54 protein-coding genes, 7 tRNA genes and 1 pseudogene (2 of these 62 running past the window's edge) are annotated in these 57,671 nt (G+C 35.7%); 43 read left to right on the top strand and 19 right to left on the bottom strand.

The window, feature by feature from the left end:
- The 13 genes from FLUTA_RS03025 to FLUTA_RS02965 all read left to right on the top strand — a co-directional run.
- Nucleotides 1-67, top strand: the 3' portion of a protein-coding gene (locus FLUTA_RS03025) for a site-specific integrase (protein WP_013685374.1). 1,151 nt of this gene lie to the left of the window's left edge; the window shows 67 of its 1,218 coding nt (coding positions 1,152-1,218); its start codon lies off the left edge, out of view; its stop codon occupies nt 65-67.
- Nucleotides 68-140: 73 nt separating this feature from the next.
- Nucleotides 141-1,499: a hypothetical protein gene (locus tag FLUTA_RS03020; RefSeq protein WP_013685373.1), complete on the top strand. Its 1,359-nt coding sequence runs from the start codon at nt 141-143 to the stop codon at nt 1,497-1,499.
- Between the two features lie 105 nt (nt 1,500-1,604).
- Nucleotides 1,605-1,877, top strand: a complete 273-nt coding sequence (locus FLUTA_RS03015; RefSeq protein WP_013685372.1) for a helix-turn-helix domain-containing protein — start codon at nt 1,605-1,607, stop codon at nt 1,875-1,877.
- Nucleotides 1,878-1,900: 23 nt separating this feature from the next.
- Nucleotides 1,901-4,129 (top strand): DUF3987 domain-containing protein, encoded by a 2,229-nt coding sequence (locus FLUTA_RS03010; protein ID WP_013685371.1) that lies wholly within the window; start codon nt 1,901-1,903, stop codon nt 4,127-4,129.
- 56 nt (nt 4,130-4,185) lie between these two features.
- Nucleotides 4,186-4,410: a helix-turn-helix domain-containing protein gene (locus tag FLUTA_RS03005; RefSeq protein WP_043023610.1), complete on the top strand. Its 225-nt coding sequence runs from the start codon at nt 4,186-4,188 to the stop codon at nt 4,408-4,410.
- A complete protein-coding gene (locus FLUTA_RS03000; RefSeq protein ID WP_013685369.1) occupies nt 4,407-5,066 on the top strand; it encodes a DNA methyltransferase family protein in 660 nt (219 codons plus the stop codon). Before FLUTA_RS03005 ends, FLUTA_RS03000 begins: the two co-directional genes overlap by 4 nt.
- On the top strand, nt 5,059-6,594 hold the full coding sequence (locus FLUTA_RS02995; RefSeq protein WP_013685368.1) for an Eco57I restriction-modification methylase domain-containing protein: 1,536 nt from the start codon (nt 5,059-5,061) through the stop codon (nt 6,592-6,594). The genes FLUTA_RS03000 and FLUTA_RS02995 overlap by 8 nt, the downstream gene beginning before the upstream one ends.
- The gene (locus FLUTA_RS02990; RefSeq protein WP_013685367.1) at nt 6,587-9,079 is read left to right on the top strand and encodes a GIY-YIG nuclease family protein; all 2,493 of its coding nucleotides are present in this window, start codon (nt 6,587-6,589) and stop codon (nt 9,077-9,079) included. Before FLUTA_RS02995 ends, FLUTA_RS02990 begins: the two co-directional genes overlap by 8 nt.
- 10 nt (nt 9,080-9,089) lie before the next feature.
- Nucleotides 9,090-9,341: a hypothetical protein gene (locus tag FLUTA_RS02985; protein ID WP_013685366.1), complete on the top strand. Its 252-nt coding sequence runs from the start codon at nt 9,090-9,092 to the stop codon at nt 9,339-9,341.
- 130 nt (nt 9,342-9,471) lie between these two features.
- Nucleotides 9,472-9,873, top strand: a complete 402-nt coding sequence (locus tag FLUTA_RS02980) for a hypothetical protein (RefSeq protein WP_013685365.1) — start codon at nt 9,472-9,474, stop codon at nt 9,871-9,873.
- Entirely contained in the window at nt 9,857-10,339 is a 483-nt protein-coding gene (locus FLUTA_RS02975; RefSeq protein WP_169312055.1) for a helix-turn-helix domain-containing protein, read from the top strand. The genes FLUTA_RS02980 and FLUTA_RS02975 overlap by 17 nt, the downstream gene beginning before the upstream one ends.
- Nucleotides 10,336-10,794: a hypothetical protein gene (locus FLUTA_RS02970; protein ID WP_013685363.1), complete on the top strand. Its 459-nt coding sequence runs from the start codon at nt 10,336-10,338 to the stop codon at nt 10,792-10,794. Before FLUTA_RS02975 ends, FLUTA_RS02970 begins: the two co-directional genes overlap by 4 nt.
- An 8-nt stretch (nt 10,795-10,802) precedes the next feature.
- Nucleotides 10,803-11,702 carry an Abi family protein gene (locus FLUTA_RS02965; RefSeq protein ID WP_013685362.1) on the top strand — a complete coding sequence of 300 codons (900 nt, stop codon included), beginning with the start codon at nt 10,803-10,805 and terminating at the stop codon, nt 11,700-11,702.
- Between the two features lie 199 nt (nt 11,703-11,901).
- Here FLUTA_RS02965 and FLUTA_RS21510 read toward each other — a convergent pair whose 3' ends face one another.
- Nucleotides 11,902-12,039, bottom strand: coding sequence for a hypothetical protein (locus tag FLUTA_RS21510; protein ID WP_169312054.1), 138 nt, complete (start codon nt 12,037-12,039; stop codon nt 11,902-11,904).
- Nucleotides 12,040-12,560: 521 nt separating this feature from the next.
- On the opposite strand from FLUTA_RS21510, the gene FLUTA_RS02960 reads away from it, so the two are divergent.
- Nucleotides 12,561-12,851: a hypothetical protein gene (locus FLUTA_RS02960; protein ID WP_169312053.1), complete on the top strand. Its 291-nt coding sequence runs from the start codon at nt 12,561-12,563 to the stop codon at nt 12,849-12,851.
- Nucleotides 12,852-12,988: 137 nt separating this feature from the next.
- Here the strand turns inward: FLUTA_RS02960 and FLUTA_RS20485 are convergent, their stop codons facing one another.
- The 5 genes from FLUTA_RS20485 to FLUTA_RS21705 all read right to left on the bottom strand — a co-directional run bounded on the left by FLUTA_RS20485 (nt 12,989) and on the right by FLUTA_RS21705 (nt 17,241).
- Nucleotides 12,989-13,915 (bottom strand): DUF2971 domain-containing protein, encoded by a 927-nt coding sequence (locus FLUTA_RS20485; RefSeq protein ID WP_013685360.1) that lies wholly within the window; start codon nt 13,913-13,915, stop codon nt 12,989-12,991.
- A 285-nt stretch (nt 13,916-14,200) separates the two neighbouring features.
- Nucleotides 14,201-14,416, bottom strand: a complete 216-nt coding sequence (locus FLUTA_RS02950; RefSeq protein WP_013685359.1) for a hypothetical protein — start codon at nt 14,414-14,416, stop codon at nt 14,201-14,203.
- A gap of 17 nt (nt 14,417-14,433) precedes the next feature.
- Nucleotides 14,434-15,183, bottom strand: coding sequence for a hypothetical protein (locus FLUTA_RS02945; RefSeq protein WP_013685358.1), 750 nt, complete (start codon nt 15,181-15,183; stop codon nt 14,434-14,436).
- Between the two features lie 731 nt (nt 15,184-15,914).
- On the bottom strand, nt 15,915-16,868 hold the full coding sequence (locus tag FLUTA_RS02940; protein ID WP_043023561.1) for an ISAon1 family transposase: 954 nt from the start codon (nt 16,866-16,868) through the stop codon (nt 15,915-15,917).
- Nucleotides 16,869-16,887: 19 nt separating this feature from the next.
- Nucleotides 16,888-17,241, bottom strand: a complete 354-nt coding sequence (locus FLUTA_RS21705) for an ISAon1 family transposase N-terminal region protein (protein ID WP_043023560.1) — start codon at nt 17,239-17,241, stop codon at nt 16,888-16,890.
- 78 nt (nt 17,242-17,319) lie between these two features.
- On the opposite strand from FLUTA_RS21705, the pseudogene FLUTA_RS21915 reads away from it, so the two are divergent.
- The 14 genes and pseudogenes from FLUTA_RS21915 to FLUTA_RS02870 all read left to right on the top strand — a co-directional run.
- Nucleotides 17,320-17,532: pseudogene (locus tag FLUTA_RS21915) on the top strand (Arm DNA-binding domain-containing protein); the annotation flags it as partial.
- Between the two features lie 15 nt (nt 17,533-17,547).
- On the top strand, nt 17,548-18,525 hold the full coding sequence (locus tag FLUTA_RS02930; protein ID WP_342630458.1) for a site-specific integrase: 978 nt from the start codon (nt 17,548-17,550) through the stop codon (nt 18,523-18,525).
- Between the two features lie 146 nt (nt 18,526-18,671).
- A complete protein-coding gene (locus FLUTA_RS02925) occupies nt 18,672-20,186 on the top strand; it encodes a hypothetical protein (RefSeq protein WP_013685357.1) in 1,515 nt (504 codons plus the stop codon).
- 120 nt (nt 20,187-20,306) lie between these two features.
- Nucleotides 20,307-20,603, top strand: a complete 297-nt coding sequence (locus tag FLUTA_RS02920) for a helix-turn-helix domain-containing protein (protein WP_013685356.1) — start codon at nt 20,307-20,309, stop codon at nt 20,601-20,603.
- Nucleotides 20,604-20,627: 24 nt separating this feature from the next.
- Complete coding sequence (locus FLUTA_RS02915) at nt 20,628-21,251, top strand: N-acetylmuramoyl-L-alanine amidase (protein ID WP_013685355.1); 624 nt, start codon at nt 20,628-20,630, stop codon at nt 21,249-21,251.
- Nucleotides 21,252-21,281: 30 nt separating this feature from the next.
- A complete protein-coding gene (locus tag FLUTA_RS02910; protein ID WP_013685354.1) occupies nt 21,282-22,001 on the top strand; it encodes a hypothetical protein in 720 nt (239 codons plus the stop codon).
- A gap of 38 nt (nt 22,002-22,039) precedes the next feature.
- On the top strand, nt 22,040-22,666 hold the full coding sequence (locus tag FLUTA_RS02905; RefSeq protein ID WP_013685353.1) for a P-loop NTPase family protein: 627 nt from the start codon (nt 22,040-22,042) through the stop codon (nt 22,664-22,666).
- A 243-nt stretch (nt 22,667-22,909) separates the two neighbouring features.
- A complete protein-coding gene (locus tag FLUTA_RS02900; protein WP_013685352.1) occupies nt 22,910-23,590 on the top strand; it encodes a response regulator transcription factor in 681 nt (226 codons plus the stop codon).
- Nucleotides 23,591-23,776: 186 nt separating this feature from the next.
- On the top strand, nt 23,777-24,826 hold the full coding sequence (locus tag FLUTA_RS02895; protein WP_043023608.1) for a hypothetical protein: 1,050 nt from the start codon (nt 23,777-23,779) through the stop codon (nt 24,824-24,826).
- 41 nt (nt 24,827-24,867) lie between these two features.
- The gene (locus FLUTA_RS02890) at nt 24,868-28,182 is read left to right on the top strand and encodes a hypothetical protein (RefSeq protein WP_013685350.1); all 3,315 of its coding nucleotides are present in this window, start codon (nt 24,868-24,870) and stop codon (nt 28,180-28,182) included.
- A 15-nt stretch (nt 28,183-28,197) separates the two neighbouring features.
- On the top strand, nt 28,198-29,844 hold the full coding sequence (locus FLUTA_RS02885; RefSeq protein ID WP_013685349.1) for a toxin-antitoxin system YwqK family antitoxin: 1,647 nt from the start codon (nt 28,198-28,200) through the stop codon (nt 29,842-29,844).
- Nucleotides 29,845-29,849: 5 nt separating this feature from the next.
- Nucleotides 29,850-31,049 carry a V-type ATPase subunit gene (locus tag FLUTA_RS02880; protein WP_013685348.1) on the top strand — a complete coding sequence of 400 codons (1,200 nt, stop codon included), beginning with the start codon at nt 29,850-29,852 and terminating at the stop codon, nt 31,047-31,049.
- 976 nt (nt 31,050-32,025) lie between these two features.
- A complete protein-coding gene (locus FLUTA_RS02875) occupies nt 32,026-32,235 on the top strand; it encodes a hypothetical protein (RefSeq protein WP_013685347.1) in 210 nt (69 codons plus the stop codon).
- Nucleotides 32,236-32,475: 240 nt separating this feature from the next.
- Nucleotides 32,476-33,297 (top strand): hypothetical protein, encoded by an 822-nt coding sequence (locus tag FLUTA_RS02870; RefSeq protein WP_013685346.1) that lies wholly within the window; start codon nt 32,476-32,478, stop codon nt 33,295-33,297.
- A 31-nt stretch (nt 33,298-33,328) separates the two neighbouring features.
- Here FLUTA_RS02870 and FLUTA_RS02865 read toward each other — a convergent pair whose 3' ends face one another.
- From FLUTA_RS02865 to FLUTA_RS02850, 4 genes are all read right to left on the bottom strand, one after another.
- Nucleotides 33,329-33,511 (bottom strand): hypothetical protein, encoded by a 183-nt coding sequence (locus FLUTA_RS02865; RefSeq protein WP_013685345.1) that lies wholly within the window; start codon nt 33,509-33,511, stop codon nt 33,329-33,331.
- Between the two features lie 18 nt (nt 33,512-33,529).
- Nucleotides 33,530-33,742: a hypothetical protein gene (locus FLUTA_RS02860; RefSeq protein WP_013685344.1), complete on the bottom strand. Its 213-nt coding sequence runs from the start codon at nt 33,740-33,742 to the stop codon at nt 33,530-33,532.
- A gap of 68 nt (nt 33,743-33,810) precedes the next feature.
- On the bottom strand, nt 33,811-34,074 hold the full coding sequence (locus FLUTA_RS02855) for a hypothetical protein (RefSeq protein ID WP_013685343.1): 264 nt from the start codon (nt 34,072-34,074) through the stop codon (nt 33,811-33,813).
- 11 nt (nt 34,075-34,085) lie between these two features.
- Nucleotides 34,086-34,835: a hypothetical protein gene (locus FLUTA_RS02850; RefSeq protein ID WP_013685342.1), complete on the bottom strand. Its 750-nt coding sequence runs from the start codon at nt 34,833-34,835 to the stop codon at nt 34,086-34,088.
- 273 nt (nt 34,836-35,108) lie between these two features.
- On the opposite strand from FLUTA_RS02850, the gene FLUTA_RS02845 reads away from it, so the two are divergent.
- The gene (locus tag FLUTA_RS02845; RefSeq protein ID WP_043024040.1) at nt 35,109-35,303 is read left to right on the top strand and encodes a hypothetical protein; all 195 of its coding nucleotides are present in this window, start codon (nt 35,109-35,111) and stop codon (nt 35,301-35,303) included.
- Nucleotides 35,304-35,894: 591 nt separating this feature from the next.
- On the opposite strand, the gene FLUTA_RS02840 is transcribed toward FLUTA_RS02845, so the two are convergent.
- From FLUTA_RS02840 to FLUTA_RS21980, 3 genes are all read right to left on the bottom strand, one after another.
- Nucleotides 35,895-36,848, bottom strand: coding sequence for an ISAon1 family transposase (locus FLUTA_RS02840; RefSeq protein ID WP_043023561.1), 954 nt, complete (start codon nt 36,846-36,848; stop codon nt 35,895-35,897).
- A gap of 19 nt (nt 36,849-36,867) precedes the next feature.
- A complete protein-coding gene (locus tag FLUTA_RS21700; RefSeq protein ID WP_043023560.1) occupies nt 36,868-37,221 on the bottom strand; it encodes an ISAon1 family transposase N-terminal region protein in 354 nt (117 codons plus the stop codon).
- 444 nt (nt 37,222-37,665) lie between these two features.
- Entirely contained in the window at nt 37,666-39,390 is a 1,725-nt protein-coding gene (locus FLUTA_RS21980) for a WYL domain-containing protein (RefSeq protein ID WP_013685339.1), read from the bottom strand.
- Between the two features lie 138 nt (nt 39,391-39,528).
- Between FLUTA_RS21980 and FLUTA_RS02825 the strand changes: the two genes are divergently transcribed.
- The 14 genes from FLUTA_RS02825 to FLUTA_RS02770 all read left to right on the top strand — a co-directional run bounded on the left by FLUTA_RS02825 (nt 39,529) and on the right by FLUTA_RS02770 (nt 49,156).
- Nucleotides 39,529-40,914 (top strand): RtcB family protein, encoded by a 1,386-nt coding sequence (locus FLUTA_RS02825; RefSeq protein ID WP_013685338.1) that lies wholly within the window; start codon nt 39,529-39,531, stop codon nt 40,912-40,914.
- A 25-nt stretch (nt 40,915-40,939) separates the two neighbouring features.
- Nucleotides 40,940-41,521 (top strand): hypothetical protein, encoded by a 582-nt coding sequence (locus FLUTA_RS02820; protein ID WP_013685337.1) that lies wholly within the window; start codon nt 40,940-40,942, stop codon nt 41,519-41,521.
- A 118-nt stretch (nt 41,522-41,639) separates the two neighbouring features.
- On the top strand, nt 41,640-42,386 hold the full coding sequence (locus tag FLUTA_RS02815) for a nucleotidyltransferase domain-containing protein (protein ID WP_013685336.1): 747 nt from the start codon (nt 41,640-41,642) through the stop codon (nt 42,384-42,386).
- A complete protein-coding gene (locus FLUTA_RS02810; RefSeq protein WP_013685335.1) occupies nt 42,383-43,456 on the top strand; it encodes a nucleotidyltransferase domain-containing protein in 1,074 nt (357 codons plus the stop codon). Before FLUTA_RS02815 ends, FLUTA_RS02810 begins: the two co-directional genes overlap by 4 nt.
- A 744-nt stretch (nt 43,457-44,200) precedes the next feature.
- Nucleotides 44,201-44,273: transfer RNA gene (locus FLUTA_RS02805), tRNA-Cys, on the top strand.
- A 7-nt stretch (nt 44,274-44,280) separates the two neighbouring features.
- Nucleotides 44,281-44,356: transfer RNA gene (locus tag FLUTA_RS02800), tRNA-Pro, on the top strand.
- Nucleotides 44,357-44,362: 6 nt separating this feature from the next.
- Nucleotides 44,363-44,445, top strand: a tRNA-Tyr gene (locus tag FLUTA_RS02795).
- An 86-nt stretch (nt 44,446-44,531) separates the two neighbouring features.
- Nucleotides 44,532-44,601 (top strand) — tRNA-Pro (locus tag FLUTA_RS21355).
- Nucleotides 44,602-44,651: 50 nt separating this feature from the next.
- Nucleotides 44,652-44,724, top strand: a tRNA-Leu gene (locus FLUTA_RS02790).
- 5 nt (nt 44,725-44,729) lie between these two features.
- Nucleotides 44,730-44,816 (top strand) — tRNA-Phe (locus FLUTA_RS21350).
- Nucleotides 44,817-45,000: 184 nt separating this feature from the next.
- Nucleotides 45,001-45,114: transfer RNA gene (locus tag FLUTA_RS21345), tRNA-OTHER, on the top strand.
- A gap of 289 nt (nt 45,115-45,403) precedes the next feature.
- Nucleotides 45,404-47,647, top strand: a complete 2,244-nt coding sequence (locus FLUTA_RS02780) for a hypothetical protein (RefSeq protein WP_013685334.1) — start codon at nt 45,404-45,406, stop codon at nt 47,645-47,647.
- 264 nt (nt 47,648-47,911) lie between these two features.
- Nucleotides 47,912-48,640 carry a trypsin-like peptidase domain-containing protein gene (locus tag FLUTA_RS02775; protein WP_013685333.1) on the top strand — a complete coding sequence of 243 codons (729 nt, stop codon included), beginning with the start codon at nt 47,912-47,914 and terminating at the stop codon, nt 48,638-48,640.
- A 141-nt stretch (nt 48,641-48,781) separates the two neighbouring features.
- On the top strand, nt 48,782-49,156 hold the full coding sequence (locus FLUTA_RS02770) for a hypothetical protein (RefSeq protein ID WP_013685332.1): 375 nt from the start codon (nt 48,782-48,784) through the stop codon (nt 49,154-49,156).
- Between the two features lie 376 nt (nt 49,157-49,532).
- Here the strand turns inward: FLUTA_RS02770 and FLUTA_RS02765 are convergent, their stop codons facing one another.
- The 6 genes from FLUTA_RS02765 to FLUTA_RS02740 all read right to left on the bottom strand — a co-directional run.
- Nucleotides 49,533-50,642 carry a porin gene (locus tag FLUTA_RS02765; RefSeq protein WP_218916784.1) on the bottom strand — a complete coding sequence of 370 codons (1,110 nt, stop codon included), beginning with the start codon at nt 50,640-50,642 and terminating at the stop codon, nt 49,533-49,535.
- Nucleotides 50,643-50,680: 38 nt separating this feature from the next.
- Nucleotides 50,681-51,358: a response regulator gene (locus FLUTA_RS02760; RefSeq protein WP_013685330.1), complete on the bottom strand. Its 678-nt coding sequence runs from the start codon at nt 51,356-51,358 to the stop codon at nt 50,681-50,683.
- Between the two features lie 131 nt (nt 51,359-51,489).
- Complete coding sequence (locus FLUTA_RS02755; protein WP_013685329.1) at nt 51,490-53,427, bottom strand: KUP/HAK/KT family potassium transporter; 1,938 nt, start codon at nt 53,425-53,427, stop codon at nt 51,490-51,492.
- Nucleotides 53,428-53,556: 129 nt separating this feature from the next.
- Nucleotides 53,557-55,290 carry a HAMP domain-containing sensor histidine kinase gene (locus tag FLUTA_RS02750; protein ID WP_013685328.1) on the bottom strand — a complete coding sequence of 578 codons (1,734 nt, stop codon included), beginning with the start codon at nt 55,288-55,290 and terminating at the stop codon, nt 53,557-53,559.
- 14 nt (nt 55,291-55,304) lie between these two features.
- Nucleotides 55,305-56,429 carry an Osmosensitive K channel His kinase sensor gene (locus FLUTA_RS02745; protein ID WP_013685327.1) on the bottom strand — a complete coding sequence of 375 codons (1,125 nt, stop codon included), beginning with the start codon at nt 56,427-56,429 and terminating at the stop codon, nt 55,305-55,307.
- Nucleotides 56,430-56,524: 95 nt separating this feature from the next.
- Nucleotides 56,525-57,671 carry the 3' portion of a porin gene (locus FLUTA_RS02740; RefSeq protein ID WP_013685326.1) on the bottom strand. Its footprint extends 212 nt past the window's final position, so the window shows 1,147 of its 1,359 coding nt (coding positions 213-1,359); its start codon lies beyond the right edge, outside the window; the stop codon is at nt 56,525-56,527.

The raw sequence follows: 57,671 nt of genomic DNA, 5'->3' as shown, positions 1-57,671 counted from the left end.
TGCGAAAGTTTTGGAAACAAAAGTGAGTAAAGATATGGAAGGGTTGAGAGAGAAATTCACAGCATAGTCATATTTATCAACGAAGAAGAACGGTTCTGAATTTTGTTTTATACATTTATTCGAACCGTTTTTTTTGTTTTATGAATTTTTGCCAACCTTTATTCAAACTATCTTATGGTGAATTTCACATTCACGCACATGGCGTAAATCCACCAAAAGACTGGGAACCACCAAAAGGATTCCCGTTTTGTTGTCCATTTCACCAAGAAACTGTAAAAGTTAGTGAAGAATACGTTGCAAAATTCCCCTTATGTTGCAACGAACATAAACAGCTTGCTAAAAGATTAGGTTTCAAAAATTCACAGTTTAAGTATTTAAAAACGAAGATTATCAATCAATTGAGTTATACCGAGTTTCTAATTGAAAATAACATTAAGAATTTAGATTGGTACGAAGACATAACCGATTACATTGAATTCAATCTTCATAGCTTCGGTTCACCTCCAATTGGTCAACACATATATTTTCGAAGAATAGAAGGACAAATCAAAAGAAATAGCTTTAAGATGCCGTTGGCTAAACAAAAAAAACTGGTTTCTTATATCAATCAAATTCAAAGTCCTAAGAAGAAATACCAAAGTGCTGACCTTAATGCATTAGTAGATATTTACAACAAATGGTTTAATTCATTCCCTTTTGAATTAACCTTTTTAGTCAATCTTAAAAACCATTTCTCTAAACAGTTGCCCATAGTAAAAGAAATCTTAAGAACCAATCGCTATTCAGGTCAAACGGCATTTGTTACGCATACAGAAGAATCAATGGTTGAACTATTAATTGGCTTAACTAATCAAATTCTGAAACTAATCAATACGAAAGAGCTCATTCAAAAAGGCCATATTTCGGATATTGAAGCCACGCGTTTTGAATTGGTCTGTCAGGAAAGAGTAATAAAAAGTAAAAAATTATTCGAAGATTATACAAATCAAGAAAGAGAGTATTTAGCAACAATTAAACAATGGCTGACAGACGAAAAAGAATTCTTCAATGATTTGAAGACATTCGATAAAAAATCAATAATGCCACCAGCTATTCGTTCAAAGCTAAAAAAAGGTGAAACAACATCTTTTAAACCCAAACATGGAAAAGATGAAAAAATTAAAGCCATCATTTATGAACTTAATAGAGAGTTCTATTTGTTGAATGAAGAAAAGTGCACTCCAGATGATTTACTAAATGTATTATTGGCAAAACAAATCAAATACGAAAAAGATATTCATTTCAACTGCTACACAAATCAATTGGCTTTGATTATTACTCAATTTAAGAATCGAAAGTATTTTGATGGCTTGAGTTACGCAAGTGTTGTAAATACTGATTTTTTCTATTCAAAAGAAGGTTCTAAACTAAAGGGAAATATCTTTAGTTCTAGTTGGAATCAAAACCCAAACCCCGAACGTGAAACAGAAATTGTAGCCATTTTCGATAAATTTCAATAAATACATTGAGGTATCTCAATAGCGCCTCAATATCTCAATATTTCTCGGTCTCGATTGCTTGAATTTAGCAAGAAAATTAATGTTTTACTTTAAAATTCTTGCATTATGAATGTGATTACAATTGAATCAGAAGCCTTCCAACAAATAGTAAAAAGATTGGAAGCAATTAACGAAAAACTAAACAAAGAAAAAGGTACTACACCCTTATCAGAAGTTTGGATGGACAATCAAGACGTTTGCGAATTATTACATATCAGCAAACGCACATTACAACATTACCGTGATTCCGGTAAACTACCTTTCTCTCAAATTGGAGCCAAAATCTACTACAAGGCTTCTGATATTGATGCTTTTCTTCAAAGCAATTACTCCAAGTAAGTTTCATTATTAATTACTAGACTATGAAAGTCACTATGTATAATGACTTCCACACACCAGTGGAGGATAAGGATTTCCTTGCCGTAATCGAGCAAATAAAATCCAATGATTTTGAAGAAAAAATCAAGTCTATCCGTTACGCTTATCACCAGGGCAATGACAGCCTTGGTGATAGCTTAAAAAAAGAGCTTCCAGCATTTACTCCGTCTGCTACATTTACAAATGGAAGAACATTAGAAACGCTTTCAAGTTACAATCAATTAGCTCACATTGATTTAGATGATATTCCAGTTACTGAAGTGAGTAGTTTATTAGCTGTGGTAAATAGTTCAGATTTCACGATTGCTAGCTTTATCAGCCCTAGTGGAATGGGGATAAAGATTTTCGTCAAAATCAATTCCAAGCAAGAGGATCATACTCAAATGATTGTTCAATTGATGCAATATTATGAACAGTTAACTGGCTACACACCTGACCCAAAATGCAAAGACATTAATCGATTATGTTTTTTATCATGGGACCCAGAGGCATTTGTGAATAATGAAAGTGAAATTTTCACACCATTCATTGAGTTTCAACATGAATCAAAAAATACTAAGCAAATAGTATCCAAAGACATTGACTATTGTATTCAGTTCACAGAAAAAATTTCAACTTACGAAAAAGGCAATCGAAATAGCCACATTTACCTTGTGGCCAGAAATGGAAACCGTTTTGGGATAGATAAACAAACTGTTTTAGATTACTGCTTAAATTCATTTGACTTAAACCCCAGAGAAATCACCGCTGCGGTAGAAAGTGCATATAAAAACAACACAAATGAATTTGCAAAGTTTGCAAATGTTGCAACCCTTGCAAACGATAAAAAAAATAATATCAACGAAGAAAAAGACTGGTCCAAAGATTTACTATACACCACGCCAAAAATTCCGCTACCTGTCTATAACAACCTTCCTTCACTATTAAAGCGTGGTGCAGATGCTTTTGAAATACACCGCGAGAAAGATGTCTTTCTTACAACTGCACTTGCTATTTTATCCGGGTGTATGCCAAATGTTGAGGGGTTATATTCTCAAAGAAAAGTGTACCCCAATCTATTTTGCTTTGTTCTTGCCCCTCCTGCAAGTGGTAAAGGTTCTATGCAATCATCTAAAGAACTGGCAGATGTTTACCACAATTTCACATTACAACAGAGCTTAGAATTAAAGAAAGAATACGATCGTCAAATGCGTTTATTGAAAAATAAACGATCAGCAACCAATAAAAATCATGAAATAACAGATGATGGTGAAGTTCCTGAAGAACCACCCTTTAAAGTTGTTTTCATACCTGCAAACACTTCAAGCGCACAACTATATGTGCATCTAAAGAGCAACGATGAACAAGGTATCATTTGTGAAACAGAAGCAGATACATTGGGCGCAGTTTTTAAAAATGAATGGGGCTCCTATTCTGATTTACTTAGAAAAGCATTTCATCATGAAAAAGTGTCATTGAGTCGGAAAACAAATAAAGAATTTATTGACATCAACAATCCTCGTTTAAGCGTTGCCTTAACTGGAACTCCAGCACAAATATTCAATATCATTCCAAGCGCAGAAGATGGTTTGTTCAGTCGTTTTATTTTCTACGCCTTCCGTTCTGATTCAGGTTGGATTTCTCCTGCACCTGATCCAAACCGAGTAAACCTAACAGATCATTTCGATGCACTTTCAAAAGAAGTTTTTGAAATGGTACAATTTCTAGAGAATCAACCAACCACAATTGAATTAACATCAGACCAATGGGCAAAATTAAATGATGCCTTTACGGAACACTTACAAGAAATAATTGAGTTAGCTGGTGAAGAAGCGACCAGTATAGTAAAACGAATGGGCTTAGTTTTATATCGTATTTGCATGATATTCTCCACTCTCCGTAAATTTGAAAACGGTGATTGTTCCGAAACTATTATTTGTGAAGATATTGACTTTGATAGTGCAGCTACCCTCGTCAATACTTACATACAACATAGCATTTTGATGTTTGCCAATCTTCCAAATAAAAATGCCCATCATACTATTAATACATCCCCTAAAAAACAGAAATTCTTCGAAGCATTGCCAGATTCCTTTCAACGTAAAGAAGCGATTGAAATAGGAGAATCTTTAGGATTAAAAAGCAGAACCATTGATGGGTGCTTAAAAAATTGGATTAGTGTATTAATCGATAAAGAAGACACAGGCATCTATACTAAAATCAAAACACACTAAATTATAGTGTGTTTTTTGTTTGTATTGCTTATATTCACAGCTCACAAAAAGGCTCAATGAATCGTATCAAAGAAGTACTAGAATCTAAAGGTATTAAACAAGTTTGGTTAGCCGACCAATTAGGTAAAAGCTACAATATTGTTAATGGGTATGTACAGAATCGCACTCAACCAAGCATAGAGGTATTGTATAAGATTGCAACATTTTTAAATGTTGATCCAAGAGAGTTACTTGTTGCTCCTCAAACTAATCATAGCGTTAAAATAGATGTTTTAAAATGAGCACAGAAGCGAAGCAAGTAAACTCAAAAGATAGAGTCACTAATCATGGGGAAGTATTTACAAATAAACGTGAAGTAAATGCTATGCTTGACCTTGTGCAACAAGAAACAGAAAGAATTGATTCTCGTTTTCTTGAGCCCGCCTGTGGTACTGGTAATTTTTTGGTTGAAATACTAGAACGGAAATTAAAAGTAGTTGAAGCACGTTACAAAAAAAGTCAGCTTGAATATGAAAGAAATGCGATAACGGCAATTTCTAGTATTTATGGTGTTGATATTTTAGAAGATAATGTACAAGCCTGTAGAGACAGATTACTAGGAATATTTACAAAATACTACATACATCATTACAAGAAAGATTTTAACGAAGCCTTCTTACTGTCAGCCGAATTTATACTGTCCAAAAACATAATTTGGGGTGATGCTTTATCTATGAAGTCAACATCTGGTTTGCCTATAACCTTTTCCGAATGGAGTGCTGTCAATGGAAGTATGCTAAAAAGAAGAGACTTTCAATTAGACAAACTTTTAGAAAATGTAGAATATGACGATAGCGAAATGAATCTATTTTCAGACCACAAAGAACCTGTATTTATTCCACAACCAGTTGCAGAATTCCCTTTAACTCATTTCTTAAAAATTGCAGAACATGATTGAAGCAAACTATAACCCAGATGTATTAACTTGCCTTGCTAATTTGAGCAATGATGAAGTTTTTACACCGCCATCGTTGGCAAATCAAATCCTTGATTTGTTACCACAAGAATTATTTAGCAATTCTAAAACTACCTTTCTTGACCCTGTAAGTAAATCAGGTGTGTTTTTGCGAGAGATTGCTAAACGTTTAATGATTGGTTTGGAATCTGAATTTCCAGATCAACAAGAACGACTAAATCACATTTTCACAAAGCAATTATTTGGAATAGCAATTACAGAATTAACTTCTTTACTTACTCGAAGAAGTGTTTATTGTTCAAAAATCGCCAATGGTAAATATTCAATTTGTGAATCATTTACGAATGAACAAGGAAACATATTATTTGATAATATAGAGCACGCTTGGAAAAATGGCAAATGTACTTTTTGTAATGCAAGCCAAGAAGTCTATGAGCGAGAAGACACACTTGAAGCATACGCTTATCAATTCATACACACCAACCACCCAGAAAAAATATTTAAAAACATGAAGTTTGATGTTATTGTAGGAAATCCACCATATCAATTAAGTGATGGTGGTCATGGAAAAAGTGCTGCACCCATATATCATAAATTTATTCAACAAGCCAAAAAACTAAATCCACGGTTTTTATCCATGATCATCCCTTCTCGTTGGTACGCAGGGGGTAAAGGTTTGGACGAATTTAGAACAGAAATGTTGTCGGACAAAAGGATTAGAAAAATTGTTGATTTTGAAAATTCAAATGAAGTTTTCCCTGGTGTTGATGTAGCAGGTGGCATTTGTTATTTTCTGTGGGATAGAGATAATAAAGGATTATGCGAAGTCATTAATTTTAATGGAGGTTCAAAAGTAAATACCGAAAGAGCTTTAAATGAATTTCCAATCTTAATACGTCAAGGTCAAGCTATTCCAATTATTAGAAAAGTTCTAGAAAACAATCCAAAGAGACTCTCAGATAGAGTTTCTTCAAGAAAACCATTTGGTATGCCAACCAATTACACTCCTAAAAAGAAAGGAATTCCTTGTTGGTTCACTCAAAAAATAGGATTGCAATTTGCTGACGAAAATGATGTTGCAGATAGTTTTAATCTTTTAGATCAGTGGAAATTTTTAGTTCCGCCTGCACCAATAGCTGGTCAAACTGATTTTTCAAAACCAGTAGGCTTTTATTATGAAGGCAATACGCTTATTGCAAAACCAGGCGAATGTTGTACAGAGTCGTTCATAGCATTAGGCTCTTTTGATACAGAGAAAGAAGCCAGAGCATTCAAATCTTACATTTTCACCAAAACTGTACGTTTTCTGTTATTGCAAACGGTAGTTTCACAACACGTTACGAAATCCAATTTTCATTTCATCCCAGATTTAGGTAAATACGAAGGTGTTTATACAGACGATTTACTGAGAAAAAAATGGAATATAAATGAGGAAGAATGGCAATACATTGATTCAAGAATAAAAGCCGTAGAATTAATGGGTAACAGAAAAAGCGAAGACAATGAGTAAAAATTATTTTCCCGAGAAAAGCATTCCAAAAGTGTATGCTTATACAGATACTCGTTTCACAAATTGCATAAAAGTAGGTTACACAACCAAAACCGCAGAAGAAAGGGTAAAAGAACAATATCCCGTAAAACTTCCAAATATGAGTTACGAAATCATATTAGAAGAATTGGCCATGCGAAATAATGGCACTTTGTTTACAGATAAAGATATTCATAGACTTTTAAATTCCAAAAAAGTAAAACATATAAATGGTGAATGGTTTGAATGTTCACTCAAAGAAATAAAAGCTTGTATTCTTGAAATTAAATCGGGAGTTGTTAATGAAGATAAACGAACGTTAGATTTTGGTTTGCGTCCAGAACAATCAGAAGCAATTATTAAAACAGAAGCATATTTTTTAAGTTCTAAAAAGGAAAATAAAAACCAAATCCCACATTTTCTTTGGAATGCTAAAATGCGTTTCGGGAAAACATTTACTACCTATCAGTTAGCAAAAAAGATGGGGTGGACTAAAATATTGGTCTTAACATTTAAACCTGCGGTTCAAAGTGCATGGAAAGAAGATTTGGAATCGCATATAGATTTTGCAGGATGGCAATTTGTTTCTAATAAAGAGGATGATTTAAGCTTTGATGATATTGATACAAAAAAACCGTTTGTGTTTTTCGGATCCTTTCAAGATTTGTTGGGAACAAATTCTGCAGGTGGTATTAAACCCAAAAATGAATGGGTACATACTACAAATTGGGATTGTGTAGCGTTTGACGAATATCATTATGGTGCTTGGCGTGAAAATGCTAAAGAATTATTTGAAGCTGAGAGTGCAAAGGAACAACAATTTGGTGAGGGCGTTGGTATTGAGTACTTTGATGAAAGTATAATGCCAATAACAACAAACCATTATTTATACTTGTCAGGCACTCCATTTAGAGCAATATCTTCAGGGGAATTTATCGAAGAACAAATATTCAATTGGACATATTCGGATGAGCAAAGAGCAAAATCAGAATGGAAAGAAGGTGCTAATCCTTATGCTTCCTTGCCAAGAATGGTAATGCTTACTTATCAAATGCCTGATTCAATCATTGAAATAGCGATGAAAGGAGAATTCAATGAATTTGATTTAAATCTCTTTTTCTCGGCTGATGGTGATGGTAAAAGTGCAAAGTTCAAATATGAAGAACAAGTGCAAAAGTGGTTAGATCTGATAAGAGGTAATCTAGCTGAAACAACAATTGATAATCTCAAAATGGGTGCTAAAAGACCACCTATGCCATTTTCAGATACAAGGTTATTAAATGTTTTACAGCACACTTTTTGGTTTTTACCTACAGTTGCTTCTTGTCATGCAATGAAAAATTTAATTGATCAAAAGCAAAATAAGTTCTACCATGACTATGAAGTAGTTGTTAGTGCAGGCACAAGTGCAGGAATTGGAGTAGAAGCACTTAAACCAGTTGAAAAAGCTTTGGGTAACGCCCTAGAAACAAAAACTATTACTTTATCTTGTGGAAAGTTAACAACTGGTGTTTCTGTGAAACCTTGGACAGGTATTTTCATGTTACGCAATTCATCAAGTCCAGAGACTTATTTTCAAGCAGCATTTAGAGTTCAAACACCTTGGACAATTAAAAACCCTGATAAAAACGCTCCAAATCGTGAAGAAATAATTAAGCATGAATGTTATGTTTTTGATTTTGCGCCTGACAGAGCATTACGTCAAATTGCTGATTATAGTTGTAGGTTGAATGTTGGTGAAAGCAATCCAGAAAAGAAAGTTGAAGAATTTATAAAATTCCTTCCTGTTCTAGCCTATGATGGTAGTTCGATGAAAGAAATAGATGCAGCAGGCATTTTAGATATTGCAATGAGTGGTACGACAGCAACTCTACTAGCAAGACGATGGGAAAGTGCTTTGTTAGTGAATGTAGATAACTTCACTTTACAAAGATTAATGGATAACCAAGATGCTATGCAAGCCTTGGCAAACATTGAAGGTTTTAGAAATTTAAATCAAGACATCGAAACGATCATCAATAAATCTGATTCTATAAAAAAGGCTAAAGCAGAAGCGAACAAGAAAGAACTCACAAAACAAGAGAAAAAAGAACTTTCAGACGAAGAAAAAGAGTATAAGAGTAAAAGAAAGGAAATACAAGAAAAACTAATAAAGTTTGCTACTCGCATTCCAGTATTTATGTACTTAACAGATTACAGAGAAAGAAGTTTAAAAGATGTAATTACTCAATTAGAACCAGCCTTATTTAAAAAGGTCACTGGTCTTAATGTAAATGATTTTGAATTGCTTGTAAGTCTTGGAGTTTTTAATAGTGCACTAATGAATGATGCCGTTTATAAATTCAAAAGATATGAAGACGCAAGTTTATCATACTCAGGAATAAACAAACATCCTGAATCTAAAATTGGTCTTTATGATACAGTAATTAGTATCGATGAATTTAAACAGGAATTTGAGAATAATTAGAATTTGTATTATGTTGGTTATTGGCACAAAATATCTCGATGTTTTATTTGAAACATTTTTAGACCCTGAAACAAGTCACATTAGAGTTCGTCCGCTATCTGATCAAGGTTTTCCTCCAAATATTTTAATCGAGAGTTTAACAAAATTTAGAGATGAATATCCAGAAGGAACTGTTTTCCGCACGGAATCCGTTACGGTTTGTAAAAGACCCGAAGGAAGAATATATTTGAGAGCAAAGAATCAGATGTTGTATGAGATATAATTGTGTCGTAAACCAATTGAAGTTTATCATTTTACATGAGGTTGAAATCTGTATTAGAATTAAAAATTCTGTCAAAGAAATTATAAAAAACGCAAATAAATTTGCTTTAATGAACCTATAAGTTAATTTTGTGATAAGAAAGGCAAGAATAATACGTTGTAATACAGACAAGACTATCGCGATTTGTGTTGACTTAGAAACCTGGGCTGTAATATCTGAGTACATCAAACGAGATGATAAGCATAAAAAAAAATTCAATTATATCGTAGAGTGTATTCTTCTACGATTAAGAAACACAGATGTATACGATAAGGAAGAAATAAATAAAAAATGTAAAGGTGTTACTGCAATGAAATTTTTCAAAGGTCAGTCTAATGATAGAATTTATTGCAAAGAACAAACCTTGGAAGACAAAACTTTTGTTGTAGTGACTGCTGAATTATTTGAAAAGAAAAAAACTCAGGGAGTAAAACAAAAAACAAAGAATATTATAGAAAAAGTCGCAAGCTATGAATATGAAATCATCAAATAAAAATTTGAAGGAACTTGAAGAAGCCTTTAATGATATTTTTTCTTTTGCAGATGAGAAAGATCAATTAGAAATTGATGCAAAAATTCTAATGGCAAAATTTTTATCTCAAATTCAAGAGACCGCAGATGAAAAAGGTTTAAAAAGAAATGAATTAGCATCTGAAATTGGTACGTCAGCTAGTTATTTAACACAACTATTTCGAGGCCATAAATTAATGAATTTGATAACAGCAGCCAAACTTCAAAAAGCACTAGGAATTGAATTTGATATAAAAATTGCGGGGAAGGATAAATTTGCTAACCCAATAAATGAAGACACAATTGCTGATCATTTGGACAAATGGTACGAATCCAATCGGACTGGGTCATATTTAAAAGTAGTTCGGAATCTTTCAACTCCTAGACACGAAGAGGAAGGAAGCGAATATGAATACTCGGTTCCCACTTCAAAATCGTTTGCATCATGAGAATAAAAAAATCGCCACTTATCTTACATGATTTCTATGTACTTGATTCGAAATATAAATTTAATGACCCCGGAAATAAAAAAGTCAACATTCGAGAAATTTTTGACGCTTATGTGATTGATTTAGATTTTATTGCGAAAGAACAAAAAAGTGGTGAAACCTTTTTGTTTACTAAGATTAGCATTAACGATATAGACACCTCTTTACTCGGATATATAATGTTTGTAGAAGGTGTTTCCATTTTTAGCTTTGATAAAAATGCAATTTTAACTGATAAGGAAAAATCTGATTTCATCTACATATCTGGTTTAAGTATTGCTATAAATAACTTAAGGACATATATTTCAAATGTAACTAGCAGCTATCCTTTTGGTAAATTTCAATTACCCGCTGTAGATGTAGGAGCATTGCATGCTGACAAGAAAAAAATGCTGAAAAATAGAAAGAAAAATTAATTACTACCATGGGACGCGTAGCAATTACTATTGATCAACAAATTCAACTGCTTTCTGATAGAGGTATGGATTTTGAAGGTTATGAAGAAAGCAAAATCAAAGAGATACTTTTAGATATAGGATATTACCGATTAGGATTTTATTGGTTTGATCTCCGTAAATCAAATTCCGATCATGATTTTATCACTGGCACCAAGTTCAAGACGATTGTAGACTTATACTATTTGGACAATGATATCAGGTACATACTCACTAAATACCTAAATCGTATTGAAGTAAACTTTCGCACTAGCGTTGTATATTATCTATCGATGAAATTCAAAGAAGATCCAATTTGGTTTTCTAGTCCAACGGTTATGTCCCAATCCTTCGTAGATGAATTTCCCAACCATTACAATGCTGATTTCATCAATAAACATTTTGTAATTAAAAATCATCACAACAAATATGCAGATTGTGTTTACGCTCCTGCATGGAAAACATTGGAGAATTTTCCATTTGGCTCTTTATTTAAGATTTATGAGAGTGTTCAAGACACGTCAATAAAAGAACGGATTTCAGATAAATTAGGTATTAAACCGATTGAGAAGTTTGAGCGTATTTTTAGAGGATTGGTTCAAATTCGAAATAGATGTGCTCATGGGGCGATTCTATACAATTACTCACTTCCAAAGAGTCTACCAACAATTCCTAAAATAGATTACATTGATGACAAACGACATACTCTTAGAGTTGTTATTCAGGTAATCGAATACGTTTTACATCATATTTCAAACAACCGCAAACAAGACTTCATCAATGAGATTAATCAGTGTTTATCTGATATTCAAGAAAACTGTCCAGAAGCGTACCAAATCTATTCAACAAAGTCAAGTTTAAATATTTTACAAGAAAATTTGGTCGTCTAGAAAACTTCTCTACCTTTGCTGTATATAAGTGCCTTTACATACTTGATGTGTAGGTGCACTCTAAAAAAAGAATTAGAAGACTCATGAGGAAACTTGTGAGTCTTTGTTTTTCATTTGGTTTAATAAAGGAAAAAGCGGTCTTCCTCCTTGCCCTCACAGCTTCAGAAAACATACAAACAAGCCTAATACAAAGCTTGGCTCACAGCGTTTCGCAAGTGCTCTTTAAATCGCATTGCTCAATCGTGATTGCCTTCGGGCTTGTTTCTACCGTTCCAACCCGTGCTTCCAGAATTCCTGCATTCGGGCTTCCACTTGTTTTCTTTGCCTGTTTGTTCATCGTCGTCAGTCGCGGCTACTCTACCACCCCAAACCCCTGTAAATGTGTTCAGGGAAGCTAGTCCCGTCACTCCCGTCACTTTTGTTTAATGGGGTGTCACCGCCGCTTGTGTTTATGCTCGCCTGCAAGTCGCTCAGGCTTCGGGCTTGTCACAGTTTTTGAGAGATCCTCTGAGTGTGCACATTGGTTCCGTACCTCCAACAAAGAGCACTTTCGTTCGTGGTTCTGGTTATAGTTTGTTGTAGTCAAGAGTGCTCATGGCATCCATTCCGTAAACTACCTTCCTGCCATTTCTCACACTTGTATTCAATCCTTCTTCGGAATTTCAAAAACTACGCCAAGCCCTTGTGCATACTGCATAGGTCGCAAACAGTTCACTCCGTGCCCTTCCTTTGTCTTCCACCTTCGCTCCACTCGCGGTCGGCTTCGCGCGTTCCAGTCGTTTCATTCTGCTATCGCGCCATTTCTCTTCTTCCACTTACCCCACACTTCGCCAAGCCATTCCGCAGTGCTACATGGCTATGGCTCGTCTTTCCTGCGCTGGCTCAAGGCTGTTTTTCCTTTTTGTTATTTTTACTATACTTGTATTTGAAAATCTTTGCGTTTTACTTTTTTCTGGAGAAAGTTTCTTACGAGATATTATCATGGGGCTGTTTGTTGAATTTATAATTCAAAAAATAAAGGATATGAAACAATACATAGATAATTCAAACACACAAAATAGTTCAATCATTTTGAAATTAATTTTGCTTGTTGTTTTTCTTTTTGGTGGGCAGACTATCCCATCTGGCAGACTTGCACAAAATGAATAATCTCGTTAAACACCATTAAAAGGTATTCGCTAGGGATGGAAGAGGTTCGATGCCTCGGTCTGCCGCAAATTAGAAAGGTCACTTTTGGCCTTTCTTTTTTTTCATGTTTTACAAACTTTGCAACATTTGCAATCTTATTATTTTCCTTTAACCCATTCAATACCAAATTCATTTTTCTTAAGTCTTCCAAAATATAATTGGCAAGTTGTATCTTTTGTGCTTAATATTTCTTTTACATTTTTAATGAAATCCACTTGTGCATTGACTCCAAAATAAATTGCTTTTAACATTTTAAAATCAAAGTTTATTTTTCTTGCCTCAGTATTATTATATGTAATCTTCTTGAATGACCTCAATTCTTTCTCATAAGACCATTCTTCAGATTTTGTGTAAATCATATGATAAAGAGCATCCTCACGATCAATAAATAAATCAGGCTTCTTGAAGTTCTTAACATAGTGCACATCCTTTGTTTGAAAAGCATCATTGCTGTTTTCAAATTCTAAACATATACCTCGATGTTTATTTGCATAATGCGACCACATTAGAATAGAATCGTTTATTCGTGAAAAACAACAGATTCCGTTTATCTCCATGCTCTTTTTTAGAGTTTCCTTAAATACTTCTCGCGTCGCTCTATTGGCATTTCCGTTTATGTCAATTAGATACGAACTGCAATCAAAAGGATCATTAAAATCTAAGTAGTAAGAATGATATAAATAATCATTTCTCAATGAATCTAGTGTGTAATTATTATCACCAAAATATTTATAGATTATTTTTGGTTCGCCTAATTCATCTCTTATCGCATTTAATCCTGCAAATGTTGTAACTTTTGGCAAAGTATCCTTTTTAGATCTTATATGTTTCAAAGTTTCAAACTGTTGTTTCAAAGAATGATAGTTTAAGTGATTATCCTTAATACATTTCACTTGTTCAGGTGTTAATTTCGTGTTTGGATTAGTGTCAATTTCTCCTCCAAAAAATTCAATTATTTCCGCGATAGTTGAAATGCCTAAATTCAGCTCCCCAGCAATTTTTCCCAGTCTATAAGTTTTTTCCATTAGTCAATTAGATTGATTTACCAAGTATAAACAAAAAAACAAATCAAAAATAGTCTTCTGGTTTCTATGGCTAAAAGGTCAAGCCCTGCGGGTTTTGAAAAAAATCTCCATCCGCCTATCGGCAGGATAGTATTTTTCTCAAAAACCTTGTATCCATAAAACCGCCAGCCTTAAAATTGGCTTTCTTTTTTTCTTTTTTCTTTTGGGTTAAAATTAAATGGGGGGAAAGTATGGCGCATAAAAAAGGGTGCATCAAGCACCCTAATTCACCGTTTTGAATGAACTTTAGCAGTTACATTCTTTTGTTTCACACGTTTTAGATTGAATCTTTACCCGTACTGTTAGTTTTTCAGCATCCTCTAGTAAGTCATGCTCAACGTCAATACCTACTAAGTTTACTGCACTTGATAATTCTGCGCCTGCCTTAAATCTAGGTCGGCGAATTGCATTTACAACAACATCTAAGTCATTACTAAAGCAATTTATTGGTCCATCTGCCATATTACACGGTTTATTGATTAAAAAACTTCTGAAACTCTCAAAGCATTGTAAGCACCATTCTTCAATGTGTATTGTACTCCATTGATTTCTTGGAAAAACTCAATTTTTACAATTATCATTTTAATTCCAGGAACAGATGGTACGCCTGTAGGGATAAGAACAATAGTTGAAACAGCACCATTAATTGGTAAATTAACTGTGTTACTCATCTGCAATTCCTTGTTACCATCTAGGAAGTCGATTCCTGCGAAACCGCTCGTAAATGAGACGTGTGTAGCTCCTTGAGGCCAAACAATATCCATTTGTGGAACTAAACTCGAAATGGTTACTTCCCCGGTAAGGTTATCAACCATTACAGGTTTAAATAAAATTGCACTCAACAAAGCTGATTTGTTGAATTCAAAACCTTTCAACTGAATCAACGCATTAGGATCCTGAACACCTGTTGCAACAGTTCTGCCTCCGCGTGCGCTTGTTGCATCCATGTTTTTCACACGAGTCATAATTTGCGTTAGGCGAGAGGTAACTCTTGAATCAGAAGCATTCAACGCCATTGGGCGCAATGCATCACGCATTAATTTTCCTGCAGTTGCAGCATTCGCAAACTCCTTATTGTTTTCGCGTGTCCGCTCAAACGCTGGATCGTTTGCAATGCGCTTTCCATCAACAGATGTTTTCATTCGGGCTAAATGCCCATCTTTTGTTTTGTAAAAAGAAACATTGTCCAATGTTCCTTTAATCTTGATAAGACCACTCTGACGTGCCATTTTTTAAGATTTTAATGAATGAGAAAAAGTATTTATAAATAAAGAAACGACTTCTAAATGAGCTGGTTGTATATTGTGTTTCTCTTTACTTGTTATGCTTTCTATTGCACTTAAATCGTAGGAGATAGGCTCTATTTTACCGATACATTACCCATAGATACTTTATTAAACCTCACATTTATTTTATTCGGATAGTCCCATTCTCAATAAATTGTCTATCTTTGTGAAGCATTTCGATGCAATTCGTTCATTAATAAAGTTAAAAACACAATAAACAAATCGTTGCCTATTCGTAGGACTTGTTTATTTGTAAAACATATTTGTTTGGCTATTAGTGGTTTCAAGGGGTTTTAGTTAGTCCCGTCCAGACCGCTACAGTTAAAAGTAAAAGCCTCCCAAAGGGAGGCTTTTTTATTTTACCACCTTTATAATCAACGTTTTTAGGCGTTTTTCCACTTTTCGTTGGTGTCAATGAAAACAAATAATATCAATTCACAACAAATTTCCAGCGAACAAATCAGCGAACAAAATAATTTCACGAATTTGTTCGCTGGAGAGTGAGTAAACCTTTGTTACGGCTAGGTTTGTTGAGTTTATCTTTCAATATGTTTTGAATGAATTCCAGTTATTATTCATGTAATTTATTGATCAAATGGAAAATCAAAAATTCAATGTTACTTATTGGTTAAATCCAAGCAGACAAAAAGAGGATCAAGACCAAATTCTGGGGACTAAGCATAAATTTGCGTTAATCGGAATAAAAAATATTGGATATCCCTAACACCTCTAAATTGAGATCTAAATGCTTTTATTTTGGCATTAAATGCTTCAGCGGAAGCATTTGTACTTCGGTTATCAAAGTAATTGAGGATTGTTTTGTAATGATTTTGGATTGTTCTAGATATGGAGTTGAAAGATTTAAAACCAGCTTTAGTTACTTTTTCATGCCATTTGGCCAATTTGGTGTAAGCGTAAATTTTGTCTTTGGTTTGTTCAAAAATCCCTTTCAGTTGTTGTGCTAGTTGATAAGCTATTTGGATATCTGGATAAAGATAAAATAGGATTTCCGCTCGTTGTTTTTGATTGAAGGTCCATTTAGAAGGTTTTTTATAAAGTACGTATCTGCTTCTTGCTAATAATTGCCTGATGGTATCTCCGTTTTCAAGGATAACAGGATGGTATGCTTTCTTTTGATTCTTTGCTTTTTCAATGGCTTCATTTTCTGCATCGAGCGCTTCCCATCGATGCTTTACGCGAAGCTCCTGAACGGCTTCCAAAGCTAGTTTTTCGACATGGAAACGATCTGTAACAAGCACAGCATCTGGAAAGTTTCTTTTTGCAATCAAATTCATGCTTCCAGCCATATCCAGAGTTATTTCTACTACCTTTTTACGAAGCTTTAGTGGAATTTTTTGAAGTATTGTTGTAATGTATTCGGAGTTGGTTCCTGTTATAATTGCGACAATGGATCCTTGTTTTCCTTTGGCTGCTTTGTTGGTGATGATGGTGTAAAGCTCACCCTGAGATAGAGAGGTTTCATCCAGGGATAAATGAGTTCCAATATTATCGGTAAAAAGTAAATACTCTTTGGCATGAGCAAGCTGTTCCCAGTTCCTAAAATCACTTAACCAATCCTTATGCTGTCGTTGTAGTTTCTTACCCTTGACACCATAAAATGAACCAATAGTATGACAGCTGAACGGTTTAGAAGCGACTGATTTGTTTTAAAAAAGAGGCAAACTCATCGGTCATGCGAGTACCTTTAGCAACGATATTCCAATCTCTTTGAACAATCTCCTTGGTGTTCTTATCAGTCCATCTTCTGCGCTTTACATGCAGAAAAACATGTTTACCTCTGAGTGGAAAATCCTGAATCGTAATTTCATCATGGAATCCTTTAGAGATTAATTCTTTATGAAGATGCTCTGTTGGTGGTTTATTTAATTCTTCAAAGTAAAGATGCAACGTTTCATTTTGCTTTTCAACTTTCATGAAGTCAAAGAAATCAACCAATAACTCTGGAAGTACCAGTTTCAATAGTTCAATTTGTGGATCCAATCGCTTTTTTTTCCAAAGTTCTAAATTCTATTCAAATTCCTCCCCAACTTTTGTGATTGATCCCAAAAAGATGGTAATGATAAGCTTACCATTCGAATTTCAGTAGAGGGAAAACGTTCTGAAATTGCAACCAACTACTATGTTTCTAAGGCAGATTGGGATAAGAACAGAATGCGTGTAAAGCAAAAAGCAAAATTTGCTATTCAAATCAACGGCTTTCTAGATCATGTTGCTAACGAAGTCAACAAGCACTTTCTATCACTAGTTTCTAATGGTGAAGTGGTATCAGCTGCTAAACTCAAAGAAATGTACTTAGGATTAGTGGAAGAGGTGAAATCTAAAACAGTTATTGAAGCATTTACTTTTCACAAAATCAAAATGCAAGAGAAAATCAAAGTTGGTATGGTGGCCAAAGCAACTCTCGCAAAATACAATTACTGCCAGGGTAAAGTAGAGAGTTTCATTAAGCATAGATTTAAGAAAAATGATTTTCCATTAGATGAATTAAGTATGAAATTCATCACTGAATTTGAACACTTTCTTTTGGTCAATGAACGATTGCAAACTAATTCAGCACATAAGTACATTGTGAACTTCAAGCGCATAATGAATGTTGCTGTTGCTTCAGAATGGATTTCCAAAAATCCATTCGATAATTTCTCATGCTCATACACTAGTCCGGAACGAGAAATTTTAACTCAATCGGAACTGGATGAAATGCAATCAAAAAAGATTTCAATAATGCGTCTTGCAGAAGTTCGTGATGTGTTCTTGTTTTGCTGTTATACTGGTTTTGCTTACGTAGATGTTTTCAATTTTGAGCGTGACGCAGTTTCCATTGGGATTGATGGTGAATATTGGTTGTCGGTTTTACGTCATAAAACGAATAAATTGGAAAGTGTTCCATTGTTGCCATTACCATTGGAAATTCTTGAACGGTATAAAAGCAACCCACATTGTATATCTCAAAACAAATTATTGCCTGTAAACAGTAATCAAAAGTACAACGCCTATTTAAAGGAAGTTGCAACAATTTGTGGTATTAAAAAGAACTTGACAACCCACATCGCAAGACACACTTTTGCTACTACGGTTACCTTGTCGAATGGTGTGCCATTAGAGACTGTTTCAAAAATGCTTGGACATAAAAAAATGGTGACCACTCAAATATATGCGAAGGTATTAAATGAAAAAGTCAGTAAGGATATGAACCAACTGAAGAGTATCTTAGAAAGTAGAAAGACTGGTCAGAATATCGAAGTACCGAAACTCAAAATAGGATAAACAGAAAAGTGTGAATCAAGTTTCACGCTTTTTTGTTTTAATAAGGGATATTGTTAAAAAACACTCCGATTAACATTTTTTTTAATCCCAATTATGTTACAATAGCATTTTCAGTCGTTACATCCATTACTGGAACTAAACACACTATGCACGCTACCATACCGTTCGATGCTTTGTTAGATGAAATAACCACTAGCTATAATCATCCAAAATTTAATAGAAACAAATATGAGAATTGGCTTTCTGAGCAATTCGGAGAATGTATTGAAGTCTATGTAATCAGGTGCTGCAACAATAATGAGACAAAAAAAGTACGACTAGTTGAATCTTTCATTGAAGCGCATCCAACGTCTAAAATGTATCTTTCTGCTGCGTTCAAAAGGGTAGTAATTGATTTAGATATTTCCGTTTCGACACAAATTCTTACAGCAATCAAGGTTGCCAATGAATCCTTTATTTCGTTTCAAAAACCTCTCAAACAGGCAAAAGACACGGTTCTTGTTTTAAGTAAAAAATGCTGGACAGAGCTTCCATTCGAACAGCTTGCTTTTGTGTATTTCGCCAATCAGTTCCTGGATCTAGAAAAGGAATGTTACAGAATGCTGAAAGAAGTCGTAAAATCTTGTAATCAAAAACAACTCATAAAAGCAATTCAGAAAATCCAACGGACATTATTGTCCTGGTCTAATGAAGTAATACAGCGATTTCATTTCAATCGCTTAACTAGCTCAAGGTCGAAAAAGCTGAGTTATGATAAAAAGTCACTCTTTGCATTGGGGTATGATTGTCTGGAGAATATTCTTGTCCATTTGGAACGGTTTTATTCAAAGTACCTAGATCGAGAATTGTTCGTGCCGTTCAACGTAATTTCATCGCGTGTAAATTGTTTACAACCACGAGTAGAACGTCTAAAACTAATTATTCTCAATAAGTGCTACAATCAAGAGTTACTTAATATGCTCTTTCAACCACTAATGTTAGTGTCAAATGTTTCAGCTAAGAACCGTTTGACATATCACCAACTCATGTTCATAGAATGTTACACCAATAAATTACTTCAGTTCTTTTCAAAGCATCCGCAGAATTCAAGCGGCACAACACTACTTCATAAGTGCTTAATTGAGTTGAATTACAACAATCCGGATTATGTGGAACACCTTGCTAAAATCTATTCTCAGAAGCTCAATAATATTGATGTGGAACAAGATAAATTGGCAACATTGCATTTGTGGTTAAAAGGAGTGAATCAAGTGGTGTCGCTGAATGAAGTTCAATATGCGCTTCATATTGAATCGTTAAAGTCCTTAGTGATAATCTGGTTAGAAGAAGAGATTTGGTATCATAAATCAATATTACTCGTTCAGTCAAATAGTCAGAACAACAGTGAGTCTGTACTTTCCAATTCCATAGAAAAACTAAAACTGAATTGTTCTGTTAATGAATTAGCTGTATTAATCCGGATGTTTTCAGAAACGGAAATACTGCATTGTAAAACACATCGGGAATTAATCGAGTTGATAACAAATCATTTTCAAACCTCGAAAGTCCAAGATATTTCTGTGAAGAGTCTGTCAAATAAGTTCTACGAACCTGATAACAATTCGATTGCCTTAGTGCGCGAAAAGTTAATTCAAATGCTAAATCGACTGAATCAACTCTAATAAATTTCAATCAATTTTTTCTAGTGTTTATAAGTCTTTGATGTGGGGTGGTACAACTGTGTACCACCCCACTTTTTCATTTTATTCAATTCTCTTTGATGGAAATGAAAATCAAATATTATGGCAACACAAATTGTAACTATCGAGGATCTGGAGCAATTCAAAATAGACCTCATCTCAGAATTCAAAACAATAGTCGAGAGTCAATTCACTCATATAAATGTGAAGAATGACGAGCCTAAGAAGACTTGGCTAAAATCCCATCAGGTTCAACGCCTTTTAAGTATTTCACCTGGCACACTTCAAACGCTTCGCTTAAATGGAACATTACCATTTACCAAAATTGGCGGAGTTCTTTTCTATGATGAAGCAGACATCAATAGACTTTTTGAAGAAAACATGCGCAACAAATTCTAATCACACTTTCAAAATCTTAGTACCATGAAAATCATTCAATCTCCGTTGTTGGCATCTCAATATTACAGAACTGCTTACGCTAAAAAACAAATTGTGCTGCATGGCACAAATAGTGATTCATCTCCAAAGAACATCATTTCATATTGGCACTCTAATCCTGCAAAAATTGGTGCAGCATTTATCATTGACCGTGATGGAACCATTTACCAAACTTTCGAATCTCACTATTGGATTCACCATATAGGTATAAGAGGCAAAGACTTTCTTTCATTGGACCAGTATTCTATAGCTATTACCATGTGCTGTGTTGGAGGATTGAATGAAGAAAAAGGTCAGTTTTTTAACATGCATAATTCAATCATCGACGCTTCTGAAGTAATTGATTATGGTAAGAATTTCAGAGGTTATCGTTACTTCCAAAAATACACTTCAGAACAATTAGATAGTCTCAAAGAATTGCTTTTGAAGCTTTGCCATTCCTTTTACATACCAACACAAATAACTACTGAAAAGTGGGATGTTTCTTTAAAAGCCTTGGATGGTAAACCAGGTATTTATACAAATGTAAATTTCCGCCAAGATGTAAGCGATTGCCACCCGCAACCAGAACTCATCCAAATGTTAATGTCAATCGAATCTAGTCTTTAGTCTAATGTCTTTTATCTATCGTCTTCACAAATGAACTACATCATCCATATCGAAAAAATCAATGATCTCTTTGTGGAAGACGAACGGCTTTCTCCTTGGCATATTAGTTTGTATTACGCTTTGTTTCATCTCTGGAATCACGCAAAGTTTCCGGAGTATCTTTCCATCAGTCGCTTTGAAATGATGAAAGCATCAAAGATTGGTTCAGTCAACACTTATTTGAAGTGTTTGAAGGAGTTAGATGCATTTGGATATATTAAGTACCAACCTTCCAAAAATCCACAAAAAGGAAGCTTGATTCACTTGTTCAGATTCGATACAAGTAGTGAACAAGAAGTGTACAACGAGCATACAAGTAGTGATACAACGAGTGAACTACGCGTGAGACCTTATATAAACAATATAAAACAAGAGAAACAATATAAAACAAATATTGTAGGGACGCAAGACATTGCGTCCCATGTAAAACAAACGTCGGCTAAAGAAAAACGTTGGCGTTTTTCCCTACCCCAAATTGAAGAAATAGAAGTTTTCTTTTTGGAGCAAGAATCAAGTAATCCGGAAGCTCAAAAGTTCTTCAATCATTTCGAATCCAATGGTTGGTTAGTAGGAGGGAAATCTAAAATGAAAAACTGGAAAGCTGCAGCACGTAATTGGATAATCAATTCCAAAAAATGGAATCCCGTTCAAGAACCACAAGCTGGCCACCTTCATACCAACCAAGACAAGGATTATTCAATTCCATTATAGCGAAGCGATGCTTCACGTCGAAACTTAAAACAAGCACCATGTTAGAAAATTGCTTCACAATTGAAAACGACATCCGACAATTCGATTTCAAGAAATGTATTCAATACATCAACTTTGTCGGAACACAAAAATACGGTTCTAATTTCCATCTTCATGCAGAAGACAAAGACATCATCTACAAACTAATCATCTATGCAATTCGTGCTGAAGATAATTGTAAAGAACATGGGATTGATTTGAACAAGGGAATTCTACTGATCGGTCCGGTTGGTTGTGGAAAAACTTCCCTAATGAATCTTCTGAAACTTTTCATTTTTCCTGAATTCGATTACCCAGTTATATCGACAAGAAACATTGTGTCTGAGTTTTATGTTGAAGGTTATCAAGTTATTCACAAATATGGGAAATCAAATAAGGTCTATTGTTTCGATGATTTAGGAATAGAAAACAACATCAAACAATTTGGAAATGAAACCAACTGCATGGCTGAAATTCTATTTCATCGATATGACCTTCATTTAAGCAGAGGAATTGTTACTCATGGAACGACGAATCTGAACGCACAAGAATTAGAGAAAGCTTATGGGAATAGAGTGAGATCGAGACTTAGATCAATATTTAACCTTATTTCATTTCCAATATCAAGTCTTGATAAGCGAAAGTAAAGACTTCTCGTTTTCCTATGAACATCGCATTATAAGAAGTTGAAAAAAAATGAATTAGTAAACAAGTTGTTTGTTTATATTTCGAAAATCAGAATTTTTACGGTACTAAATTTAAAATTTAGTTCTACTCATTGGCAGGTTGTTTTTATGGTTCTTCGAGTGGATTTGTGAAAGTTACTTGATCCATTTTGATACTATTTAAACCTAAATGATTAAGTTTAGCTTTAAATAATACTAGCTCCCTTGAATTCAACGATTCGCATCGCAATTGCTGATGATCACACTTTATTTAGAAAGTCTTTGTCAGATGCATTGACTTATGAATTTAATTTAGACGTTGTGTTTGGTGCATCAAATGGTGCAGAATTGATTTACAATCTAGCAACCAATCCAGTGGATGTTATTCTTCTCGATTTGAGAATGCCTGTAATGTCTGGTTTTGAAGCATTGAAAATTATTAGAGATAAGTACCCACTTATCAAAGTCATCATTGTCAGTATGCACGATAGCCTGCCTTTCGTTGAAGAAAGTTTCGAGCGTGGGGCAAATGCGCATCTTTCCAAGGATTGTGACATAGAAGATTTATTGGATGCAATTCGAATGACGCATAACTATGGATATTACTTTACAAACGACTTTCCTAAAGAAATGATTAACAAAATCATCAATAAAAAAAGTGCGCCTCCAGTTTTAGATGATTTCATAATTTCGGAAAGGGAAAAAGAAATCATTCGTCAAATTTGTCTAGAAAAAGGGAGTAAAGAAATTTCAGAAGAATTACAAATCGCAGAAAGAACAGTGCAAAATCACCGTTACAAAATATCAAAGAAAATCGGTACAAGTAGCAGTGTTGGGTTTCTCGTTTATGCTTTGTTGAATGGAATTGCGACAATAACTGCGGATGGAAAAGTTGTTTTTGAATAGGCTTTAATCCAATCTAAATATTTTCTTAATCAATCCTTATCATCTGCCATAATCTCCAATGAGTACTTCTACTCAATCTAAATAAATCACACAATATTGTATCAAATAATATGTTAGTTTAGTTGGTGTCAATATTATTTGTATCATTTTACTATTTCACCGTTAATAATTGCAAAACCTTGTATTATGAAGAACAAAAAATTCAAACCTAATACTAAATGCATGAATGAAAAGCATGTCTTTTTTACAGGTATTACATTATTTCAACGTAAAAATCAGGTACTGACATTTAATTTATTACTTCGCAGTTATACTCATTTGATAAGCTCAAGTTCCTTAATTTATATCAATAACGAAGTCTCATTAAGTGGTGAACGAAATTTTTCTAGAATTGGTACATTGGAAATAGTGAATAGAACTAATCTATTTAGAACTTTTGGTAATCGTTTTAAAATGATGTCTTTCAAACTATGTCTAACTATATGCCTAATCTCTTTTTCTAATTTAGTAAATGCCCAAACCCCATTGAACCAATCTGACATTGAAGAGATGTTGGTAGGGACATGGCACGTAACTCAACCTTTAACCGAAAAGGAAAATGACTTAAACTTGAAACCTGAAGAAGTTATTTATATGATATTTGAAGACAATAATGCAAACTTAAGATTTTCATCATTCATTAATAATTATTTCTACGACGGTCCATATAGAATTTCTTATGATAGGAAATCCAAGGATTTTAAAATAATATTTAAAAAGGCATATGGCAATTGTGAAACAAAGTCAGTTAAAATTGTCTCTTTAACTGACTCGTCACTTGTTATTCAATCGTGTATAAATTCTGTAGATATTGTGTTTGAAAAAAGCCCAGCACCTAGTGAGCGAATCAGAAATGTGAAAAACATTCTGATTGGAAGCTGGGAGTATTCAAAAACTATTATGAGTGAGAGCCAATTGCCTGTACTCCCCTTTGATAATCTAGTTTCCTGCGAATTTTCAGAAGATTCAGTTATTCTTTATTTAAAGAAAGATAACCAAACAATAGTTCGCAAATCTAATTATATTATTTATTGTGATAATTTGGAATTAACGCATTACAGTATTTATACACCTAACTTCACTCGTGAATCATGCGATACATTTTCATTATTTTATATTTTAAGTATTGATCGTAATATTATGATTTCAGAAAGATGTGATAACGATCATTATAAGGTTATTTATGAGAGAAAGTAATCTCTTAATGGTCAATTCTAACCCCCTAATTAAATAAATACATGGCAGATTTATATTTCTTTACAGATACCAATAGTCTTAATGTGCAAATAGAAGATTATGGTCCATTTCTGGATGGTACAAATTATCCGGGTGAAGATTTGTATCGATTTGTACAACCTCCTATTTATCAGCTTGATGAACCTGATTTTTCTACAGAATTTTCAGCGGTGGTTATTTCGAAGAACACCTATACTTCAATTTCAAATGACCTTACCAATGGAATTACAGGTTTAAATCCAGATTATGATGTTCATTTAGTTCTTCGTAATCGACAAAACAATTTAACTCCGATAGTGAATGAGGTTTCTTCAGGCGTTTGGGAGAATACTGGGGAAAAACTAGCAAACTCAGTTTATGAACTTTGGCTTAGAGGTTTTGTTGAGGTTGATACTGGAGTCAATCAAACTCTTACAGCTATGGAATGGAACTCTGGTATATTTCTAATGTCAGAAAAGCTTAGTACGAATCCAATCAAGAATTTTATTATTGTAGAACAAGGAACCAACTTCCCTAACTTGAAGAAGGACACTGAACTTCCGTGTTTTAAAAATACACTATCATTGCAGGAAAAATCTGATTTAGAAGATGTTATTGATTATGTTGATGGTCCGCCTGGATCTTCTTTTAAAGCAAATAATGACCTTCATAAAAGAGTCTTTAGAACTTTTGCTGATCCAAATCCTGGACAGGAAGAACAAAATTATACTTTTCAAATGGAACCCGTTTCTGGCACCACTCCGCTAGAATATGAAGTGTTTTTTAGAGACTCAAGCGGTAATTCACTCACTGAAATGCCGAATGACCAAGTAAAAGGTTTCATTCTTGAAGCTGCAACGGTATTTGCTACATATAACATATTAATGGACTTGCTAGAACCTAGTAAAGACAATTATATCTACCAACGAATGTTTAAGGTTTTGATCAAAAATGGATTAAAACCGGATAAAATCGTGGATAAAACCATGGAACAAGCGATTAAAGCTAGGTTGTTTAACCCATTTTTGTTTTTCGGATTGTGGTATGGCAAAGATCCTGATAATCGTCTAGATTTTGCAGGCAACCCAATTACGATCAATGGTAATTATAAACCTGATGATTTCTATGTATTTCAGCCATTCAATATGAGTGAGGTTCCAGTTAAGAGTATATTTTCAATAAATAAAATGTTTACTTATCTCAAAAACACTTCATCCTCAACCTCATTTAAAGAAGAAGTATTCAATTTAATTCGTTCTGGTAACTTTCATCCAATACAGGCCGAACCTCCTGGTGTTCACTTAAATCCTGCAGCGTTGAGTGGTGATGATCCTATATTATTTGATCTACCTAGTACAATTACTACAAGAGCCTTACTCTTTCCTTCAAGTGGAGGGAGTGGTACAATCATCAATAATATTTTGGATCAAAATGTGAAAGATTTTATCGAACCTCTTGTAGGTAAAATTGTTCGTGAAGTGAATGAGGAGTTCAAATTTTTGATTAATAAAAAATCTAAGTGCTTTTATAGGGTTTTCACCAAAAATCTTAGTTATCGCGACTCCTTTGAACCAGCGGCTAGGTTACTCGCAACGGGAGACGGTTCTTCAACCAAAGGTTTGTTGAATATGAGTGGGAGTAGGACTCTTAGAGGGGCTAACTATCTTATGTCTTATCCAGTCTCTTTAGGACCTTATATTTTTACTTATAATCTAGATAAATTGGGAAATGTACAAGGATATTATACCGAGACATTTCCTACTATAACAAAGGAGACATCTGTTGCGGTACATTTTACTATTTACGGTATGGATTCTGGATTAACTCCTGATATATTTGAGGTTGAATTAAACGGGCCTTATGTAGGGGGACCTACAGGAAATAAATTGCTGATGCGCTTTGTAGGAGAGCAAGATTTTCCTGATGATAAAAAGAAACTTTTTCCAGAAAACTCACTTTTGGGTGGAGGTGGTGCTATTCCTTCTTATTTGTATTTTCCATCAAGTTCAACTTTGCAAAGAGAAGAACGTGTCAATCTTGAACCATTTGGAACAGTGCTTCTGCTTACTTCAGGAACTGTTGCTCATCCAGATATTGTTGATTCAGATTTTGCCTTTGTTGATTCTTCAGGCAATATTGGGGGGCTTTACTTTTCCAAATGGAATAACTTGATTATCAATAAAAAACCTCCATACTCAATCACTGTTAGAGCATTTTCTGGGCAAAGAGAATCTAGTCTAGGCAGTAAGGTTCCCATACATAAGGATGTTCTTTCTTTTGAAGAAATGCAGCTAGCTGTTAATATTGCTGAGACAATACCTTCTACTGTTCGACAATTGAAGATACCAGCACAGGATGTCTATCCTGATGATAAATTTGAATTAAAATCAACTCAAAAGAAGGATTTAATTATTAATGAAGACAAATTTCCTGGTGCCATAGATGCATACAAGCAGCTAGCTCAACTCATTTATAATTCTGTTGATCTTGATCCTAATAATGGAGGAATACCAGCGTCTAAAATGTTCTTTAATTTATCTGGCAATTATGTTGGAAGGCCTAAACAAGAAGTATCAACTACTTTTAGTTTGCATAATGTTTGCCGTGATACTAGATTTACGTTTGATAAACCAAGACCTGTTACATTGGGTTGGACTGAAATTATTCCATCCGCAACAACCGTTGAATTGCCATTAGATGAGGCTCTCTATCATCCGAATGATATAAATAAAGATTTGACCCGTTTGCTTGAAGTTCCAGCCTGGATTCCAGCGCCTTATAGCTCTCAACTTCGATTCAGTTTTGGTTCTGCCACAGTTGTTTTTACAAGTAATAAAGAGGGAAGCGTAATTTTCCGTGTAGAATCATTTGTCAGTCCTATTTGGTCACGGTTAGACGAAAAAATCCAAAATGATTATCGTCATGGTGGCGGTGGAACAGTAGAAGGATTAACTCAGTCGCAACGACTTGACTTAATGAATAGTTTTACACTTTATGATAGTGGGACAGGAGGATCCGATGCTTATATAAAATTGGGAACATCTAATTTCATTCCGTCCTATAATCCAGTGTTGTCTTGTCTTAGAAGTTTTGGACTAATGGAAGCAATACGAGACAATATTGCTTTTATGGTTAATGATGCTACTTATGGATTGGGAATCTCTGATCCATTGGCAGGTGAAGCAGTACGTGCAGAGATACAGTCAGCAATTGATAACGTGGTGATTTCTGCTGATCCTTTTTTAGGATTCACTCAAGATATTACATACGATTTATACAAAAAGCTTAAGTGGTATTATTCAATAGCAGATAAAGCGTTATATGGTAATACAGTTTAACTAAAACTCATTAAAATGAAAAAATATTTCTCAATAACTTTTCTAATACTGACATTTGAAATATATAGTCAATCACCGCCAATGGATCAATATGGTCGTTCACCACAGTTTGTCTTTGGAGCCATTGAAAATCCAGAATTAAAAACAATTAGTATTGAATGCAATAAAATATTCGAGCAGTTATTAAAACGTAAAACAACTGAATGGGGGGTTCGATTGGGATTGAATTATAAGTTATATCATTTTTTGGACGAATCGGACATAGAAATTTCGAAAGACAGTAATATAAAGGGGGCTCATGGAGCAGAAATTAAAAATGACTATGATACTTCAACTATTGGGAGCAAACATGTATATGCTTTGGGTAAGTTGGAAATACCAACTAAATTTAAAAGGAAAATCGAATGGCTCGATTATAATTTAGCACTCGGCGAAGAAAACGATTTCCAGAATTTCAAAAAACTAAAAATTTTTACAACCCAGAGTGTGAATGGAAATGATTTATTCATCTCTCCTAAAAATTTTGGCAGTGGTGCTTTACGAATGGAATACCCTGGAAGTCCATTTTTTTGGAAAAATGTAACACAAATAAAAAATTTGAAATCGTTACAATTTGATTTGTCCTCAAATTTTACAGAAAGTGGAGATTTAGGTAGTATTTACCTACTTAATCCACCTGAATCTGATTTGTTTTCAATGAAAAAGCTAAGCAATGTTCATTTTTCAGAACTTCAGTTTTTACCAGTTAATTTTTATGATTTTAAAAAGCTAAACTATCTATCGGTTAACATGATTTCAACTCCTGAATTGGTTAATCTCGCTTTAGTAATGTATTCATTTGGAAAAGACACCTCACATGGAAACTGGAATATATTTTTAAGAGAAGTAGATCTCAGTCAAGAAATTAAAATCCCTATTACTGGTAAGTTTGAAACATTTTATAAAAATGGTTTACAACTTTGTGAAGGAAATTATAAGGATGGAGTTCCTCATGGCACTTGGTCATTCTGGTATCAAGATGGAAAGCTTGCCCAAAAAAGAAACTATATAAATGGAAAGCGTGATGGTATTTGGATATTTTGTGCTCCAAGTCAACAAACAGAGTTTTATATTGATACAGTTGTTCAAATGACTTATGATAAAGGACAGCTAAATAGTTTGCTTTCAAAAAAGATTAACAATATCAATTATAATCCAGAAGATTGTAATTCGTATGAAAATAGCATAGATATTGAACAGATTGTTGAATTTAATTTAAACTGGAAATCGGAAACAGAAGTAACAATTCAAAAAAAGCAATACTCAATCAATCTTCCCAAAAGTAATTCTAGGGACACCCTAAAAGGGTCTATTGAAATATGGAGTTATAGCAACAAAGGTTGGAACTATCATTTCGAGGAGTATTGCAAGGGTAGCAAGAGTGAATTGTATATTAAAGATTTGAGTGGTAAATCGTTTGTCGCTCCTCATTACTCTTGTATCAAATACTTGTATAAAGATGGTTCGATTCTGCGAGAAGCTCAATGGACAATTGATCTTGAGAATTGTTATCAAGAATATATTGAATCTGAGAATAGAGATCATACAGACGAACTAGAAGTTATTAAAAAAGAAAAGAAATATTTAAGTAATGATGATTGGTTATGTAAACCACAACTATAGAAACTATGGCAGTAGGAACTGAATTTTATCAACGATTAACAAAAGTTATTAAGCCTGAAGCCATTCCAGGAAATATTGCACTTTTGGAAGATGGAGCTGAAGCACTTTTGGAGAAGTTATTCTTTGCGGATGCAGTGATTCAAAGAAGTCAAACCGGGGAAAGTGGTTTCGCATACCTTCGTATTATTACAGGTCAGGAATTGGGATTTGCCATAGGTGGTAGCGAAGGTATTAGACTATTACTTAATCCAAATCCTTCCGGAGGCGGTACATCTTTTCCTATCAGTTTTCGCTACAAATGGGAAATACTGAAATACAAAGGAAACTTTAATTTTAGCAGCTTTGGGAATACCATTTCAGGAGTTTTCGATGTGTTTAAAGATGTTGCGCAAATTTCTGATGCTGAGTTCTTAACAGGAGTTATAAGTGCTTTTATATCAGGAAACAATACTATACAACAGTTTTCTGATCGCTTCAATGTATATAATTCCACAGGTTATCAGCTAAATCTGACAAATGGACTTAATTTGAATGATTCCGTTTTGGAGATTCTAGTTAAATTTGAAGAACAAGAGATTGAATTGTTTCAGGTAATATTTGATGTTTTTTTAGGCGGTAATATATCAATTGATTCATTTTGGGAAAATTTGAAACTGCTATTCAAAAGGTGGCTGAACAGAATTGATGAAGACCGATTACTTGAAATAATAGTTCCATCGTTTAACTTCACTCTTGAATCTCTCAATGCAGCGATTGAATTTCCTGAAAAAATTCTTAAACCTTTAGACCCATTGATACCAAAGTCGCTATTGACTTTTAACATTGGAAGTCTGGAAGTAGATTCAAAAACTGGATTTCACTTTGATAGTATTGGGAGTCTATCTTTTACAGAGTCTGAGATTGCCAATTCTGGATTTACAATTGGTTTTACGGGTGCTAAACTTGACTTAAGTAAAAATACTAATATCCCAGAAGCAACTGCTGATGGTCGCCCAAACGATTTCATGGGTGTATACATTCAAGATGGTGTCATTGGCTTCCCTGCCTTCTGGAACCATGACGATGCAAATTCCACAGGACAAATTACAGCACACAACCTACTTGTAGGTACTGGTGGAATTTCCGGGAAAAGCGGTCTTCCTCCTAATCTTCACAGCTTCAGTTTCCATAAACGCAAGCCTATACAAAGCGGCCTCGGTGGCTGAGCCTGCCGAAGTCCGGGCTTGCTTTTTAGCATTCACATTGCCAGCTCCTCAGAATTCGTAGTTGGCTGTTCATTTGTAATCTTTGCCTGTTCAGCTAGCGTCGTCAGTAGTGGCTACTCTGCCACCCATCCTTCTGCCTTCGTAGCCTTGGCGAAGAAGGTCCCAATAATGTAGTCAGGGAAGCTAGTCCTTTGCTTCGCTGAAGCTACGCGAAAGTAAGCCGTCACTCCCTTCCTTGTTGTTTCATTGGGTGTCACCGCCACTTGTGTTGTGCTCGCCTGCTAAATCGCTCAGGCTACGGTATTTGTCACAGTTTTTGTGCCCACGCGCTCTAGTAGCTTAAACTCATTCATCTTTCCTTGTCCGTAAACTGGCCCCAAGTCAATTCTTCTTTCGTTAAGCAACTTCGCGCTCCCGCTACAAGAATATGTTCAGCTTTCGTGCCTCAGCTTCCATATACTTGTCTTTTCCACCACTACATGCCGTCTCAGTGCTCCATTGCATTCCGCACTTTCAACCGCATTCGCTCACACACCAGCACTTTGTCTTCTCCTCGTTCCTCGCATAAAGTCAAACAGCTGGTCAACAAAAACATGCGCCAAAACCTTGTGCATCCTGCATAGGTCGCCAGTTGTTCCCCGTATGTACGGGGCCCATTTCTGTCTTTCACCTTCGCTCAACTCGCAGGTGGCTCGCGCACTCCATGTTTTTCACTATGCTACGCGTCGTTCAAGAACATTCCGTTTTGCTTCACAGCCTCCGGTGAACCTTTGGCTGTTCGCCTGTTGCCTTGTTCCACCGGCAACGCTCAAGGCTGTTTTACCAGATTATTCTTCGATGCTTAAAATTCAGTAATCTGAAAACTTCATAAATATTACAATATGTATAGATCTGCGAAATCTATGCGCTAAATAATTCCAAACACTTCCAGTAATACTGTCTCGCTGTAATACATTCCCCATTTTTCCAAAAAGTCATGTATCACATCAATCCAGCAGTTATCAAATCCATTTTGGCATCTATGTCTCAAAAAGAGTTTTCAATCCACATGCGCTTTATCCGTCGTCAAGTTCCAAAATGTGTTCCAGGTTCCAATCGGCGTCAAATGTTTCTAAACTTATATCAGTGGTGTGTTGCCAAGCAGCAAAAAGAAATTTCAGATATTCAAAGAAGGTATTATCTCTAGTGCCTGTTTTTGAAATCGAAGAAATAAAAAAAATCAAAGCAAAGTTAGATCCTTTCTGTGTGCTGAAAGGTCAAGCCCTTCGGGTTTTGCAAAAACATATTCAGAAAACTGAAAAGAATATCTTTTTGCAAAAACCTTGCATTCACCCATAAAGCCCCTTTGGAATAGGCTTTCTTTTTTCCTTTTTCTTTTGGGTTTATATAAATAGATAATAATATATTAGAGAACAAATAATTGATTATGAGAAAACCTAGTGATGAATGCTTACTCTGCAAGTTAAACAACTCTTCGAAAACAAATTCACATATTTTTCCTAAATCTTTATCTAGAAAACTTTTCGTTTCAGATACTGGAAACAAAGGATATCAAGTAAATTCTAAATATCCAATTAACCATCCACCTCAGTCAATACAAGATTCGCCAAAGGAAAATTATATTCTATGCCCAGGATGTGAAACATATTTTGGTTTGTTGGAAACCATTTGTGTAAATGTCTTAAATCAGTGGAAAGATAAGGTATTAAGTGGTGAATTTTTGAAACAGCAATTTGACGATGAATATTCCATAATTTCATGCGTTTCTTCAAATAGTAAAATATTTAGATTAATGATTTATTCAATTTTCTGGAGGAGTAGCGTATCTAACCACTCTGTATTTAATAGTTTTAAAATCAATCGTGAAATTGAGGAAGAAATTAGAGCTTCACTTTTCGAACATAAATCAGTTGATAAATCAGAATTGTTAATAAATCTTTCAAATAAGAATATACCTCTTTTTCCTTTAACAATAATATCATCTGATTCATTTGAAGACCCATCATCTAATTTAATATTTGCCTCACATAGAAAGGACGTTTATAAATTGATAATGGATCAATTTTGCCTATTGATGTTTGAGAATGAAATCCATGTTGCCAATAGTTCCTTTCGAATTTATAGTAATTTAAAACATGAGGATTGTAAGATACTTGTCTATAGTGAAAAAAATTGGAATGAAAATATTGTTAATCCAATCATTAACCTTATTGCTGATAACATCATTCAAAATAAGAATCTAAAATAGGAACGGCACCCTTTCGAGTGCCGTTCCTATTTTATTCCGATAAATACTTCCAAATCCGCTTGAGAATCAAACTAACAATGAAACTGGCAACAGCGCCAACACATGCCAGGATAACTGTTTTTGAAAAATCTTGCGAATCAATGTTCGCAGCAATAGTAAACACTGTACCTGTAACCGTTCCTGCAACTGTTGTGGTGTCTTGATGAGGTGTCATTGCTAATTGTTTTTGGAATTAGTTAGGGCAAGAATCCTCTCGCGAACAACGTGTGGTGTCCAACTTGATACTGATTTCAAACACTTCTGTATCTTCAATCAACTCTTCATTAACATCGATCGCAACAAGGTTCACTGCACTTGAAAGTTCCGCTCCAGCTTTAAAGCGTGGTTTACGTCGTGTCTTGATATTGACACTTAAGTTGCTATTCGCACAATTTTCTGCTTTCATACTTTTAATTTTTAAAGTACCTAGTTCCGCCTTGACGGATACTAGGTACTTTGGATTAATAACTTGATTTACTTTTCCTCGCTATCTTCTACAATAGCTGCTTGACTCATGGCAGTTGCAACAGTACCCGCAACTAACATGTATCCACCAAATGCAATTACACCTGCGGGCAAACTCACAGGAGCTGCAATCAAAACAGTACCTGCAGCTGCCAATACCAATCCAATCAATCTCAATTTCTTGAAGAATGGAGGTGTTTCGCTTGCCACTCGAGAGAAGTAAGACTTCAAATTGTCTTTAAACTTCGGGCCCTTTAAATTTGAATTTTTCATGACTCAATAGTTTAGTTTACTTCAACAATCGATAACACATTGAATGCACCGTTTTTCAACGAATACTGTGTTGCATTTACTTCCTGAAAGAACTCCAAGCAAAGAACAAAGATGTCTGTTCCTTGTCCAGTTGGAGCTTGTGGAGGTGTTAGGGTAACATCTGCTGATGTTGAATCAATCGGTAAGTTTGATTCCGGAGAAATTTGGGTGTTACTAACTCCCGTCACAAAATCAACTTTTGTCCAGGCGCATTTTAGTGATACATGAGTTGCACCTTGAGGAAAAGCTACATCATTGATTGGAATCAAATCTGTAATTGTAATTGCTCCTGTATTCGTGTCCACCTGAAAAGGTTTGAAGAATACACTTCCGATTGCAGAACGTTCGTTGAAGTTAAAACCCTTCAATAGCTCTTTTGCTGCAGGATTAACAATTCCAGCTGCAACGTTTCGTCCACCACGAGAACCTTGAGTGTCAAAGTTCTTAACCATGGTCATCACTTTCGTCATTCTTGCAGTTACTCCACCATCACTTGCACTTTGCATCAAGGGTCGTAAAGCAGTTCGCAAAAGCTTACCAGCAATTGCTGACGTACCAAACTCCTTGTTGTTTTCACGAGTTCGGACGAAGGCAGGATCACTTGCAATGCGCTTACCGTCAACAGACGTTTTCATGCGCGCAAGGTTCCCATCTTTCGATTTGTAGAAATTGACATTATCCAATGTCCCTTTCAATTTAATAAGGCCAGTTTGTCTTGCCATTATTTCATGTTTTTACTAGTTGACCGATTCGTTAGGTAGGCCATTTCACCTCTCAGACACCTTAGCTTACTCGAGTAAAAACATTCGCGAAGGTGTTTGATAAGACAAACATTCAACGATTCTAAGAGCATTGCAATAGACCTATACCGGTTCATAAACTTTATGCAGTTTTGTACCTTTTTTGCACCTTGAAAAGCCTTAAATACCTCTTAATTTTGTGTATAGATTCACCCAAGGTTCCCCATGGATTACCTATGGATAGTATATGAAATCATGAAAGAAAAACGCTTAGTCATATATCCAAAAGATATAATGTTGATTACTGGTAGGAGTGAGAGGTATTCTCGCTACTTGATTCAGCGCATCAAAAAGCACCTAGGGAAAGCCGAACATCAAGTAGTTTCCATTTCCGAATTCTGCACTTATATGGGCTTGAGTTTGGATGAAATTCTACTTATTATTTACTAAATAGCACCAATTCATAAATAATTACCTATCTTTGCACACGTCTAAGCAATTAGACAAAGACATTTAAGAAAAAGCCCATATGGCTGTGGGACTAGAAACCCCCAAGAAGTATCAAATTTCTTGGGGGTTTTGACTTTTAATAAACTACTATTTCAAATCATCGAAACTTGAAATATCAACTCACCAGAGATTCATTTATTTCGATTTTATTTGATGTTTTTTGAGATAATTCAACACCTTAATTCGCATCAAGAAATATTAATGCGTATCTTTATTAATGAATTCGTTCTTTCAAATTGAAGTAAAACAAAATTGATATTATGCGAACAAATCAGCGAACACGTAAAAGTGAACACTGCTTAAACCGTTATAAATAGGGAGATTTGCAATAACTCGTCGGTCCCGTCCAGACCGCTAAAAAACGTTAGAAGAAAATAGCTTATATGGCTGTAAGCTTAGAAAACCCTAGAGTGTATCAAATGCTCTAGGGTTTTTGCTTTTAGACCAGGGGTCGTTAGAGGGGTCGGAATAAAATGGATCAAGACCAAATTCGGATCAAGACCAAATTGGATCAAGACCAAATTCTGGGGACTAAGCATAAATTTGCGTTAATCGGAATAAAAAATATTGGATATCCCTAACACCTCTAAATTGAGATCTAAATGCTTTTATTTTGGCATTAAATGCTTCAGCGGAAGCATTTGTACTTCGGTTATCAAAGTAATTGAGGATTGTTTTGTAATGATTTTGGATTGTTCTAGATATGGAGTTGAAAGATTTAAAACCAGCTTTAGTTACTTTTTCATGCCATTTGGCCAATTTGGTGTAAGCGTAAATTTTGTCTTTGGTTTGTTCAAAAATCCCTTTCAGTTGTTGTGCTAGTTGATAAGCTATTTGGATATCTGGATAAAGATAAAATAGGATTTCCGCTCGTTGTTTTTGATTGAAGGTCCATTTAGAAGGTTTTTTATAAAGTACGTATCTGCTTCTTGCTAATAATTGCCTGATGGTATCTCCGTTTTCAAGGATAACAGGATGGTATGCTTTCTTTTGATTCTTTGCTTTTTCAATGGCTTCATTTTCTGCATCGAGCGCTTCCCATCGATGCTTTACGCGAAGCTCCTGAACGGCTTCCAAAGCTAGTTTTTCGACATGGAAACGATCTGTAACAAGCACAGCATCTGGAAAGTTTCTTTTTGCAATCAAATTCATGCTTCCAGCCATATCCAGAGTTATTTCTACTACCTTTTTACGAAGCTTTAGTGGAATTTTTTGAAGTATTGTTGTAATGTATTCGGAGTTGGTTCCTGTTATAATTGCGACAATGGATCCTTGTTTTCCTTTGGCTGCTTTGTTGGTGATGATGGTGTAAAGCTCACCCTGAGATAGAGAGGTTTCATCCAGGGATAAATGAGTTCCAATATTATCGGTAAAAAGTAAATACTCTTTGGCATGAGCAAGCTGTTCCCAGTTCCTAAAATCACTTAACCAATCCTTATGCTGTCGTTGTAGTTTCTTACCCTTGACACCATAAAATGAACCAATAGTATGACAGCTGAACGGTTTAGAAGCGACTGATTTGTTTTAAAAAAGAGGCAAACTCATCGGTCATGCGAGTACCTTTAGCAACGATATTCCAATCTCTTTGAACAATCTCCTTGGTGTTCTTATCAGTCCATCTTCTGCGCTTTACATGCAGAAAAACATGTTTACCTCTGAGTGGAAAATCCTGAATCGTAATTTCATCATGGAATCCTTTAGAGATTAATTCTTTATGAAGATGCTCTGTTGGTGGTTTATTTAATTCTTCAAAGTAAAGATGCAACGTTTCATTTTGCTTTTCAACTTTCATGAAGTCAAAGAAATCAACCAATAACTCTGGAAGTACCAGTTTCAATAGTTCAATTTGTGGATCCAATCGCTTTTTTTTCCAAAGTTCTAAATTCTATTCAAATTCCTCCCCAACTTTTGTGATTGATCCCACATCTTTTATATTTCCACCTTCAAAGTGAGTTGTTTGATTGTTGATAATCATTATTTTAGGTGATTCAACAGATTAAAATCGAGATTTGATAGAGAATGGGTACTTTATCAGTTAGTGCTTTGCGATATGCAGGTTTGAACTGAGAGAATCCCCACCAGGTGATTTTGTTTCTAAGTTAAATGACATATTTTCAACTGATAGTAAAGTAAAAATATATGGCAAAAGAGATTTTTATTCGAAGTTTGGTGATGAGATTAAGAACATTGAGTTGGAAAGTAAGCTTATTGAAAATACCGATGAGTGAACATTAGATAATATTGTTGCTTCGTCAATGTTCAAGGGAATTTTATAAATATTTGTAGTTGCTAGATGATATATTTAGAAAGTGTCGCGTTCCAACCATTCGAGTTTATTTGGCAAATCAAGAGAACTAAACTCTAAATGAATCACTCTTCTTCGTTTTTGATTCTGTGTCTTAGAAGATGAATGTAAGAGCAACGGTTTCATTAACTGGACTCCTCCTTCTCTTACTTCTATAAGTACTGGGCGAGTATTTGCAGTAATAACACTTAATTCATCATCAGTAAATCGTTTAGTGTGTGAACCTGGAACGACTTTTAATGCCCCATTTTGTTCAGTAGTAATGTCTAAATGAATTCGAATCGTAAAGATGTTGTGGAGAAATTCCTCTGGTGGACAAACTGAATTGATTTCTTTCTTTTTGGTCCAGGATGTAAATCCATCGGTCTCAATTTTCTCCTGAACATTAATTGGAACGTCTTGATGCCAACTGACGAACCAATTGGAATCATCTGGTTTGTCAAAATAAATGGCCTTTACCAGAAAAGCATCCGGATCTATTGTTCTTACTAAACGCTCTAAATTTTCATTAAAAAGCAATGCCTTTAAGGAAGGAATATCTTTGAGTAAGGTTCTTTTTCCAAAAGTTGATTCATTATTGTCAGCGAAATAATCATGAAGTTCTTTTCCTATTTTTCGAATTTCGTTCCTTGTATAAAGATCATTGAGAATAGAATAACCATTCTTGACCAATTTCTTACTTGCAGCAAGAGCATCAGAAGCTGATAATTGTGAATTGTACATATCCAACCCATTCTGAAACTTCTCTTGAATTCTGCGTTTCAATGAAATAGGCTTCAACACTTGCATAGCTTCTCCAAAACCAAGAATCAATCGTTCCAATTCAAAATTCTGATGAACTGAAAGTTCTATGATTACTGCACCATTGTTCAATGTCTCTTTCACACGTTGCGTATGATGTAAAGGTTTTGTCAGAACATAGGGTGCATTTTTCTCATCTACTTTTAATACAATTCGATCTATATGTTTTTCATCTAAGACTGTCACACCAATGGTGTTCTTATAAAAGGCATCACCGTCAAAATTTTCGTTGATATAATCCAATTTGGTATCGTAGTCGATGCTAATAATTCGGTCGAGGGCAAAAGTTAGGATGTTACCTTTTTTATTTTTTTTACCTACCAAAAACCATCTATTGTTGAATTCTTTCAAAATAAACGGGTGAAAAGTAATTACAGAACTTTCATTTGCTTTAAAAGACTGATAGCGAAGTTTCAAAACCATCTTCTTGAGAATCGCCTGATACAAAACATCCAAATGTTCCAACCCTTTCAATTGATCATTTTTGTCTAAATGAATAATTGCTGGTCGATGTGTTTTTTCTGTATAAATTTTATCCTCCAACCGTTGAATGATTCCTCCCAGCTCTGAGAATAATGAAAAATCTTTGAATTGCTTTAGCATTTCCACTGTCTCTGAAAGCACATGCATATCATTTTCATTCAATGGAATATCTGTAATTGTAAAATCTGGATCTTCGTAACGATAGAATTTCTTATCATATACTTCAATCGGAGCATTGTAGCCCAATTTATCACTTCGCATTAATTGAATATCGAGTTGAATGGTGCGTTTGCTAACGTTTGCATCTTTTCCCTCGTATTCATATAATGCGTCTGAACACGCTTCAATCAAATCTTCCAATGTCCAATTTCGATAGCTGTTTTGTAAACATTTATCAATTGTTCTATAACGAATTAGTGCATTTTTGTTTTGTGCCATGAACTAAAATTAATTCTTTTTTAAATGTGCGCAGAATAATTGCGCAGTTGAGTTAAATCTTTGTATTGTTCTTAGAAACAAACACAGAAGAACCTCCGTCAATAATGGGATTGGCGGAGTAATCAAAAAAGAGGAAAAATGAAAATTGACGGAAATACAATTATCGAATTAGGATTCAGACCGGGTAAATGGTTTAAGGATGCTATCGAGCATATTAATACAAATGAATTGAGTGAAACGGAAATGTTGAATTACCTAGAACAATACAGATTACCTGATCCGATTCCATTGAAATCTGAGCCAGCGAAATTCGCAATTAATATCAAAGCTGAAAATGAATTGGAAATTGATAACGTGGCAAAAGTAATTGATTCAATGAATCAGTTAATGAAGACACCAACGATTGTTGGAGGAGCAATTATGCCAGATGCTTGTCCGACAGGTCCAACCGGGTTGATTCCAGTTGGCGGTGTTGCAGTAGCAAAAAATGCTATTCATCCTGGGATGCATAGTGCGGATATTTGTTGCTCGGTAATGTTGACAGATTTCGGTAAAGCGGATCCTAAAACAATTTTAGACGCTGCACATGCTTGTACTCATTTTGGTCCAGGTGGTCGACCGAGAGGAAAACAATTTGCTTTGCCGGCTGAGTTGATTGCACAGTTTGAATCGAATCCATTTTTGAAATCTGTGAGGATGTTGTCGTTGGCACAAGAACATTTAGGAACTCAAGGAGATGGAAATCATTTCTTATATGTTGGGAAGTTAAAATCAACTGGAAACACTGTGGTAGTTACTCATCATGGATCAAGAGCTCCAGGAGCGAAGTTGTATGAACAGGGAATGTATGTTGCTGAAAATTTCAGAAAAGATTTATCTCCTGATACAATGAAGCAAAATGCATGGATTCCGTTTGAAACAGCAGAAGGACAGAATTACTGGAATGCGTTGCAAATTATTAGAGAATGGACGAAGTTGAATCATTCAACAATTCACGATTTAATTGCTACAGAAACAGGAGCAACTGTTGAGAACAGATTCTGGAATGAGCACAATTTTGTGTTCAAGGATGGAGATTTATTTTATCATGCTAAAGGTGCAACGCCATTGGATAGTAAGTTTATGAATGATATTACTGGTCCACGATTGATTCCGTTAAACATGTCGGAACCAATTTTAATTGTCGACGGAGAAACAACGGCTAACAATCTTGGATTTGCTCCTCATGGTGCGGGAAGAAATATAAGTAGAACGGCACATAGAAAAAGTAAAGGTGAACAATCGATAGAAGCTGTCTTTGCAGAAGAAACGGAAGGCTTGGATGTGCGTTTTTTCTCTAATGAGATAGATATTACTGAATTGCCGAGTGCTTATAAAAGTGCTGCAACTGTTCGAAGCCAAATGAAAGAGTTCGGATTGGGAACCGTGATTGACGAAGTCGAACCATTTGGTTGTATTATGGCTGGAGATTTTGAGAAAAATGCTCCTTGGAAAAAGAAAAAACTTGCAAACGCTGATAAATAGTAAGCGAAACCGTAACAACAAAAAAATGGAAACACTAAAGAAAATGTTATTCAAGTTAATGTCTCAAACGCTTTCGTTGGAGGAATTTGAGACTTGGCTCTATACTGACGATTATATTAAAAGTCAATTATTGGAAAACGAAATGATATTTGAATTAGTAACGATTAATCTAAAGTCTAAACATGCATTTACGGAATTGGAAAAGTTTTGCTTCAATCATTTTGATAAAGAAGAATGTTTAGTTCAAATCGTAAAATACAATTGTGAAGTGTATTTGGATACTAAAACGGATGAGGCAGCTGAAAATTTCATTCGAAACGTTTGTTATTTCCATGATTGGAACAATGATTATTCACTGATTTCTCAAATTTATTATTTGGCTGATGATTGGGACCTGGTGCTTGACGGATATGCCGACAAACAACAGGTGAAAAACGAGCTTTTCAGCTATGCAGAAATTTTCTTAGAGAAATTGCAGAAATTGGATGCTGAAGAATCTATTCAATTACTCCGAAATGGAGTAGAATTTAATAACGTAATTCCAGAACAACCAGCGATTGAAGAGATTGAGACTGAAAATAAAAGATGGTTTCAATTTTGGAAATAGAGAATTTTTAAACTGCGCAGAATAATTGCGTAGACGACTTCTTACTTTGTCTTAACAAAAAACAACAACAGATTCCCTTGTGCAATTCGGCATGAGGGATTTATAATAAAATGAACTCATGAAAGATCAAATACTTCAAAAATTGCAAGAAATAGAACTTCAGCACAATGTTGAAATTCTTTTTGCCGTAGAATCTGGAAGCAGAGCCTGGGGATTTGCTTCACCTGATTCAGATTATGACATTCGTTTTGTTTACAAACGAAAAATGGAGAGTTATCTGAGTTTGTGGGATTCAAAAGATAGCATCGAGTTCATGACGGAAGATGATTTAGATGGCTCAGGCTGGGATTTGAAAAAAGCAACTTTACTATTGGCAAAATCGAATGCTTCATTTTTAGGATGGTTGTTTTCACCAATTGTTTATATAAATCGTGGTGGAACATTGGAGGCTATGAAACAATTGGCAATCGAAAATTTCAATCCAATAGCCGGATTTTACCATTATCATAGCATGAACAAAGGTTTCTATGAACAATTGGAATCAAAGGAACTCAAACTCAAAGCTTTTTTCTATGCGACTAGAACAGCCTTTTGTGCGAATTGGATCTTAAAACATGAAACAATACCGCCAGTTTTATTTCAGGATTTGTATTCTCTCATTGATGAAGAAAATGCCGAATTTTTAGATAAGCTTATCGCACGAAAAGCACATACGAATGAATCCGGATTTTCTGCTATTGACGACAAATTAATCGCTTTAGTAAAAGAGATTGTTCTGGAAAATAATAACTTGAAAGACTCGATCAAGGCTAAAAAAGCAAATGTTGCTGATTTTGAACGGTTTTTCATCAATCAATTATCATGACTATTGACGAGCTAAAAAAATCTGGACACATCATTTTTGAATGTATTAGTGGCAGCAGAGCGTATGGATTAGATACGCCAAACTCTGATACAGATATTCGCGGTGTTTTTATCTTACCAGTAGATAATTTCTATTCCTTGGAATACATTGGTCAAGTAAATAATGAATCGAATGATATTGTTTATTATGAATTGAGAAAGTTCATTGATTTATGTGCGAGCAACAATCCCAATATTTTGGAGATGTTAAATGTGCCAGAACGCTGTATTTTGCATGAACATCCACTTTTTAAAACAATTTCAATGAACATTTTTCTAAGTAAGCAGTGTGAGTTCTCATTTGCTAACTACGCTTATTCACAAATAAAAAAGGCACGTGGTTTAGAAAAGAAGATTGTGAATCCAATGGAAAAGGAACGGAAATCGATACTGGATTTTTGTTTTATACTCGATAACGGAAAGTCTGTGGAACTTAAAAAGTTTCTTGGAACTCAGAAATTAGATCAAACTAATTGTGGACTCAGTCGAATTCCGCACATGAGAGACTGTTACAACTTGTATGTTTCAAATGAATGGAGTTTTTCAGGAATTGCCAGGAATGAATTATCCAATGATGTTAACCTGAGTAACATTCCAAAAGGAGAAATGCCTATTGCAATGCTGTTTTTCAATAAAGATGGCTACTCTTCCTATTGTAAGAAGTACCGAGAATATTGGGATTGGGTAGAAAAACGAAATGAAGAACGTTATTCCAACACAATCGTTCATGGGAAAAATTATGATTCAAAAAATATGATGCACACCTTTCGCTTGTTGCACATGGCTAAGGAAATAGCGGTTGAAGGAAGCATCATTGTAGAACGTTCAGATCGTGAATACTTACTTGAGATAAAAGATGGAAAGTATGGATATGAAGAATTGGTTGAAAAAGCTGAATTATTGAAAACAGAACTTGTAGAGTTATATCGCCATTCATCGCTTCCAAACCAACCGGATACAGATTTAATTAATGTACTTTTAATCCAAATTAGAAAAGAATTCTATTCGGAGGTAGAGCAACTATCAAGGTGATTCTACGTCAACTTGTAGATTTTATGAAATAAATGATTGAAAGAATGAAACATATGTCACAACCCTCGCTGTATTACAGTTTCTGTCCGAGTTATTTTCAGGACATGGTGACGCTTTGTGCAATTTTTTCAATCAATAGGAGTTAGAAATAAGGAATAATTGAAGATAATAACACGAGCGTCCATAATTTGGACGCTTTTTTTTTGATTTTTTTTTCAGAAATGAGAAGATAAATAATAGATATAGAAAAAGCGTAGTTGAAACATGAATCAATTGGGAGACAGTCAATTGGAAAAAATGTACAATACTCACAATAAGTGGGGTAGAATTCTATTGTCTAAAAATGATGTTAAATAGTTGATTTACAGGTGATTGATTTCGTTTTTTTGTTTGGTTTATTGAAAAGGAATACTAATATTTGCACCGTCGAATTGAAATGACAAAATGATTAGAAAAATGACACATATAGAATTACATATACAACTTCAGCCGTTATCGCTGCCGTGTTATCCGGCACAACGATTTTGTAGTCCGAAAGCGCACACTAATATTCGGGAGGATGTTTTAATAGAATAGATATATCATTAAAAAGATAATCTTATTCAAGCATCTCCTCCCTGAGATGCTTTTTTTATGCGCCAAAAACAGGAAAGGAGAATAGGTAAATATTGGTTTGTTACGCTCACCTGCTAAGTGAGTTCACGGCAACGTGATGAAGGTTCGATTCCTTTGTTCTCCGCAAAAGACAAGATGGCCGAATGGTTAAGGCAACGGATTGCAAATCCGTTTTTTATGAGTTCGAATCTCATTCTTGTCTCTTTACTCGGGTAGTAGAGGAGTTAGGTTTATCTCGCCTCATTTGGGATGAGGAGTACGTAGGTTCGAATCCTACCTATCCGACTTAATGGAAGTGTTGAGCAATTGGTTGGCTCGCCAGACTGTAAATCTGGTCTCTTCGGAGCGTGTAGGTTCGAATCCTGCCACTTCCACAATGGCACTGTGGCTTTTTAGCCAGAACACTCAACTGTCTCTTGAGTTGTTCGTTTCGAATACTCGGAATCAGTGCCAGATTACTGGGAAGATAACGATGGTTGTTTTTACCCGCCTTGGACGCGGGAGGTTGCAGGTTCGAATCCTGCTTCTCAGACGAAGTAAGCAAATCAAGTTTACTTGAATTTGTTGAGACACAATAAATGCGGAGATGGCGGAATGGTATACGCGTCTGTTTTAGGAACAGAATTTTGAGAGTTCGAGTCTCTCTCTCCGTACAATTGGAACAGTAGCAATCCCGATAGCTATCGGGAGGTCAATGCGCCGGATTGAAGATCCGAAGATACAGGTTCGAATCCTGTCTGTTTCACAATTTAGGGGTTTAGTTATTCCTGTAAAAAAAAAGATTTTATCTACGCAGAATAATTGCGCAGTAGGTATTAATCTTTGTTATGTCGAAAGGCAAAACGTTCTTTTAAATATTGCAGGTCAAGAATAAGTTACTTCAAAAACTATCCGTCACGTATCTGACTTATTCAATTACCTCCTTAATCGAGGCAGTAGCTCAGTTGGTAGAGCAGGTTAGCTTTTTAATTACCAATGGTCAATAAAAGCTTACTTCAGCACTCCTAATGCCCAGGTTGTGGGTTCGAATCCCACCTGCCTCACTATTAAGGTCAAAACTAACTTACTACAGATTGGTATTTACGGTTCGAGTCCGTCTTTGAGAGTTAGTTAATTACCTGAAAAAATGGGTCAACATGATCTTACTTCCTTGTCCAGGTTCGAATCCTGGTCTCCGCCTCAAACGGAGGGCGACTGGTTGAATTTAGATCATGAATTACCCATAAAAATAATATGGTCAATTGTTTCTTACTTCTTGGGTATATCCCATCACTTATAGGAAATGACAGAGAAACAAAATTACCTGATTATTAAAATTTAAAAACTAGAATTATGAAAACAGATTTATTAAAAGTATCGATTAGAAAAAATGCCATTGTGATCCCTCAAGAGTGGATTGTAAGTGATGGCGCTAAACATATTAACGAAACAACAAGTGTGCTTTTAGCGAATTGTTCGAAGTTGGGATATACTTTTTCCGAAGATTTGCTAAACAAGGTGAATAGAATTTCTCCAAAGACACAATTGGAGTTGTTTGAATTATTGAAAGAGGTTACAGGCGTAAACAAGAACTGGACGCCGTTAGTAAAGCAATGGAATGTACCAACCGGAGAATCTGTTGTTGATCATATTATTACTTGGTTCGCCAATGTTTTTCAAACCAACAAAGGAACCAAACTCCCTTGTGGACACTTAATTCCGAACAATACGTTTCCAATTGAACGATACAATGGTTGTCCTTTCTGTGGAACCCCATTTGAATTCGATAAGTTGGATTATACTTCTGGAGGGAACAAATTGAAAACATTGGAGTTGTGGACAGAAGATGATTTGAAAAAATACTTAATGAGTCTTTTGGAATCGCCTGTTGCTTTAGATGCTACCCAAGTCGACGACCTTAAAGTCCTAATAACACATTTCGACATTCCATCAGGTGTTGAAGTTAGGATAAAGGAAACGTTGATGGTTGTTATTGACGTTCTCGTTGAACAAGATCATTCAGAATTGGCGGGTCAGTTTTTCAAAACACCTAATGACATATTGAGGTACTTATGGTATAATCATACTGGTTTTTTACAAATTATCGAACCAAAAACAATAGTGAATCGTTTAGAGAAGAATGCGAAAAACGTACATCCTCAGCTTGATAAGAGCATGGAGACAAAGATTAAATCATTGGCTGATTTGAAGTTAAAGTATACTAGAAGTGAATGTCAACGATATGCGACGTGGTTAAATAATTTAACCTTAGACATTGTTGACCAATGTGAAATGATGCACCCCAAAAGAAGTATCTGGGTTCGAGTAATCAGAGCATTGAGATTGGCTGAATACAGCAAGCGAAAAGGATTTGAAAACTTAGCTGAATTATTGGATACGTTTTACAACGAGAAATACGAGGTATGGCAAGGTAAAGTAAATGAGCATAAATTGAAATCAGATGCCGAAGTTACTTTTGCTTTATTAAAGCAGAGACCGGGATTGTTTGCCAGATCATTGTTTTCTTCCATGTTATGGTTCGGACCAGATGTGTCTATTAAACACTTCAAAGAAGTAATGGGTAAAGTTCCTGCACGTTTGATTTTCACTTTGAATATGTATGCTGAAGTATACTTCGATAAAAGTTCATCAAGAACTGTAAAACCATTGGGAGGAACAAGTAAGAATATTCCTTCAAATAAATTACTTCAATTGTATACTGATCAGGAATTGAAAAGAATGCAGTCATTAGTTCAGTCCTTGAGTTTAGAAGTAATCAAAAGTAATTTGAGTAAAGTGGAGAATACGAATAGCACAATGTATATTGACAAAGGATTATTTAATATTCCAATAGCTATTGGAGACAGAAGTGAACATCTTCAAGACTTACCGGGTGCTTTAATGGGAACCAGATTCAAAGTTGAAGGAGATATTGTTCGTTTATTCTTACAGTGGGGAGAAGGTCTTCCGGCTCAACACCTTGATATGGATTTGAGTTGTAGAGTAGTCTATGAGAAAAAGAATGAATTTTGTTCCTATTCACAACTTGTGATACCAGGTTGTAAGCATAGCGGAGATATTCAAAGCATTCCTGATAAAACAGGAACTGCTGAATACATTGATGTTGATTTGAATGAGTTAACTCGATTAGGAGCAAAATATGTGAGTTTCACTTGTAATGCTTATTCGAATGGCAGTTTGGCTCCAAACGTGGTAGTTGGTTGGATGAACAGTAACTCTCCAATGAGGATTTCTTCAAGTGGAGTTGCTTATGACCCTACAGCTGTGCAACATCAGGTGAGAATTAAACAAAGTCTTACAAAAGGGATGGTGTTTGGTGTTCTGGATGTAGAGAATAGAGAAATTGTTTGGTTAGAAATGAGCTTTGGAGGACAAGTAGTTCAAGATTTTAATCTTTCGACGTTAGTAGCATTATTGAACAAATTGGATGCTAAGTTAAAGATTGGAGATTTATTGAACATGAAAGCAGATGTACAAGGTTTAGCTATCATCGAAGATGTTGAAAAAGCAGATGAAGTGTATGACATGAGTTGGGCCTTGAATACCGCTGAAGTTAGTAAGTTGTTCCTGGAATGATCAAGTGAATTTGCTTCACAATTGTTTCGTATTGATTATCCAAAAGTCTTCGATATCAAGCATTTCGAAATAGTACTCTGGCTCCATCCAGACCGCTAAAAAACGTTAGAAGAAAATAGCTTACATGGCTATAAGCTTAGAAAAACCTAGAGTGTATCAAATGCTCTAGGGTTTTTGCTTTTAGGCCAGGGGTTGTTAGGGGGGGGGCGAAATAAATTTTTCACAACTCAAAAGCTCTTCAATTTTTACCTAAATTTAGCAGCTATGAATAAAATCAACCTTCTATTTTTCCTACTTATTGGGATTACTCTATCATGCTCTTCAAGCGAAAAAAAAGCGAAAGTTTTTTATTTTTCGCAACTTCAACAAACACAATACTTATTGACGAATCAAATTAGTATGAAAAATCGTGGTTTGGCAACAGGAGCATCTTCTTATCTACTTGAATTGTATGATTCAACTTATCTTGTGACGGCTAAACACCTTACTAGAGACGCTATGGGATTTAGCCCAGCCTTAGATTTGGAAACATATTCGGACAGTGTTAATTTCTGGTATGGGCTTTCAAGAACAAGTCAATTGTCGTTAGAAATTATTGAAACAACAGATTTATTATACTGTGATGAAATAATGGATGATCTGATCATGTTGAGAGTTAAAGATAAGCCAAAGGAAATTGGAATTTTTCAACCAAATTTCAAGCGTTTAAAGAAAGGAGATCGCGTATCTATAATTGCATGTGAATATTCTGATATTGGATGTAATCAAAAGCAGTATTTTGGAACATTTCAGCAGTATACAGTTGTGGATCAAATGGAGGTTTTTATGGACTCTTCCAATATTGAACCAGCAGGTATGAGCGGTGCTCCAGTTGTTGATGATCAATTCAAGGTAGTAGGACACGTTCTGGCAGGAGGTGTCGGTGATAAGGGAATTCTGAAACTTTATCTTGCTCCGATTGATCTCGTGAAGAGAATTAAATTAATTAATTAGAAATTTTCAAGATGTATCAAATGCTCTAGGGTTTTGCTTTTATGGAAAATTTTTTAAAGATTTAGGCAAAGTTGAAGAGTAGACCATTTGTACCGTCGATGCATAAACTAACCAAAACAATAATTATAATTTTGAAACATCATGATAAATCATACTCTTAAAGACGATATCCTAAGCATCTCTATCACGAATAAGGATTTTTCATATCGCATTTCTCTTAAGAAGTTAGGAAATAGAATTGACTGGAAAATAGGAGGGAAAGATTCCGAAAATATTATTATCAAAAGTGTTTCAACTTGGGCGCTTCAATTGTTTACAAAGACGATCACGGATGCTCAATATGTTAAACAGTTTAAAGACATAGTCCAGGAATACTGCCCAAATAATGCCATACATTGGGAGGATACATTCATGGCAGTGAAAATTCAAAATGAATACAATGCATTGAGTAAAACCAATCAGAATCAAAACGAAATTATAGCCATGCTGACGGAGAAGTATAATCTTGACTATTAAGTAATCATGTTTTCGTTAGAGTAGATATGGCTTATTTTAAGCTTAGAAAATCCTAGAGTGTATCAAATACTCTAGGGTTTTTGCTTTATATAAAGTTCCTTTGGGAAATCCTCTAAATCCTTTAAATCTGTCGTTTTATCACCCCGAAAAGAACCTCCGTGGATTTTTCGCGGGGGTGAATGAGAATTACCTCAATAGATTTAAATAGTAAATTTGCGCTTTTCGAAAAGCCTTGGTTAACTATTAATGATCAAGAACAAATTCTGGAATCAATCTCAAAAATTGGAGACTACGCATAAATTTGTGTATTCCTTCTATTTACCATTTTCAGCTTAAAAACTCAAAAAAGTATTCAAATTTGAAGTAATGATGTACACTAAAACCAAACTGTCAGACTAGTGATTAGTAAGTTGCTACTATTTGTTTCCTGTTTGTTTTTATCGATGAACATTTTCCGATCTGAATAAAACGATCTTCCTTCCAAACGGAAAAGTGCATTGTCACCAATTTTTACATTCAAACACAATCCTGCACTATAAGTATCAAATCCTTTTGCAGAGGTAATTGGAACAACTTGTACGGATTTTAGATCATTATAATATTCAATCCGACCTGCCAATGAAATAGCTTTGGTAAACTGGTAAGTGGCTATCACATTAGCCTGCCACCAAATAGCTCTGGATTTCATGTTAAGTGTATCTTTTTTGTCTTGCGCCCCAATGTATGCGCAGGAGGTCATTGAAAATTTCTTTGTGGAGTTATAGATCAAATATACATCTGTAAAATAGCGTGTTCGATTCTCTGGTGCTAACTTCGAAGATTCATCACCAACATAAGTATCCCAGTTGATCAATACGGTCTTTGAAGGCCGGTATTCAATCTGAGTTCCTACGGAAAGCGGATTATTAACGTCACTTATTACCTGCCAGCCATTGAGAATATATCCGTATGCTTTTATTTTCTTTCCTATCGGAAGACTCACTTTTACCCCGGTCAAATAATAGGGTACGTATTCCGAGGCAAATGAACGTGTGTACATCAGGTGATCTTTGGAAATAGCTGTTTCATTGGTAAAAGGTGACCCCATAATTCCAGCATCAATCCAGATATCACGTTTTTTAGAAAGACGCACACCTACATTTGCTTCAATCAGGTATTTCAGGCTGCCTTTTTCATTTGCATAGTTGGAGTTGATATACGTACCGAATCCGGGAACTAATCTTCCGCGTACACGTTTATTGATGTATTGCAATTCAATGTATGCCAGGTTTATATTAATTTCATTATGACGAGGAGATGAAACACAATAGGGTCTGTCGGAAGTTTCGGGCTGATTGAAATCGAAGCCATAGTAAGCGTCAATTAAACCTCCAATTTTTATTTTTCCAACTTCCAAGGAGTCATAATTCGCGGTCATCCCCGTATTGACTACCTGACTAAATAAATGACCATTGATCATCAAAAATAGGAGTGCTAAATATTTCATAAACCTTTGGTGAGTTGCATGTTCATTTGTTAGTAAGATCATATAAACCGGTAACCAACACGACTTTCTGTTAGAAGATGCTTGGGGTCATTTGGATTTTCCTCAATTTTTTTACGAATTTGAGCTACGAATACACGCAAGTATTGCGTTTCCATCTGATAACCAGGTCCCCAAACCTCTTTCAAAATAAACTGATGAGTCAGTACTTTTCCAGCATATTTTGCCAGCAAAACCAATAGCGAATATTCCGTAAAAGTTAGTTTTACTTCCTGTCCACGCTTCTTAACAACACGTGCCGTCAAATCCAGTTCAATATCACCAAACTCCATGGTAGTAATAACGGTCTGGGATTCTGAATGACGAATTCCCGAACGTATGCGAGCAAGTAATTCCTGAGATCGAAAAGGTTTGGTTAGGTAATCATTTGCTCCGTTGTCCAGTGCCTTAACGATACTTTCTTCCTCATTCTGGGCAGAAAGAATAATAATTGGTTTACCATACCATTCCCGTAGTTCTTTCAGTACAATATGCCCGTTTTTGTCCGGAAGGCCCAAATCAAGTATAATAAGATCCGGTGGATGATTGACTGCTTTCAACAAACCTTCCTGACCTGTTTCAGCCATACTTACCTTATAGTCATTGCTCTCCAGATTAATCTCAAGCAATTTGCGAATATGAGGTTCATCGTCTATAATCAAAATTTCAGCTTTACTCATGCTTCTATGTATTCATGTAAGAAATCTCCGATGGAATTCGGATACTAAATTGCCACAAGAATTACTTTAACCTTATTTCACTAAGTAATGACATCATACTTTCAATATCATGGGAACATTCTATTTAAATATTAATCAATCCGTTTCATGGTTAACTGAGTAGACTTCGATATTACGTAAGGAAACTTTTCTTCCACGTAACTGCTTGGATCCAGTCCGAATTCATTCTTTTCAGTTAAAGAAAGCCCTTTTATGAAAAAGTACATATTCATAATGATCTTTTGGAACCAAGGTAACTCATTATCATTGGAAAGAAATTTACGGATGATTACAAAACGGAAGTCTCCAATTTTATCACTTCTGTGATACTCACAAGCATAGCGGCTTTGAATATCAATTTCTTTCGCTGCTACCATCTCGCCAACTACTTGTCGAAACATCATATCTAGTTTCGGTTGTACCCTGAAACCCAATCTGAAGTCAATGCGAATCAAATCGTTTTCATCGTGCTTCGTTACTTTATACTCCATCGTATAAGGCTCATCAGTAGTAATAACATGCACAAACCAGTAACGTTCGGCTCGCTTCGGCTGCTGTTCCAGAATAGAATAAAATATTTTGGATTCTGCCTGGTCAACCCTTTCCGAACTGGTCAGGTAAACCAAATGCGTTGCAGTGGTTGGAATTTGATCATCTATGGACAATTTTTGAAGTAATGGCAAATAGTATTTAATCTTTACATATTCCACGTAGCTGTTTCGAATCTTTTTGCTTTTGAAAATCACGAACATGAGACAAATCAAGGTTGCAGCAAGAATGAGGGTAATGTAACCTCCGTGTGGAAATTTATCAACTTGAGCAATCAAGAACCCACCTTCCACGATCAGGAAAACTCCTGTCAGCGTAAACCGAAAGATCGGATTCCAATGTCTGCGGACCATGTAAAAATATAACAACACAGTAGTACTGATCATTGCCAGCACAATGGATAGTCCATAAGCTGCTTCCATATTCTCTGATTTTCGGAAGTAGAGCACCATACCAATACACCCCAGCATCATGAACCAATTCACAGACGGGATGTAAATTTGACCTTTAATATTGGATGGGAAGCGTACCTGAACTCTTGGCCATAAGTTCAAACGGATTGCTTCGTTTATAAGCGTGAACGATCCCGATATCAAGGCCTGTGAAGCGACAATTGCTGCAGCGGTTGCAATAATAATGGCAATCAAACGGAACTCGTCCGGAACGATCAGGAAAAACGGATTTTCTCCCCCTACGGTCTTTCCAAGATTGTGCATTAAATATGTCCCTTGACCGAAATAATTGATCACAAGCATTGTTTTCACAAATATCCAGCTCACCCGGATGTTCTGTTTCCCGCAATGTCCAAGATCCGAATACAAGGCTTCAGCACCTGTTGTACAAAGAAAAACAGCTCCTAATAACCAAAAGCCCTGGGGGTAATTCACCAATAAATCATACGCATAATAAGGATTCAACGCTTTTAAAACAGTAACATCGGTCGCGAGTTGCATGATTCCAAGCCCGCCAAGCATCAAAAACCAAATCAGCATCACCGGGCCGAATGCCTTACCTACTACCGAGGTTCCAAACTGTTGTATGACAAAAATTGCGACAATGATTCCAATGATAATAGGCAGCGTCTGGATTTCCGGGTATAGATAAGTCAATCCTTCAATTGCCGATGATACAGAGACAGGCGGTGTAATAATACCATCAGCCAGCAAAGCAGCCCCACCGATCATTGCAGGTATTACGATCCATTTCTTTCGCTGCCGCACAAGCGTATACAGCGAAAAGATTCCTCCTTCTCCTTTATTGTCGGCCCGAAGTGTAATAATTACATACTTAATGGTGGTTTGAAGTGTAAGTGTCCAAAAGACACAGGATAACCCGCCCAGAATCAATTGTTCTGTAAGTTCCCGGTCACCTGCAATGGCCTTTAACACATAAAGTGGAGAAGTTCCGATATCTCCAAAAATAATTCCGACTGTAATGATCAATCCCGCGAATGAAAGTGCGTGATGATGGTTTTTTGACATGGTGTACGAATAAATGTTTATTGAATTCCCTTCGTAGGAATCACCTGCAAAAGTACCTCTGTAGGTATAAAGATTTTATAAAGATTTCACTCTTTTCATCAAAACAAAAAGGAATGGATTTATGACGGATTATTTTTGTTCAATCAGAAAGTAAAATGTACTACCTTCTCCTAGCTGACTATCAACATCTATCGTACCTCCTTGTGCTTCGATAAATTCCCTACAGATAGCTAATCCCAGCCCACTTCCTGATTTGCTGCTTCCTGGTACTTGAAAGTATCGGTCAAATATGCGCGTGGTGTATTTTGGATCAATCCCTTTGCCTTTATCGCTTACAGCAAATCGCACACTCGTTCCTTGCTGTTCTAAACTAACCGTAACAGTTCCGCCAATAGGTGAATAATGAATCGCATTAACCAGTAAATTGATGAGCACCCATTGTGTTTTGTCCATATCTACGAAGATTTCAGAAATTTTTTCAGCTTCATTGACCTGAATGTTTACCTGATAACGTTCTGCTTCTTTGGTTGCGGCTTCAACCGCATGTGAAACCATGTCGTGTGGACTAGAAGATTGCAGCACTAGTTGGATATTTCCGGTTTCGATTTGGGATAAATTCAACAGTTCGCCTGTGATCTTTAAAAGTCGGTCACTGTCTTCTTTGATACTGTGGATGAGTTGCAGCTGTTCTGGATTGACAATTCCTCCAGCTTCTTTTTCAAGGAGTTGCAAGCTCATTTTAATCGACGAGATAGGGGTTTTTAATTCATGAGAAATAGTTGCCATAAAATTGGTTTTGGCAAATTCCAATTCTTTGAAAGAAGTAATATTCCGAAGAATAATCACATCACCAATGGTGTGTTTTTCGCTTTCTCCGGTTGGTGTGATTGAAATGGTAACCTGCTCTTTTTCGAAATACTGTTCTTTATCATTGACAAAAATACGAATGGGTGCAGCATGTTTTCCTTCTTTGTCCGTTGAATCTATCGAAGTTCGAATCAATGACCTCAAAAGATCATTAGACAGCGCAACTTCCTGTGCAGATTTCCCCATTAAATCTGTTTTGGATAATCCGAGAATGTTAATCGCCTTATCATTCACAAACATGATGAGATTGTTTTCGTCCAATCCAATCACCGGATCATTCATACTGTTGATAAGGGTTTCAATGCGCTTTTTTTCATAAAGGACTTCCGCCAGTTGGGTACTGTTGTATTCATCCAGTTTTTCAGCCATGATATTGAAAGATTTTGCCAGGTCACCGAATTCATTGTGACTTTCAAAGGCAACACGCTGCTTATAGTTTCTGGAAGCAATTTGTCGGATACTTTCTGTCAATTCCTTGATCGGGCGAGCAATATTCCGTGGCAATTGAACCAGTAAAATGAATGCGATCAGGAAACAAGCGCTGCCTGTTCCTACAATCCAGAATAACGCACTATTGGTAGATTGATTGGCAAAATCGCTTTTACGCTGAATGGCACTCATATTGAGCCGCATGATTTCTAACAAATCCTGCCGAACCAACTGATGTATCTGGGTTTTTACTGTGAAATTGTTGCCCATTTGGCGAACGTGGTCATTCAAACGCTCCATGATTTCCCGTTCACCTGTTTCTGTAATATTCTTGTTTTGAAGTGCGAGGTTTTCACGAAAACGTTTTTCAGCAGTTTTGTCATTCTCTTCTTCATCAATTGCCAAAAGCATTTTCCGGGAATAATCCAGACTGTTGTAGTTGGCAACCAATATGTTGTTGGTATCTTCTTTCAATGCGAGGACATATCCTGCGGAAACAACTGCAAGCAGAATAATCAGCAAAAGGAGTAATCCAACACCAAGCGTAAGCTTTGTTTTTATTTTCATTGTTTTGTTCTGTCTTATGAAAGTATAACTAAATCAATATCCGAAGCAACTAATTTAGTGAGTAGTTTATTAAAAATGGATGTAGCAAGGATGATCTTGAGCAGATTGAAATGCGGTTTCCCGATACAAAGGGTGGTGATTTTTTTTTCTTCTGCAACCTGCATTATCCCATCCGTTACATTTTTTGCTTCCAGGCGAATGACTTCCGCTCCTAATTCGGTTGCCAATTTAAAATTATTGATCAAATGGCGTTGTTTATCCAAAGGAATCTTATCGTTATTTTCAGCAGGTATTTGGACGTACAGGACAAACCATTTACTGTTGTAGTAACGGGACAGACGTGCCGTTTTTCGGATCACTTTCTTAGCCGTTTTCTCATTGCTGCTGATACAGGCTAATAGCTTTTCATGTCGGAAGGAAACATTGGAGGGAACTTCTATTTCCACTTTTCGCTCCACCTGGCTGGCAACTTCTTTCAACGCCAATTCGCGCAACTGAAGAATGTTTTCCGACCTGAAAAAGTTACTTAGTGCCCGTTGTATTTTGTCGGCTTTATAGACTTTACCTTCTTTCAGGCGGGTGATCAACTCATCAGACGTCAAATCAATATTCACCACTTCATCTGCCATTTGCAAAACACTGTCCGGAATGCGTTCTTCTACTTCAATTCCGGTGATTTGACGGATCTGAGTATTCAGACTTTCTATGTGTTGAATATTTACAGCGCTAATGACGTTGATTCCAGCTTCCAGAATATCCAAAATATCCTGCCACCGCTTTTTGTTCTTGCTCCCCTCAATATTGGTATGTGCCAATTCATCTACAATCACTACTTCCGGTCGGAGGTTAATGATCGCCTGAAGATCCATTTCTTCTACATCTTTCCCTTTATAAAAAACATGTTTTCTCGGAATAATGGGTAACCCGTCCAAAAGTGATTGGGTTTCTTCGCGATCATGTGTTTCAATGTAACCGATCTTTACGTCAATACCGCTTTTAAGCAAGGCATGAGATTCCTGGAGCATCCGATAAGTCTTTCCAACTCCGGCGCTCATTCCGATATAAATCTTGAATTTCCCTCTTCTGGATCGCTTGATTAAGTCAAGGAAATGCTGGACGTTATTTTCTTTTTCTGTCATAACAAGCTTTGAACCTGAGTTCGACTTTAAACTTCAAAACAGCCGCACCCCTAAAGATACGACTGTTTAAACCAATATTAACTTTTAACTCACACTTATATTCTAAATAAGATTGCGAATACCAAACGTGTTTCAGATTTTACTAAATCTGGTCTCCAATCCGATGGAAGCGGCGTTGTACTGTAACCTGTTGGTGAAGTAACTCCTCCGTGTCCTGCAAAATATGGAACACTAGACTGACGGTGAATCAATTCTGCACGGAAGGTAATACTTTGGTTAGGCATCCAGTCGAAATTGGTGGATACGTCCCAACCTCTGAACTGATCCCCCGGATTTGCGCTAAAAGGATAAGCTCCGGCAGTTTGTGTCGGATTATTTGGATCAGGAAGCGGACTAGCTTGTCCTGTTGGGTAAAGTACCAAATAACGCCCTGGGTTCGTCATAACTCCACCACCAATGGTCCACGCAAATTTATTTTGCCCGAACCAGATTCTGTTGTAGAACATGGCACTTGCAAAATATTGAGCAGGACCCGCAACGCTGTCTCCGTTTTTCAATCCATTTACACCACTACCTTTTTCGAAACCGAAGTCAGCTGTTAAAGAGAATGCCATACGGCTGATTCCTTTTGAAGTTGGTTTGTTATAGTATCTTACCAATAAACTGTTATCTGAGTGGAAACGTTTGCGGTCTTTCAATCCTGCTGCATCCGTACCGTAATAGTCATTCGTCAATAACTTAACATTGCTGTTTGGAACCCAGGTAATGTTCGCACCAAATCCAGGCATTGCGTTGAACTTTCCGTAACTCTGCCATCCGTTAATCAGCCAAGGCTCAATTTTAAGCGTTTTGGAAGGAAAGATCTGAACACGCAGACCGTTGAAAAACCAGGGTGTGTTGTCTGAGGTAAAAGAAGCCTGGTATTCCCAGTTCTCATTTTGGTAATAAGAGTTCAACCCGATGTAAGACATGAACATACCTGCATCTACATTGATCCCGTACCATTTTTTGAAATGATACCCTGCATAAGCTTCACTTAGATAACGATAGACATTTGCCAGTTCGTATTGTCCTTTGTAGGGACTGTAATCGTTTCGCGGAACGACTGTCGATCTGGTTCCGAATTGAGTAACAATTCGCGCACGCGCACCTTTATAGTTGAAATCTGCTCCCAAATTTGCAGAAGATAACTGAATTTCATTGTGACGAGCCAATGCTGTTGATCCAACGACCGTATTGTCG

Origin of the sequence: Fluviicola taffensis DSM 16823, from assembly GCF_000194605.1 — a bacterium.
Taxonomy (GTDB): domain Bacteria; phylum Bacteroidota; class Bacteroidia; order Flavobacteriales_D; family Crocinitomicaceae; genus Fluviicola; species Fluviicola taffensis.
This window is presented reverse-complemented; position numbering and strand designations above follow the sequence as displayed.

Coding starts and splice junctions, on each gene's coding strand:
- FLUTA_RS03020 (WP_013685373.1), top strand. CDS start 141: ATGAATTTTTGCCAACCTTTATTCAAACTATCTTATGGTGAATTTCAC.
- FLUTA_RS03015 (WP_013685372.1), top strand. CDS start 1,605: ATGAATGTGATTACAATTGAATCAGAAGCCTTCCAACAAATAGTAAAA.
- FLUTA_RS03010 (WP_013685371.1), top strand. CDS start 1,901: ATGAAAGTCACTATGTATAATGACTTCCACACACCAGTGGAGGATAAG.
- FLUTA_RS03005 (WP_043023610.1), top strand. CDS start 4,186: ATGAATCGTATCAAAGAAGTACTAGAATCTAAAGGTATTAAACAAGTT.
- FLUTA_RS03000 (WP_013685369.1), top strand. CDS start 4,407: ATGAGCACAGAAGCGAAGCAAGTAAACTCAAAAGATAGAGTCACTAAT.
- FLUTA_RS02995 (WP_013685368.1), top strand. CDS start 5,059: ATGATTGAAGCAAACTATAACCCAGATGTATTAACTTGCCTTGCTAAT.
- FLUTA_RS02990 (WP_013685367.1), top strand. CDS start 6,587: ATGAGTAAAAATTATTTTCCCGAGAAAAGCATTCCAAAAGTGTATGCT.
- FLUTA_RS02985 (WP_013685366.1), top strand. CDS start 9,090: ATGTTGGTTATTGGCACAAAATATCTCGATGTTTTATTTGAAACATTT.
- FLUTA_RS02975 (WP_169312055.1), top strand. CDS start 9,857: ATGAAATCATCAAATAAAAATTTGAAGGAACTTGAAGAAGCCTTTAAT.
- FLUTA_RS02970 (WP_013685363.1), top strand. CDS start 10,336: ATGAGAATAAAAAAATCGCCACTTATCTTACATGATTTCTATGTACTT.
- FLUTA_RS02965 (WP_013685362.1), top strand. CDS start 10,803: ATGGGACGCGTAGCAATTACTATTGATCAACAAATTCAACTGCTTTCT.
- FLUTA_RS21510 (WP_169312054.1), bottom strand. CDS start 12,039: ATGAACAAACAGGCAAAGAAAACAAGTGGAAGCCCGAATGCAGGAATT.
- FLUTA_RS02960 (WP_169312053.1), top strand. CDS start 12,561: ATGGCTCGTCTTTCCTGCGCTGGCTCAAGGCTGTTTTTCCTTTTTGTT.
- FLUTA_RS20485 (WP_013685360.1), bottom strand. CDS start 13,915: ATGGAAAAAACTTATAGACTGGGAAAAATTGCTGGGGAGCTGAATTTA.
- FLUTA_RS02950 (WP_013685359.1), bottom strand. CDS start 14,416: ATGGCAGATGGACCAATAAATTGCTTTAGTAATGACTTAGATGTTGTT.
- FLUTA_RS02945 (WP_013685358.1), bottom strand. CDS start 15,183: ATGGCACGTCAGAGTGGTCTTATCAAGATTAAAGGAACATTGGACAAT.
- FLUTA_RS02930 (WP_342630458.1), top strand. CDS start 17,548: ATGTACTTAGGATTAGTGGAAGAGGTGAAATCTAAAACAGTTATTGAA.
- FLUTA_RS02925 (WP_013685357.1), top strand. CDS start 18,672: ATGCACGCTACCATACCGTTCGATGCTTTGTTAGATGAAATAACCACT.
- FLUTA_RS02920 (WP_013685356.1), top strand. CDS start 20,307: ATGGCAACACAAATTGTAACTATCGAGGATCTGGAGCAATTCAAAATA.
- FLUTA_RS02915 (WP_013685355.1), top strand. CDS start 20,628: ATGAAAATCATTCAATCTCCGTTGTTGGCATCTCAATATTACAGAACT.
- FLUTA_RS02910 (WP_013685354.1), top strand. CDS start 21,282: ATGAACTACATCATCCATATCGAAAAAATCAATGATCTCTTTGTGGAA.
- FLUTA_RS02905 (WP_013685353.1), top strand. CDS start 22,040: ATGTTAGAAAATTGCTTCACAATTGAAAACGACATCCGACAATTCGAT.
- FLUTA_RS02895 (WP_043023608.1), top strand. CDS start 23,777: ATGAAGAACAAAAAATTCAAACCTAATACTAAATGCATGAATGAAAAG.
- FLUTA_RS02890 (WP_013685350.1), top strand. CDS start 24,868: ATGGCAGATTTATATTTCTTTACAGATACCAATAGTCTTAATGTGCAA.
- FLUTA_RS02885 (WP_013685349.1), top strand. CDS start 28,198: ATGAAAAAATATTTCTCAATAACTTTTCTAATACTGACATTTGAAATA.
- FLUTA_RS02880 (WP_013685348.1), top strand. CDS start 29,850: ATGGCAGTAGGAACTGAATTTTATCAACGATTAACAAAAGTTATTAAG.
- FLUTA_RS02875 (WP_013685347.1), top strand. CDS start 32,026: ATGTATCACATCAATCCAGCAGTTATCAAATCCATTTTGGCATCTATG.
- FLUTA_RS02870 (WP_013685346.1), top strand. CDS start 32,476: ATGAGAAAACCTAGTGATGAATGCTTACTCTGCAAGTTAAACAACTCT.
- FLUTA_RS02865 (WP_013685345.1), bottom strand. CDS start 33,511: ATGACACCTCATCAAGACACCACAACAGTTGCAGGAACGGTTACAGGT.
- FLUTA_RS02860 (WP_013685344.1), bottom strand. CDS start 33,742: ATGAAAGCAGAAAATTGTGCGAATAGCAACTTAAGTGTCAATATCAAG.
- FLUTA_RS02855 (WP_013685343.1), bottom strand. CDS start 34,074: ATGAAAAATTCAAATTTAAAGGGCCCGAAGTTTAAAGACAATTTGAAG.
- FLUTA_RS02850 (WP_013685342.1), bottom strand. CDS start 34,835: ATGGCAAGACAAACTGGCCTTATTAAATTGAAAGGGACATTGGATAAT.
- FLUTA_RS02845 (WP_043024040.1), top strand. CDS start 35,109: ATGAAAGAAAAACGCTTAGTCATATATCCAAAAGATATAATGTTGATT.
- FLUTA_RS21980 (WP_013685339.1), bottom strand. CDS start 39,390: ATGGCACAAAACAAAAATGCACTAATTCGTTATAGAACAATTGATAAA.
- FLUTA_RS02825 (WP_013685338.1), top strand. CDS start 39,529: ATGAAAATTGACGGAAATACAATTATCGAATTAGGATTCAGACCGGGT.
- FLUTA_RS02820 (WP_013685337.1), top strand. CDS start 40,940: ATGGAAACACTAAAGAAAATGTTATTCAAGTTAATGTCTCAAACGCTT.
- FLUTA_RS02815 (WP_013685336.1), top strand. CDS start 41,640: ATGAAAGATCAAATACTTCAAAAATTGCAAGAAATAGAACTTCAGCAC.
- FLUTA_RS02810 (WP_013685335.1), top strand. CDS start 42,383: ATGACTATTGACGAGCTAAAAAAATCTGGACACATCATTTTTGAATGT.
- FLUTA_RS02780 (WP_013685334.1), top strand. CDS start 45,404: ATGAAAACAGATTTATTAAAAGTATCGATTAGAAAAAATGCCATTGTG.
- FLUTA_RS02775 (WP_013685333.1), top strand. CDS start 47,912: ATGAATAAAATCAACCTTCTATTTTTCCTACTTATTGGGATTACTCTA.
- FLUTA_RS02770 (WP_013685332.1), top strand. CDS start 48,782: ATGATAAATCATACTCTTAAAGACGATATCCTAAGCATCTCTATCACG.
- FLUTA_RS02765 (WP_218916784.1), bottom strand. CDS start 50,642: ATGAAATATTTAGCACTCCTATTTTTGATGATCAATGGTCATTTATTT.
- FLUTA_RS02760 (WP_013685330.1), bottom strand. CDS start 51,358: ATGAGTAAAGCTGAAATTTTGATTATAGACGATGAACCTCATATTCGC.
- FLUTA_RS02755 (WP_013685329.1), bottom strand. CDS start 53,427: ATGTCAAAAAACCATCATCACGCACTTTCATTCGCGGGATTGATCATT.
- FLUTA_RS02750 (WP_013685328.1), bottom strand. CDS start 55,290: ATGAAAATAAAAACAAAGCTTACGCTTGGTGTTGGATTACTCCTTTTG.
- FLUTA_RS02745 (WP_013685327.1), bottom strand. CDS start 56,429: ATGACAGAAAAAGAAAATAACGTCCAGCATTTCCTTGACTTAATCAAG.